The sequence below is a fragment of the Gellertiella hungarica genome (assembly GCF_014197145.1).
GTDB lineage: Bacteria > Pseudomonadota > Alphaproteobacteria > Rhizobiales > Rhizobiaceae > Gellertiella > Gellertiella hungarica.
In genome coordinates, this window is sequence record NZ_JACIEZ010000002.1 from 732,355 (window position 1) to 788,568 (window position 56,214).

General features: G+C 64.6%; 50 protein-coding genes (2 of these 50 cut by a window edge). 25 read left to right on the forward strand and 25 right to left on the reverse strand.

The features are described from left to right. Positions 1-112, reverse strand: partial view of a 1-deoxy-D-xylulose-5-phosphate synthase gene (dxs, locus tag GGR23_RS07990; protein WP_183365788.1) — the 5' end (the start) only. It extends 1,811 nt beyond the left edge of the window; only the first 112 of its 1,923 coding nucleotides appear in the window; its start codon is at positions 110-112; its stop codon lies beyond the left edge, outside the window. Between the two features lie 227 nt (positions 113-339). Between dxs and GGR23_RS07995 the strand changes: the two genes are divergently transcribed. Beyond that, on the forward strand, positions 340-1,086 hold the full coding sequence (locus GGR23_RS07995) for a class I SAM-dependent methyltransferase (RefSeq protein WP_183365639.1): 747 nt from the start codon (positions 340-342) through the stop codon (positions 1,084-1,086). Between the two features lie 53 nt (positions 1,087-1,139). Then, positions 1,140-1,466 (forward strand): helix-turn-helix domain-containing protein, encoded by a 327-nt coding sequence (locus GGR23_RS08000; protein ID WP_183365640.1) that lies wholly within the window; start codon positions 1,140-1,142, stop codon positions 1,464-1,466. A 23-nt stretch (positions 1,467-1,489) separates the two neighbouring features. On the opposite strand, the gene GGR23_RS23520 is transcribed toward GGR23_RS08000, so the two are convergent. From GGR23_RS23520 to GGR23_RS08015, 4 genes are all read right to left on the reverse strand, one after another. Next, positions 1,490-1,801: a type II toxin-antitoxin system RelE/ParE family toxin gene (locus GGR23_RS23520; protein WP_343066617.1), complete on the reverse strand. Its 312-nt coding sequence runs from the start codon at positions 1,799-1,801 to the stop codon at positions 1,490-1,492. 44 nt (positions 1,802-1,845) lie between these two features. Beyond that, entirely contained in the window at positions 1,846-2,769 is a 924-nt protein-coding gene (locus GGR23_RS08005; RefSeq protein WP_183365641.1) for a pirin family protein, read from the reverse strand. Between the two features lie 422 nt (positions 2,770-3,191). Continuing rightward, the gene (locus GGR23_RS08010; RefSeq protein WP_183365642.1) at positions 3,192-3,443 is read right to left on the reverse strand and encodes an exodeoxyribonuclease VII small subunit; all 252 of its coding nucleotides are present in this window, start codon (positions 3,441-3,443) and stop codon (positions 3,192-3,194) included. 10 nt (positions 3,444-3,453) lie between these two features. Further along, the gene (locus GGR23_RS08015) at positions 3,454-4,383 is read right to left on the reverse strand and encodes a histone deacetylase family protein (protein ID WP_183365643.1); all 930 of its coding nucleotides are present in this window, start codon (positions 4,381-4,383) and stop codon (positions 3,454-3,456) included. Between the two features lie 145 nt (positions 4,384-4,528). Between GGR23_RS08015 and GGR23_RS08020 the strand changes: the two genes are divergently transcribed. Then, on the forward strand, positions 4,529-5,713 hold the full coding sequence (locus GGR23_RS08020) for a winged helix-turn-helix domain-containing protein (protein ID WP_183365644.1): 1,185 nt from the start codon (positions 4,529-4,531) through the stop codon (positions 5,711-5,713). Positions 5,714-5,740: 27 nt separating this feature from the next. Here the strand turns inward: GGR23_RS08020 and ribB are convergent, their stop codons facing one another. The 7 genes from ribB to GGR23_RS08055 form a co-directional block, all read right to left on the reverse strand. After that, the gene (gene ribB, locus GGR23_RS08025) at positions 5,741-6,841 is read right to left on the reverse strand and encodes a 3,4-dihydroxy-2-butanone-4-phosphate synthase (RefSeq protein WP_183365645.1); all 1,101 of its coding nucleotides are present in this window, start codon (positions 6,839-6,841) and stop codon (positions 5,741-5,743) included. Positions 6,842-6,858: 17 nt separating this feature from the next. After that, entirely contained in the window at positions 6,859-7,953 is a 1,095-nt protein-coding gene (gene aroC, locus GGR23_RS08030) for a chorismate synthase (protein WP_183365646.1), read from the reverse strand. 91 nt (positions 7,954-8,044) lie between these two features. Next, entirely contained in the window at positions 8,045-11,227 is a 3,183-nt protein-coding gene (locus tag GGR23_RS08035) for a bifunctional diguanylate cyclase/phosphodiesterase (protein WP_183365647.1), read from the reverse strand. Between the two features lie 191 nt (positions 11,228-11,418). Further along, on the reverse strand, positions 11,419-12,039 hold the full coding sequence (locus tag GGR23_RS08040; RefSeq protein ID WP_210296914.1) for a histidine phosphatase family protein: 621 nt from the start codon (positions 12,037-12,039) through the stop codon (positions 11,419-11,421). Positions 12,040-12,069: 30 nt separating this feature from the next. Then, positions 12,070-12,888 (reverse strand): enoyl-ACP reductase FabI, encoded by an 819-nt coding sequence (gene fabI / locus GGR23_RS08045; RefSeq protein WP_183365649.1) that lies wholly within the window; start codon positions 12,886-12,888, stop codon positions 12,070-12,072. A 230-nt stretch (positions 12,889-13,118) separates the two neighbouring features. Beyond that, positions 13,119-14,336: a DnaJ C-terminal domain-containing protein gene (locus GGR23_RS08050; RefSeq protein ID WP_183365650.1), complete on the reverse strand. Its 1,218-nt coding sequence runs from the start codon at positions 14,334-14,336 to the stop codon at positions 13,119-13,121. 361 nt (positions 14,337-14,697) lie between these two features. Then, complete coding sequence (locus tag GGR23_RS08055) at positions 14,698-15,099, reverse strand: RT0821/Lpp0805 family surface protein (RefSeq protein WP_183365651.1); 402 nt, start codon at positions 15,097-15,099, stop codon at positions 14,698-14,700. Between the two features lie 145 nt (positions 15,100-15,244). Between GGR23_RS08055 and pdxH the strand changes: the two genes are divergently transcribed. Further along, positions 15,245-15,865 carry a pyridoxamine 5'-phosphate oxidase gene (pdxH, locus tag GGR23_RS08060; RefSeq protein ID WP_183365652.1) on the forward strand — a complete coding sequence of 207 codons (621 nt, stop codon included), beginning with the start codon at positions 15,245-15,247 and terminating at the stop codon, positions 15,863-15,865. An 18-nt stretch (positions 15,866-15,883) separates the two neighbouring features. Here the strand turns inward: pdxH and GGR23_RS08065 are convergent, their stop codons facing one another. Further along, the gene (locus GGR23_RS08065) at positions 15,884-16,657 is read right to left on the reverse strand and encodes a sulfite exporter TauE/SafE family protein (RefSeq protein WP_343066618.1); all 774 of its coding nucleotides are present in this window, start codon (positions 16,655-16,657) and stop codon (positions 15,884-15,886) included. Between the two features lie 112 nt (positions 16,658-16,769). On the opposite strand from GGR23_RS08065, the gene GGR23_RS08070 reads away from it, so the two are divergent. After that, positions 16,770-17,321 (forward strand): hypothetical protein, encoded by a 552-nt coding sequence (locus GGR23_RS08070; protein WP_183365653.1) that lies wholly within the window; start codon positions 16,770-16,772, stop codon positions 17,319-17,321. 78 nt (positions 17,322-17,399) lie between these two features. Then, the gene (locus GGR23_RS08075; protein ID WP_281375688.1) at positions 17,400-17,651 is read left to right on the forward strand and encodes a helix-turn-helix domain-containing protein; all 252 of its coding nucleotides are present in this window, start codon (positions 17,400-17,402) and stop codon (positions 17,649-17,651) included. Positions 17,652-17,682: 31 nt separating this feature from the next. Here the strand turns inward: GGR23_RS08075 and tldD are convergent, their stop codons facing one another. After that, complete coding sequence (gene tldD, locus GGR23_RS08080; protein WP_183365655.1) at positions 17,683-19,107, reverse strand: metalloprotease TldD; 1,425 nt, start codon at positions 19,105-19,107, stop codon at positions 17,683-17,685. Between the two features lie 101 nt (positions 19,108-19,208). Then, complete coding sequence (locus GGR23_RS08085) at positions 19,209-19,775, reverse strand: invasion associated locus B family protein (protein ID WP_183365656.1); 567 nt, start codon at positions 19,773-19,775, stop codon at positions 19,209-19,211. 409 nt (positions 19,776-20,184) lie between these two features. Here GGR23_RS08085 and coxB point away from each other — a divergent pair, with 409 nt between their 5' ends. From coxB to GGR23_RS08145, 12 genes are all read left to right on the forward strand, one after another. Further along, complete coding sequence (gene coxB, locus GGR23_RS08090) at positions 20,185-21,069, forward strand: cytochrome c oxidase subunit II (RefSeq protein ID WP_343066619.1); 885 nt, start codon at positions 20,185-20,187, stop codon at positions 21,067-21,069. 19 nt (positions 21,070-21,088) lie between these two features. Further along, entirely contained in the window at positions 21,089-22,771 is a 1,683-nt protein-coding gene (ctaD, locus tag GGR23_RS08095; protein WP_183365657.1) for a cytochrome c oxidase subunit I, read from the forward strand. An 83-nt stretch (positions 22,772-22,854) separates the two neighbouring features. Next, positions 22,855-23,808, forward strand: a complete 954-nt coding sequence (locus tag GGR23_RS08100; protein WP_183365658.1) for a heme o synthase — start codon at positions 22,855-22,857, stop codon at positions 23,806-23,808. Further along, positions 23,808-23,945, forward strand: coding sequence for a hypothetical protein (locus GGR23_RS08105; RefSeq protein WP_183365659.1), 138 nt, complete (start codon positions 23,808-23,810; stop codon positions 23,943-23,945). Before GGR23_RS08100 ends, GGR23_RS08105 begins: the two co-directional genes overlap by 1 nt. Then, positions 23,938-24,543 carry a cytochrome c oxidase assembly protein gene (locus GGR23_RS08110; protein WP_183365660.1) on the forward strand — a complete coding sequence of 202 codons (606 nt, stop codon included), beginning with the start codon at positions 23,938-23,940 and terminating at the stop codon, positions 24,541-24,543. The genes GGR23_RS08105 and GGR23_RS08110 overlap by 8 nt, the downstream gene beginning before the upstream one ends. Before the next feature lie 61 nt (positions 24,544-24,604). Beyond that, complete coding sequence (locus GGR23_RS08115) at positions 24,605-25,483, forward strand: cytochrome c oxidase subunit 3 (protein ID WP_183365661.1); 879 nt, start codon at positions 24,605-24,607, stop codon at positions 25,481-25,483. A 176-nt stretch (positions 25,484-25,659) separates the two neighbouring features. Continuing rightward, on the forward strand, positions 25,660-26,043 hold the full coding sequence (locus tag GGR23_RS08120; RefSeq protein ID WP_183365662.1) for a DUF983 domain-containing protein: 384 nt from the start codon (positions 25,660-25,662) through the stop codon (positions 26,041-26,043). Beyond that, positions 26,012-26,776, forward strand: coding sequence for an SURF1 family protein (locus GGR23_RS08125; protein WP_183365663.1), 765 nt, complete (start codon positions 26,012-26,014; stop codon positions 26,774-26,776). Before GGR23_RS08120 ends, GGR23_RS08125 begins: the two co-directional genes overlap by 32 nt. Positions 26,777-27,561: 785 nt before the next feature. After that, on the forward strand, positions 27,562-28,581 hold the full coding sequence (gene ispH, locus GGR23_RS08130; RefSeq protein ID WP_183365664.1) for a 4-hydroxy-3-methylbut-2-enyl diphosphate reductase: 1,020 nt from the start codon (positions 27,562-27,564) through the stop codon (positions 28,579-28,581). Between the two features lie 118 nt (positions 28,582-28,699). After that, positions 28,700-29,662: a homoserine kinase gene (locus GGR23_RS08135; protein ID WP_183365665.1), complete on the forward strand. Its 963-nt coding sequence runs from the start codon at positions 28,700-28,702 to the stop codon at positions 29,660-29,662. A gap of 5 nt (positions 29,663-29,667) precedes the next feature. Beyond that, positions 29,668-30,108 carry a ribonuclease HI gene (rnhA, locus tag GGR23_RS08140; protein WP_183365666.1) on the forward strand — a complete coding sequence of 147 codons (441 nt, stop codon included), beginning with the start codon at positions 29,668-29,670 and terminating at the stop codon, positions 30,106-30,108. 77 nt (positions 30,109-30,185) lie between these two features. Next, a complete protein-coding gene (locus GGR23_RS08145) occupies positions 30,186-30,509 on the forward strand; it encodes a helix-turn-helix domain-containing protein (protein WP_183365667.1) in 324 nt (107 codons plus the stop codon). Here the strand turns inward: GGR23_RS08145 and GGR23_RS08150 are convergent. Beyond that, the gene (locus GGR23_RS08150; protein WP_183365668.1) at positions 30,481-30,819 is read right to left on the reverse strand and encodes a type II toxin-antitoxin system RelE/ParE family toxin; all 339 of its coding nucleotides are present in this window, start codon (positions 30,817-30,819) and stop codon (positions 30,481-30,483) included. The genes GGR23_RS08145 and GGR23_RS08150 overlap by 29 nt on opposite strands. A 53-nt stretch (positions 30,820-30,872) precedes the next feature. On the opposite strand from GGR23_RS08150, the gene GGR23_RS08155 reads away from it, so the two are divergent. Continuing rightward, positions 30,873-31,034 carry a type II toxin-antitoxin system RelE/ParE family toxin gene (locus GGR23_RS08155; RefSeq protein WP_183365669.1) on the forward strand — a complete coding sequence of 54 codons (162 nt, stop codon included), beginning with the start codon at positions 30,873-30,875 and terminating at the stop codon, positions 31,032-31,034. Next, on the forward strand, positions 31,031-31,363 hold the full coding sequence (locus tag GGR23_RS08160; protein WP_183365670.1) for a helix-turn-helix domain-containing protein: 333 nt from the start codon (positions 31,031-31,033) through the stop codon (positions 31,361-31,363). Before GGR23_RS08155 ends, GGR23_RS08160 begins: the two co-directional genes overlap by 4 nt. Before the next feature lie 42 nt (positions 31,364-31,405). Here the strand turns inward: GGR23_RS08160 and GGR23_RS08165 are convergent, their stop codons facing one another. Together GGR23_RS08165 and GGR23_RS08170 are read right to left on the reverse strand one after the other, a co-directional pair. Continuing rightward, positions 31,406-31,891: a peroxiredoxin gene (locus GGR23_RS08165; protein ID WP_183365671.1), complete on the reverse strand. Its 486-nt coding sequence runs from the start codon at positions 31,889-31,891 to the stop codon at positions 31,406-31,408. A gap of 92 nt (positions 31,892-31,983) precedes the next feature. Continuing rightward, entirely contained in the window at positions 31,984-32,781 is a 798-nt protein-coding gene (locus tag GGR23_RS08170) for a protein-disulfide reductase DsbD domain-containing protein (protein ID WP_183365672.1), read from the reverse strand. Positions 32,782-32,952: 171 nt separating this feature from the next. Between GGR23_RS08170 and GGR23_RS08175 the strand changes: the two genes are divergently transcribed. Next, positions 32,953-33,555 carry a YqgE/AlgH family protein gene (locus GGR23_RS08175; RefSeq protein WP_183365791.1) on the forward strand — a complete coding sequence of 201 codons (603 nt, stop codon included), beginning with the start codon at positions 32,953-32,955 and terminating at the stop codon, positions 33,553-33,555. Between the two features lie 9 nt (positions 33,556-33,564). Here GGR23_RS08175 and GGR23_RS23525 read toward each other — a convergent pair whose 3' ends face one another. From GGR23_RS23525 to thrC, 6 genes are all read right to left on the reverse strand, one after another. Continuing rightward, positions 33,565-34,644: a calcium-binding protein gene (locus GGR23_RS23525; protein ID WP_343066629.1), complete on the reverse strand. Its 1,080-nt coding sequence runs from the start codon at positions 34,642-34,644 to the stop codon at positions 33,565-33,567. After that, on the reverse strand, positions 34,556-44,452 hold the full coding sequence (locus GGR23_RS08185; protein ID WP_183365674.1) for a DUF5801 repeats-in-toxin domain-containing protein: 9,897 nt from the start codon (positions 44,450-44,452) through the stop codon (positions 34,556-34,558). Before GGR23_RS08185 ends, GGR23_RS23525 begins: the two co-directional genes overlap by 89 nt. Positions 44,453-44,760: 308 nt before the next feature. Next, a complete protein-coding gene (locus GGR23_RS08190; protein ID WP_246365138.1) occupies positions 44,761-47,613 on the reverse strand; it encodes a sensor domain-containing phosphodiesterase in 2,853 nt (950 codons plus the stop codon). Between the two features lie 62 nt (positions 47,614-47,675). Then, a complete protein-coding gene (locus GGR23_RS08195; RefSeq protein ID WP_183365676.1) occupies positions 47,676-48,281 on the reverse strand; it encodes a GNAT family N-acetyltransferase in 606 nt (201 codons plus the stop codon). Positions 48,282-48,363: 82 nt separating this feature from the next. After that, positions 48,364-49,662, reverse strand: coding sequence for a M16 family metallopeptidase (locus GGR23_RS08200; protein ID WP_183365677.1), 1,299 nt, complete (start codon positions 49,660-49,662; stop codon positions 48,364-48,366). A gap of 26 nt (positions 49,663-49,688) precedes the next feature. Further along, the gene (thrC, locus tag GGR23_RS08205) at positions 49,689-51,089 is read right to left on the reverse strand and encodes a threonine synthase (RefSeq protein WP_183365678.1); all 1,401 of its coding nucleotides are present in this window, start codon (positions 51,087-51,089) and stop codon (positions 49,689-49,691) included. A gap of 317 nt (positions 51,090-51,406) precedes the next feature. Between thrC and GGR23_RS08210 the strand changes: the two genes are divergently transcribed. After that, on the forward strand, positions 51,407-52,000 hold the full coding sequence (locus GGR23_RS08210) for a hypothetical protein (protein WP_183365679.1): 594 nt from the start codon (positions 51,407-51,409) through the stop codon (positions 51,998-52,000). A gap of 42 nt (positions 52,001-52,042) precedes the next feature. Continuing rightward, positions 52,043-52,975: a diacylglycerol/lipid kinase family protein gene (locus GGR23_RS08215; RefSeq protein WP_183365680.1), complete on the forward strand. Its 933-nt coding sequence runs from the start codon at positions 52,043-52,045 to the stop codon at positions 52,973-52,975. Positions 52,976-53,444: 469 nt separating this feature from the next. On the opposite strand, the gene GGR23_RS08220 is transcribed toward GGR23_RS08215, so the two are convergent. Further along, a complete protein-coding gene (locus tag GGR23_RS08220) occupies positions 53,445-54,134 on the reverse strand; it encodes an HAD family hydrolase (protein ID WP_183365681.1) in 690 nt (229 codons plus the stop codon). Between the two features lie 116 nt (positions 54,135-54,250). Here GGR23_RS08220 and GGR23_RS08225 point away from each other — a divergent pair, with 116 nt between their 5' ends. Both GGR23_RS08225 and GGR23_RS08230 read left to right on the forward strand, forming a co-directional pair. Beyond that, a complete protein-coding gene (locus tag GGR23_RS08225; protein ID WP_183365682.1) occupies positions 54,251-54,919 on the forward strand; it encodes a GntR family transcriptional regulator in 669 nt (222 codons plus the stop codon). A gap of 429 nt (positions 54,920-55,348) precedes the next feature. Next, positions 55,349-56,214: the 5' portion of a site-specific DNA-methyltransferase gene (locus GGR23_RS08230; RefSeq protein WP_183365683.1), read on the forward strand. 268 nt of this gene lie beyond the right edge of the window; the window shows 866 of its 1,134 coding nt (coding positions 1-866); it begins with the start codon at positions 55,349-55,351; its stop codon lies off the right edge, out of view.

Here is a 56,214-nt window from a genome sequence, read left to right on the forward strand (position 1 = left end):
TCTCGTCGCGCAGTTCGCGCGCGAGCTGGGGCAGATCCTTGTCGTCGATCCCCTTGAGGTCGGACGGGAAATGCACCTTGTCGAGCAGCGGCGTGTCGGGGCGTGTGGTCACGGGCTTTGGCCTCTTCTTCATCATGCGGACATTCGGGCCCGGCTTTACTGCAATTTCAGTTGCGGCAAAAGCCGGCGAATTCAAGAAGGTCTGTCCTCTATAGCGCAAAAAGCCGCAGCACTCTCGCAAATCCCGCCAATTCATGCCTCTGCGAAGGTTTTTTTCTCTGCGGGGTAGGAAGCGGTGCGGCTCTGCGCTACCTCTCGCCTCCAGCCAAGGATGAAACCATGCACGAAGACCTGCTTTACAACGATCCCACGCTCGCCAGCTTCTATGACGTCGAGAACGAGTGGATGGACGATTCGGAAACCTGTTTCGACATGGCCGCGCAGGCGAAATCCGTCCTCGATCTCGGCTGCGGAACCGGCCTTCTCGCGGTGGCCATGGCCGAAGGCGGCAAGCGCCGCGTGGTGGGGGTCGACCCCGCATCGGCGATGCTGGCGATCGCGAGAGCCCGGGAGGGCGGACAGGACGTCACCTTCCTCGAGGCGGATGCCCGTAGCCTCAGGCTGGACGAGCGGTTCGACCTCATCACCATGACCGGCCACGCCTTCCAGTGCATGCTGACGCGCGAGGACCGGCTGGCGCTTCTCCGCACCATTGCCGCCCACCTCTCGGACAAGGGCCGCTTCATCTTCGACAGCCGCAACCCGGCCGCGGAGGAGTGGCTGGAATGGAACCGCGACGAAAGCGAGCGGGTGATCGAGCATCCCGAACTCGGCACCTTCCTCGCCTGGAACGAGGCCAGCCTCGATGCCGCAACCGGCATCGTCACCTACGAGACCCATTCCCGGAACCTCATCGGCACAAGGCATTACGAGGCAAAATCCCGCATCGCCTTCCCCGACAAGGCGGAACTGGAAGCGATTCTCAAGGAGGCCGGCCTCAAGGCCGAAAGATGGCTCGGCGACTGGTCCGGCGAGGCCTGGGGCCCTGACATGCCGGAAATCATCCCGATAGGGAAGCGGGGTTGAATATTAGCGAGGCTTGTGTCAACTTACGGAAAAATGTAAATCCGAAGGTCTCCATGTCCGGCCCGATCCATTACGACAATGTCTTCGAGGTGGTCACGACGGACCCCATGGAACTCTTCGACCTGACGCTGCGAGCCGATTTGCTTCGGACCATATTGGCATTGATCCGGGAACGCGATCTCACGGCGAGGCAGGTCGGCGAGATTTTGAGGATACCGGCACCGCGCGTCAGCGAATTGATGCGGGGGAGAATTGCACTTCTGTCTGCTGCGAAGCTGGTCGGCTATCTGGGTCTTTTCGGATACCAGCTGAGGCCCGACATGGTCGCTGGCACGGGTGTCACCTGCGACGTTGTCAAAGTGACCGGCGCGGCGGCCTGATCACGCTTTCCGCACGATTTCCATCATGGCCTTGTACCGGCTTTCGAGCGTTTGCATGGCCTTCCGGTCCACCGCGTTCGTCGTCTTCGTAAAGGCATGCAGGACGTAGACGGTTCCCGGTATTTTGCGCAGTAGACCGCACGATATGCCGGAGATCCATTCTCGATCAGCTCGATGACACCGGACCAGTTGCCCTTGAGCACCTTGAACTCGGAAGCGGGTGCCATTCCGGATTGAACAAGCGAAAGGTCGAAGAGAAACTGCTTCTGGATCTCTATCGGCAGATCACGGAAAGCACGCTCCGCAGCTGCATTCACAAAAGCAAAGCTCTTCATCTCAGCGCCATCCGATAATTAGATGGGCTGAATATTAGAAAATATTATCCGGATGGCAACGGGATGAACTCTTCCTCGTCGCCGGGCACGATGTCGAAGCGGCCGGTCTTCCATTCCTGCTTGGCCTGTTCGATGCGCTCCTGGCTGGAGGACACGAAGTTCCACCAGATGTAGCGCTTGCCCTCCATGGCATCGCCGCCGAACAGCATCAGGTGGCAGCCCTCCGGCCCGGCGGCAAGGGTGATCGGATCGCCCGGACGGAAGACGAGGAGCTGGTTTTCCGTGAAGGTATCGCCGGCGATGGTCACCCTGCCCGTCAGGATATAGGCCGCGCGCTCTTCCTCGCCGGCGGGGAAGGGGAAGCGGGCATTGGCGTCGAGCCGCAGGTCCACGTAAAGCGTGCCGGAAAAGGTCGGCACGGGTGCCTTGAGCCCCAGGAAGGAGCCGATCACCACGCGTCCCGACGCGCCCGCCTCGTCGAAGGTCGGCAGCGCCGGGGCGCCGGTGTGGTGGAAGGCGGGGTCGATTTCCTCCCGGTCCGAGGGAAGGGCGAGCCAGGTCTGCAAGCCGGAGAGGGAGAGCGGCCCGCCGCGCAGGTTTTCCGGCGTGCGCTCCGAATGCACGATCCCGCGCCCGGCTGTCATCAGGTTCACGTCGCCCGGGCGGATCACCAGCTCGGTGCCCAGGCTGTCGCGATGCTTGATGTCGCCGTCGAAGAGATAGGTGACGGTGGAGAGGCCGATATGGGGATGCGGGCGCACGTCGAGCGCGGCGCCCGCCTCAAGCCGGGCAGGGCCCATGCGATCGAAGAAGATGAAGGGACCCACCAGCCGCCGCTTTGCGGTCGGCAAGGCCCGCCGCACCTCGAACCCGCCGATATCGCTGGTCCGCGGGATGATCAGCTGCTCGATCAGATCCGCCGCCGCCGCATCGCCCGCATCGGGATCGTTTCCGGGAAAGAAGCTCATGGGCGGGGTCCTTCGCGTGGCTGAAGCGTGATGCCAGTATGGCGGATGGCGGCACGCTTGTCTTCAGGAGAGTCGCGTGGTTCCGGCACGGCGTCGAGTTTGCGGATGCGCATCCACCTCTGGCCTGCAAACCGTCGGGTTTGCGGCACCGCACCCCCCTCTGCCTTGCGCGCCGTTGCGTTTGACGTACCGCACCCCCCTCTGCCCTGCCGGGCATCTCCCCCTCAAGGGGGGAGATCGGGATGGGGTTTATGAAGGCAGTACCTCGCCAACGTTTCTGCAAATGAAACGCTGATTGTTTTGGGAAATCTTAAAAGCCACGGTCGATCTCCCCCCTTGAGGGGGAGATGTCCCGGCAGGGACAGAGGGGGGTGCGGTGCGGCAAATGCCCCGTCGCGCAGGGGCCGCGGGCGCTTGCACACTCAGCCGTCGAGCGGTTCCGTGCCCTGGGGTTTGCCGGCGCGGTCGAGGCGGATTTTCTCGATGCGGCCTTCGGCGGCGGAAAGCAGGGTTTCGCAGTGCTTCTTCAGCGCCTCGCCGCGCTCGTAGATGGCGATGGATTCCTCGAGCGCCACATCGCCGCGTTCGAGCCGCTGGACGATGGTCTCGAGCTCGGCAACGGCCTTTTCGAAGGAATAGGCGGAAACATCGGCGACGGCGGCGTCGGTGCTCATGATATCGTTCTCAACCCTTCATCAGACGCAGGATATGCAGGCCCGCCGACTCGGCGAGGCCCTCGAGATCATAGCCGCCTTCAAGCAGGCTGACGACCCGGCCCCTGGCGCATTTTCCCGCGAGATCGAGAAGCTTGCCGGTTGCCCAGTCGAAGTCGTCGCCGACGAGGTTGATCTGGCCGAGCGGATCCCGGTAATGGGCGTCGAAGCCGGCGGAAATCAGGATGAGGTCGGGCGCGAAGGCCTCCACCGCCGGCAGGACGCGCTCCCGGAAGGCCGCGCGGAAATGGTCGCTGCCGTCATGGGGGTTGAGCGGCGCGTTGACGATGGTGCCCGCCGTGCCCGTTTCCGTTTTCGCGCCCGTGCCGGGATAGAGCGGCATCTGGTGGGTGGAGGCAAAGAGCACGGAGGGATCGTCCCAGAAGATGTCCTGCGTGCCGTTGCCGTGATGCACGTCCCAGTCGACGATGGCCACGCGCTCTGCCCCGTGCGCCTGCTGCGCATGGCGGGCGGCAATCGCCACCGTATTGAAGAAGCAGAAGCCCATGGCCTTCTCGCGCTCGGCATGATGGCCGGGAGGACGGCCGGCGACGAAGGCATTGTCGGCCCGGCCGGCAAAGACGTCATCGACGGCGGCAAGCGCCCCGCCGATGGCAGAAAGGGCCGCCTTCAGGCTTTCCGGGCCCGCATAGGTATCGGGATCGAGCTGGCTCATGCCCTCTTCCGGCATGGCGCGCATCACCGAAAAGAGGTGGCTTTCCGGATGGGCGAGCAGCACGGCATCCTCGCTGGCAACGGGCGCCTCGCGCCGGATCAGCGGGGCGAAGTTCGGATGTTCGAGCGCGATGTTCAGCGAGCGCAGCCGATCCGCCCTTTCGGGGTGTCCGGCGGGCGTGAGGTGGTTCAGGAAGACGGGGTTCTCGTAATAATGGGTGGCCATGGGTGCTCCTGACTGCTGCCCAAGAGATAGGGGCCGGGTCCGGCAAGGTCCAGCAAAAGCGGCTGCCCCGTGGATTTTCCGGGTGGACAGCCGGTGCGAAAAGCCGTGTTATGGCGTTTGTTCACCAAACGTTCAGGCCGATTCCATGATCGAGATTTCCAATGCGCTTGCCCGCCGCCTGTTCCTGCAAAGCCAGGGACTGGCCGATCCGCCCGGCCGCTCGCTCGGGCGAAAGGGCCTGCTCGATCTCGTCCACGGCCTCGGTTTCGTGCAGGTGGACAGCGTGCAGACGGTGGAGCGCGCCCATCACCAGATCCTGTTTTCGCGCAACCAGACCTACCGCCGGGAGGATCTGTCCCACCTCCTGGAAACGGAGCGCAGCCTCTTCGAGCACTGGACGCACGATGCCTCGGTGATCCCCTCGGCCTTCTTTCCCTACTGGAAGCACCGCTTCCGCCGCCGCGAACCGGTCATGATCGAGCGCTGGACGAAATGGCAGGGGGAGGGGTTCCTGAGCGCCACCGAGGAGGTGCTGGCCCGCATCCGCGAAAACGGGCCGCTGCTGTCGCGGGAGATGAAGGAGACCCCGCAGAAATCCACCGGCTGGTGGGACTGGCACCCTTCCAAGACCGCGCTCGAATTTCTCTGGCACACGGGCAAGCTCGCCATCGCGGGGCGGGAGGGCTTCCAGAAGGTCTACGACCTCAGCGAGCGCGTCATCCCCGCCGAGCATCACGAGGCCGAGGTGAGCGAGGCCGACTTCATCGACTGGGCCTGCGAGAGCGCGCTATCGCGCCTCGGCTTTGCCACCCACGGCGAGATCGCCGCCTTCTACGATCTCGTATCGCCGGAAGAGGCAAAGGCCTGGGTGGAGAAGAACCGCGGCCGTCTCGAGGAGGTGGCAATCGGCACGGTGGATGGAAAGATGCGCCCGTCGCTGGCGCCCGCCGGCTTTTCGGCGCGCCTTGCCGATTGTCCGGAGCCGCCGGCCCGCGTGCGGGTTCTCTCGCCCTTCGACCCGATGATCCGCGACCGGAACCGCTGCGAAAGGCTTTTCGGCTTCCGCTACCGCATCGAGATTTTCGTGCCAGAGGCGAAGCGGGAATATGGCTATTATGTCTTCCCGCTCCTGGAAGGCGACCGGCTGATCGGCCGCATCGACATGAAGGCGGAGCGCAAGGGCGGCACCCTCGACGTGAAGCGCCTCTGGCTCGAACCCGGCGTGAAGCCCTCCGCCGGCCGGCTGGAAAGGCTCGACTCCGAACTTCACCGCCTTGCGCGCTTCACTGGCGTGGAAAGCGTCCGCTATCTGGAGGGATGGCGGGGCTAGCCCCGTTTCCCCCGGACAGGGCAATCCTCAGAGGATCACCGTGCCGGAGATTTCGATGCCGAAGCCTTCGAGGCCCACATAGTGGCGCTCGCGGGAGGCGAGGAGGCGGATGGAGGTGATGCCGAGGTCCTTGAGGATCTGGGCGCCGAGGCCGATTTCCAGCCACTCGCTTTCGCGCGCCTGCGCTTCCGAATGGCCTTCGCGGTCGTGCTTGCCCTTGCGGGCGGTCTCGGACTGGCCGACGCCGACCGAACCTTCGCGCAGGTAGACGATCACGCCGCGGCCTTCGGCGGCAATGCGCTCCATGATCCGGTCGATCTGCCGGTTGGCGCCGAACACATCCGCGCCGACATTCTCGAGATGCAGCCGGACCGGAATGTCCTGGCCGTCGCGGATGTCGCCGAAGACGATCGCCACGTGGTGCATGGGGTCCCAGGGCAGGGAATAGGTGTGGGCCATGGCGCGGCCATGGGGCGTCTCGACGGGGAAGGAGGCGCCGGTCTCGATCAGCTTTTCCTTGCGCTGGCGATAGGCGATGAGGTCGGCGACCGAAACCTGCTTCAGCCCGTGCCGGACGGCGAAATCGGCCACCTGCGGGCCGCGCATCACGGTGCCGTCGTCGTTGACCAGCTCGCAGATGACGCCGACCGGCGGCAGGTTCGCCAGCTTGCAGAGGTCGACGGCCGCTTCCGTATGGCCGGAGCGCATCAGCACGCCGCCTTCACGGGCGACCAGCGGGAAGATGTGGCCGGGGCGGACGAAATCCGCAGGGCCGGCATTGGGATTGGCCAGGTTGCGCACGGTCGCGGTGCGGTCGTCGGCCGAAATGCCGGTTGTCGTGCCGAACTTGTAGTCGACCGAAACGGTGAAGGCGGTGGTGTGGGCGCTGTCGTTTTCGGCCACCATCGCGGAAAGGTTCATGCGCTTGGCGATCTCGCGGGGCATGGGCGTGCAGACGATGCCGGAGGTGTGGCGCACGATGAAGGCCATCTTTTCCGGCGTGCAATGCACGGCGGCGACGATCAGGTCGCCTTCGTTCTCGCGGCCGTCGTCGTCGGTGACGACGACGATCTCGCCCGCCTCGAAGGCGCGGATGGCTTCGACGACACGCTTCTGGTCATAGGCCATGATGGCTCTCCCTGTGCTTATTTCAGGCGGCCGGTCTGGCCGCGGTCCCGGAGGTAGTGATCGGCGATGGCGCAGGCGAGCATGGCTTCGCCCACCGGCACCGCCCGGATGCCGACGCAGGGGTCGTGCCTGCCCTTGGTGCGCACATTCACCTCCTCGCCATCCGCGTTGATGGAGCGGCGCTCGGTGAGGATGGAGGAGGTGGGCTTGATGGCGAAGCGCGCGACGATGGGCATGCCGGTCGAGATGCCGCCGAGAATGCCGCCCGCATGGTTCGACAGGAACCGCGGCTGGCCGTCGGGGCCGATGCGCATCTCGTCGGCATTCTCCTCGCCGGTGATCTCGGCGGCCTCGAAACCGTTGCCGATCTCCACGCCCTTGACCGCGTTGATCGACATCAGGAGCCCGGCAATGTCCTGGTCGAGCTTGCCGTAGAGCGGTGCGCCGAGACCGGCGGGGACACCTTCCGCCACCACCTCGATGACGGCGCCGACGGAAGAGCCGGCCTTGCGGATGCCGTCGAGATACTCTTCCCAGACGGGCACGATCTCCCGGTCGGGGCTGAAGAAAGGGTTGTTGCCCACTTCCGCCCAGTCCCAGTTCTGCCGGTTGATGCGGTGCTTGCCGATCTGGATCAGCGCGCCGCGGATCGTCACGCCCGGGATCACGAGCCGGGCCAGCGCGCCGGCGGCAACCCGGGCCGCCGTCTCGCGGGCGGAGGAGCGCCCGCCGCCGCGATAGTCGCGGACCCCGTATTTCACGTCATAGGTATAGTCCGCATGGCCAGGCCGGTACTGGCGGGCGATCTCGCCGTAATCCTTCGAGCGCTGGTCGGTGTTCTCGATCAGGAGCGAGATCGGCGTGCCAGTGGTGACGAAGGCGCCGTCCTCCTGCGGCATCACACCGGAAAGCACCTTCACGAGGTCGTCCTCGCGGCGCTGCGTGACGAAGCGGTTCTGGCCGGGCTTGCGCTTGTCCAGATAGTCCTGCAGGTCGGCGAGCGTGAAGCGCAGGCCAGGCGGGCAGCCATCCACGACGGCGCCAAGGGCGGGCCCGTGGCTTTCGCCCCAGGTGGTGACGCGGAAGAGATGGCCGAAGGAATTGTGCGACATGAGCTGAAACCGTTGCGCGCGGCCTTTCCGGGCCGCCATTGAAGTCGGCTGACTATTAGAGGATCAGGGGCAGGCGCGACAAGCGCCTTCTTCAGCGCACTGCGCCTTGTACGCTGCGGCTTGCGGGCCGCTCGCCGATCCAGTGGTTGCGCAGGGCCGCCTCGGCGAAATCGTCGAAGGAAAGCGGCCGCGCGAAGGCGTAGCCCTGCAGGATGTCGCAGCCGAGCGCCAGCAGCATGTCCGCATGTTCCATCGTCTCCACCCCTTCCGCCACGGTTTCAACCCCGAGCGAGCGGGCGATCTCGATGATCGAGCGCACCAGCGCCCGCTCCTTCGGTGAGTTCATGATCGGCTTCACCAGCTGGCGGTCGATCTTGAGACGCTTCGGCTTCAGCCGGAGAAGGCTGACGATGGAGGTATGGCCGGTGCCGAAATCGTCGATCTCGATCTCGATGCCGAGGTCCTTGATGCGCTCGAGATTGCCCTGCATCACGTCGTCGCGATCGTCGAGGAAGATCGCCTCCACCAGCTCGAATGCGATCTCGCCGGGGCGGAAAGGCAGGTCCTTGAGCGTCTCGTAGAGCGAGGCGTCGTTGAGCCGGCGGGCCGAGACATTCACCGAGAGGCGGGAGAGGTCGATCCCCCGTGCCGCGAGCCGGTACTTGTCGCGCAGTGCCGTCTCCAGCACGATCCGGTCGAGCGCCTGCACCACGTTGAGCTCCTCGGCGATCCCGAGGAATTTTTCCGGACCCAGCAGGCCCTGGCTCGGGTGGTTCCACCTGACCAGCGCCTCCGCGCCGATGAGGGTGAAGGTGCGCGCGTCGAATTGCGGCTGGTACCAGGCGGTGAATTCGCCCCGCTCGAGCCCGGCAAGGATCTCGTCGGCGGTGCGCTTGTTGGTGATGATCTCCGCATGCAGGTCCTGGGTGAAGAACTGGAAGCAGTTCCGCCCCTCGTTCTTGGCGCGGTAGAGCGCGACGTCGGCATTGATCAGCAGCTTGCGCGCATCGATGCGCTGGCCCGCCGCCGTGGCAATCCCGATCGAAACGCCGCAACGGCAGGGGAAGCCCTCGAAATCCACCGGATGGCGCATTTCGTCGATGATCCGCTGGGCGAGCGAGGAAAGCTCCGCCTCGCCGATGCGGTCCTCCACGAGGATGACGAATTCGTCGCCGCCGATGCGGGCGACCAGATCGTCCGGATGCACGTTGCGACGGAGGATTTCCGAGGCATTGACCAGCATGGCATCGCCCGCCGCATGGCCGAGCGTGTCGTTGATCTGCTTGAAGCGGTCGAGGTCGAGATGCAGCACCGCAAAGCGCAGGCGCTCCTGATGGCTGCGGCGCGACAGCGCGTCGAGCGCGAGGTCGAAGCGGCGGCGGTTGGCAATGCCGGTCAGCGGGTCGTGCAGCGCGTTGTGCTCGATGCGCTCCTTGGCGGCGCGCAGCTCCGCGTTCATGGCATCGGCCTCTTCCTTCGCCGCCTTCAGCGCCGCCGTCATCAGCGCGTCCTGGGTCATGTCGAAGGCCATGCCGACGATGGTGTAGGAGCCGTCCTTGTCGTGGTGCACCTGGCCGACGAGGCGCACGTAGCGGCATTCGCCGTTCTCCAGCGGCACGCGGCAGATGATGGAGTCCTTGCCGTTGAAGGCGGAGAGCGAGGAGAAGGCATTGCGGAAGGCGGTCCGGTCTTCGGGGATGAGGCAGGCCTCCCACTGGCCGACGCTGATCGGACCGTCACGGCGGCTGTGGTTGAAGAGCTGGTCCATCCGCTCGTCCCAGAAGGCCGTGCCATCCGGCAGCGAGGCTTCCCAGATGCCGCAGTTGTAGGAATCGAGCGCAAGGTCCAGCTTGCGCGACAGCTCCTCGAGCTCCCGCTCGCGGCTCGAAAGCTCGTCCAGCGCCAGCTCCAGCTCCGCATTCTTGATGTCGGTGTTTTCCTTGGCCTGCTGCAGGGTCTCGTTGCGCTCCACGTCGTCGGTCACGTCCCAGACGATGCCCGCGGTGCGCGAACCTGCCGTTTCCTCGATGTGGGAGCTTGCCGAGCGCAGGTGGCGGATGGTGCCGTCGGCCCTGACGATGCGGAACTGCACCGAGCGCCCTGGCTGCCCGCTGGCGGCCTTCTCGAAGTGCTCGAGCCAGACGGCCCGGTCTTCCGGATGCACGGCCTGCTGCCACTTGCCCATCGGCCGCACCGCCTCCGCATCCGCAAAGCCGTGCAGGCTCGCGGCGCAGCCGTCGAAATAGAGTGCGCTGCGGTCTGCCGACAGCTCCCAGACGCCGATGTGGGAGGATTCGAGTGCCAGGTCGAGCCGCTGCGACAGCGTGCGCAGCTGGGTTTCCCGGCTCTGCAGCTCGTTGATGATGCCGTTGCGCTCGGACAGAAGCAGCAGCGACGCGGTGATCGGCAGCAGGATGACCGCGCCGGACAGCAGCAGAAGGATGCGCAGCAGCACCTGGTTGTGCGGATGCTGGTTCCAGCCCTCGGCCGGCGCGGCGCTGATTTCCCAGGTGCCGCCGGGGAAGGCGAGGACCTTGCGCACCGGCTGGAGTTCGCCGAGCTCCGCATCGCCGAAGAAGGTGGGTGCGTCGACGATGGTCTGCGAGATGTCGCGGAGCGCGAGCCGCACCCGGTCGACGGTGCGGGGTCCGCCCGTCAGCAGGTCGGTCTCGCGGTAGAAGCTGTTTTCGTCGATCACCGCCTCGATGGCGCCCCAGACGCGGGCGCCCATGCGGGTGTTGACGATGACGGGGTAGACGACGACGAAGGCGCCGCGCATGTCGTCGGTCAGGACCGGACCCATGAAGTGCGGCTTGCGCGCGCCCTCGTTGCGGGTCGTCCAGTCGCGTCCGAAGACCTGGTGCAGGTCCGAGCCGACGGCGACATCGCGGCTCTCGGGCGGCACGACCATCTTCACCCGGAAGTCGGGCGCAATCGCGATGGACACGATGGAGGGGTTGCGCGCGATCAGCCGGCGCATCTGCGCTTCCAGTGCCGAGACCGACTGCTGCGGCTGCACGGCCATCTGGTTGGCGAAATTCTCGATGGTGGAGATGTGAACCTTGATCTTCGATTCCACCTGCGCGCGGATCAGCTCCGCCTGGTTGTCGACGCGCGCGCGCAGCTCGCGGTCATAGAAGGTGGAGTTCTGGTAATCGACCAGGAATCCGAGGATGGCGACGACTCCGGCCACAACGGTTGCCGCGAGCACCGTTGAGCGCGTGTTCACGGCCAGCGCACTGCCGAGCCGCACAAGTTTGCCGTAGAGAGTCAAGAACCGTCACCATATATTCGCAAGTACGGGCGATCCTACCGCGAGGCTCTTAATGCTCTATTGAACCGGAATGAGTAGTTTCCACAATATCCGATACATAAAATTTTCAGGAATACGCATAGGCGTTGCGGCTGAAGCACTTGCAGCGGCCGGGACACAGTGCCGCAGGGCTGGGCATAACGCCTTAAGGTTTAATTTGCATCTTCAACGGGTAAAATGTCTGCGGCTGGCAATTCGCACCAGATCGCGCTTCCCCGTTCGGTATCGACCGCAAGAATCCGGTCCTGAAGGATGTTGGCTTCCGCCGCCTCGTCCCCGCCATAGCCGCCGACCAGCCGCAGGATGCTGCGCATGACGCCGCCATGGCTGACGCAGACCGTGGGCCGCGTGACCGACCGCAGCCAGGAGCCGACCCGCCAGGACAGGATCTCGTAGCTTTCCGCATCCGGTCCGGGAGGGATGAAGTCCCATTTGCCGCGGTGGCGCGCGTCCAGCCGGTCGGGCCAGATCTCCTCGATCTCGCCGAGCGTATGGCCTTCCCAGTCGCCGAAGTTCAGCTCGACGAGCCGCTCGTCGGTGCGGTAGGCGAGGGGATCGAGGCCCATGGCGCGGCGGACCCGCTCCATGGTTTCCCGCGTGCGGGAGAGGGGGCCTGCGACGAAATCATACGTGCCGGCGGCATCTCCGATGAGGGCCTTCAGCGCCCGCCCGTTGCCGGAGGCCTGTTCGCGGCCCAGCGCGTTCAGCGGAATGTCCCGCTGGCCCTGCATTCTCAGCTCCGCGTTCCAGTCGGTCTGCCCGTGTCGGATCATGTAGATGTGCACGGGCAGGTCCTCGGGTCTTCAGTCCTTGGCGACCGCGATATCGGGCGCGTCCACGGCCTTCATGCCGACCGTGTGGTAGCCGCTGTCGACATGGTGCACCTCGCCGGTCACGGCGGTGGAGAGGTCGGACAGCAGGTAGAGGGCGGACTTGCCCACTTCCTCGATGGTGACGGTGCGCTTCAGCGGCGCGTTGTATTCGTTCCACTTGAGAATGTAGCGGAAGTCGCCGATGCCGGAGGCGGCAAGCGTCTTGATGGGGCCGGCAGAAACGGCGTTGACGCGGATGCCGCGCGAACCGAGGTCCACGGCGAGATAGCGCACGGATGCCTCGAGCGCGGCCTTGGCGACGCCCATGACGTTGTAATGCGGCATGACCTTCTCCGCACCGTAATAGGTGAGGGTGATCATCGAGCCGCCGTCGTTCATGATCCGCTCGGCGGCCTTGGCGACAGCCGTGAAGGAATAGACGGAGATGTCCATGGTGCGGGCGAAGTTGTCGCGCGTCGTGTCGAGATACTTGCCGGTCAGCTCGTCCTTGTCGGAGAAGGCGATGGCGTGGACGACGAAGTCGATCTTGCCCCACTTCTCCTCGAGATTGGCGAAGACCGCATCGATGGTCGCGGGGTCGGTCACGTCGCAATGGCCGGCCATGTGGGCGTTCAGCTCGGCGGCGAGCGGCTCGACCCGCTTCTTCAGCGCGTCGCCCTGCCAGGTGAGCGCGATCTCGGCACCGGCATCCGCACAGGCCTTGGCGATTCCCCATGCGATCGAACGGTTGTTGGCCACGCCCATGATGATGCCGCGCTTGCCTGCCATGAGGCCAGATGCCTGAGCCATGTTTTGCTCCCTGATATAATAGTGTCAGTGCCTATGGCATAGCACTTGCGCCTGTTCAAGGCGGCGCGGGATCAACTGGTGTTTTGAATTGTTACAATCCCATGAAATTTGGGAGAGTTTCAGCGCCTCGGCCTGTCCGGAAGGCCGCACCGGCCGGCCAGTTCAATCGTTATAAAAAAATGGCCCGCCCCCTCTTGCGAGGGCGAGCCCGGGTGGCCGTCGGGACGGCCTCAGAGATAGAGACCCTCGCGCATCGAGCGCATCAGGTCGGTCACCTTTGCGTCGGGCTTTTCCCAGAGCATGATCCGGAGTTCGACCACCAGATCGCCGCGCGCGCCCTGTCCCTTGAAGAGGCCGAGGCCGGGAAGCCGGATGGTCTGGTCCGAACCGGACCAGGCGGGAACCGTCACCTCGACGGGCCCCGTCGGGGATTCCACCTGCGTGGTGCAGCCGAGAACGGCGTTTTCCAGCGGCAGCGGCAGGATCGTGTGGATGTCGTGTCCGTTGACCCGGAAGAGGGCGGAAGGTTCCACCCTCAGCGTCACCACCGCATCGCCGCGCTGCAGGCCGGGAACCTTGAAGCCCTGTCCCTTCAGGCGCACCGCCTGTCCGTCGGTCTGGCCGGCTTCCAGGCGGAAGCGCAGCTCGCGTCCCTCCGGCAGCGGCACGGTGACGAAGTTTTCCTTCATGAGGTCCTCGGTGGTCACCCGCGCCTCGGCGAACTGGTCGGGCGCCTTGTCCGGGTGACCGCCGCCGGTGAGACGGCGGATGAAGGCGCCGATGGCCTTCACCGCCGCGATCGGAAGGGGCTCGCCCCCGCTGCCGCTGGGGCTGCCGCTGCGCCCGGTGCCGTCCTGGGACGATGCATCGGCATAATTGGGCTGGGCGCCGAAAATGCGGTTGATCACCTCTTCCGCCGTCTCGGCCGAGGCCTGCTTCGCGGCATCGGCCGCCTCGGCCCGCGCCTGCTGCTGCTGTTGCTGCTGAGCCTGGGGCTTTTCCTCGCCGGGCTTTTCGCCCTGCTGCGCCTGCGGCTGGGATTGCTGGGCCTGGGATTGCTGGGCCTGGGACTGCTGGGACTGCGCCTGCTGGGCCTGCTGGGCCTTTCTGGCCTTTTCCGCCTCGGCCCGCGCCAGCTCTTCCATCACCTTGCGGGCGTTTTCCTCGGCGGCCTTGCGGCGCGCCTCTGCCTCGCGGGCAGCCTCGCGCTGCTGCTGGATGGTCGCTTCCTGCTTGCCCGATTGCGCCAGCATGTCGTAGCGGCTGCGCTTCTGCGGATCGCGCAGAAGCTCATAAGCGGCCCCCGCCTCGGCAAAGCGCTTGGCCGCCGTGGGGTCGTTCCGGTTCTGGTCCGGATGGATTTTCTTTGCGAGCGCGCGCCAGGCAGACTTGATCTCGCTGGCATCCGCATCCCGCTTCACGCCAAGGACGGCATAGGGATCACGCATTGTTCAACACCGATGACTGTTCGCCCCGTCACGAAAAAACCGCCGCGAGCCGGAGCGCTACGCAATACTTCAAACACGTCACCTGCCGGACGGCCGTGAGGCGCGTTCCGGCATATCGTTATGGAAAGATGCCAGAAATCTGCTAACCAGACGTTACGTCAATTCCATTAAGGCAATCGCAAGCTTTTGGTTCCCGACCGGCGGCATCGGAAACGGGCCATTGCCGCAAAACCCCGCAAAATCAACGGGTGCAGGGCGCCCAATCCTCCCGCCACGGCAGGAATATCGCCGGCCTGCCCGTTAAGGCCGGGTTAAGCCCGCCCTTGCCGGGCATGACATTCGTCAAGAAATCGGCGGGACGTCAGCCTTCTTCCTGGAAGCTCAGGAGCTGCCAGTTGCCGTTGCTCTCCATGCAGGTGCGGCCAAAGAACTTGGCAATGCCCATGTAGGAATGGCGCGTGGTGCGGAACTGCCGGCAGTGGGTGCCGTTTGCATTTTCCTCGAGCACGGTGGTGATGACGCCGGCGCTGCCGGTCGAGGCATTGGCCCAGGGAATGGGATTGCTGCCGATCCGCGCGACATCGGCCGAGGTCACGGCATTCTTCACGGTCACTTCGTCGGAGATCGCATCGGTCGATCTGGCGCCCGCGACCGAGGCCGTCGCGACGCTGCGGTCGGGCTTGGCCGAGCCGAAAAGATCGAGCCCATCGGTCGCGCAGCCCGTCAGGCTCAGCGCAAGGCTGGCCTTCAGGCCGACCAGCATGACAAGCCGTAATGCCTTGCCGCGCGCCGGTCCTGCGTCAACATTTCGCCTGCATGTCTCTTCCACCGTGCATCCTGTCCGGTTAAGAGTTTCGGGGATCGGTCCTCTGACCTTCGTTAACAAAATCCGAGGCATTTGACGTATCATGACAACAAACGAGTTAACAACCCGTGACTTCACCGAGGAGAACGAACCCTTCGCGCTCTTCGCCGAATGGTTGAAGGAAGCGGAGGGCTCGGAAATCAACGATCCGAATGCCGTCGCGGTTGCCACGGTCGATGAACACGGCATGCCCAATGTCCGCATGGTGCTGCTGAAGGGCTTCGATATCAACGGCTTTGTCTTCTACACCAATTTCGAGAGCCAGAAGGGCAGGGAGCTTCTCGGCCAGAAGAAGGCGGCGATGGTGTTCCATTGGAAATCGCTGCGCCGGCAGGTGCGCATTCGCGGCCCGGTTGAGGTCGTCAGCGATGCCGAGGCCGACGAATACTATGCGAGCCGGCCGCGCGGCAGCCGCATCGGCGCCTGGGCGTCGAAGCAGTCGCGGCCGCTCGAAAGCCGCTTCGCGCTGGAAAAGGCGGTGGCCGAATACACCGCCCGCTATCCCTTCGGCGAGATTCCGCGTCCGCCGCACTGGTCCGGCTTCCGCATTCGCCCCGTTTCCATCGAGTTCTGGCACGACCGCCCTTTCCGCCTGCATGACCGGGTGGAGTTCCGCCGCGAAACGCCGGAAAGCCCGTGGGACAAGGTCCGCATGTATCCTTGAGCGGGGCTGTAACGCCCCCTAGCGGAACAGGTTTTCGAAAAGCGGCAGGCCGCCGATGGCGGCGGCCGCAATCAGCCCGAAGCAGACCCGGCGAAACAGCCTCTCGCTGGCCACGCCGAACAGCCGCGAGCCCAGGAACAGACCCAGCGAAAAGACCGGCGCGATGATGATGGCCAGAAGCAGCGACTGCATCGTCAGCAGGCCATTCAGCCCGTAGCTCGCCGCCGAAATGCAGCTCGACATGGCAAAGAACAGGATGATGCTGGCCCGCACCGCCCGCCCGGGCATGTCGCGGCCGATCAGATAGGCCACCACTGGCGGCCCGCCAAGCTGCGCCGCACCGGAGAAAAAGCCCGACACCATACCCACCGCGACGCTGAGCGGCGCCTTCGATTGGCCACGGTAGCGAAAGTCGGAGGCGAGCAGCGCGAGAAGCGTGAGAACGGTCATGGAAATGGCCCAGCGCAGCTCGATTGCCGGCACATGGACCAGCGCCAGCGTGCCGAGCGGCGCGCCGAAAAGCGCGCCCAAGGCCAGCAGCAGCGGATCGCGCCGGGGGGCCGTGCGGACCGCATTGGGAATGAGCGTCAGCGCGGTGAAGCCATCCGCAATCAAGAGGGTCGCCGAAGCGAGCTGCGGCGAGATGAGGATGCTGGCCAGCGGCATGAAGATCAGTGCACCCCCAAACCCCGAAAACCCCCGCGCCAGCCCAGCCACCAGCGTGACCGCAAGGATGAAGCCGAGCCCGTGAAGGGTCAGGCCGACGGGGAGGAGGGAGGCGAAGGACGGCACGGACAAGCACCATGGATGCGGAAGGGGTGACCCCAGGCTAGCCCGTCGCTTGTGCCGGGGCAAGGAATATATATATTACTAAAATAGAATTAGCTTGGAGATATTGACTTATATGTCAATTCATGAGATGCTTGAGACGTTGGAGGAAGAAGGGCATCTGATAGTTTATCCCGCCCCTCCGGGCCGGCCAATGCGGCGAAGGCTCTATCTGGCCGCGGGACTTTATCGCGAAATGGGCGATCGCCGGTCCGGTTTGAATTTCTTCGGTCAGATGCCGGCAGTCCAGGCCGTGTTCAAGCGGTGGGTTTGCGGCGATCCCGTGTCGATGCGGCTCAACGACAACGGTCACCAGGCACTGCTTGTCCGGCTTAAACCGCCGCCGGAAGATATCTGGGAACTTCGGGTCACGGAGCCAAAGCCCCAGCTCCGCATATTCGCATGTTTCGCCGCAACCGACATCCTTGTGGGCGTGTCGGCAGTCAACAGGGATCGTCTGGGCCGGGCCTTCGCCCGATCAGGGCGGCAAAGCAAGTTATGGACGGAGGCGATGTATGGCTGTCAGGCGGAGTGGAGAAGGCTTTTCGGAGGAGCAGCAGCCTTTCGCGGACGACAGGCCCGTGATTACGTCTCGAAAGACGGTTTTGAATCCGGCAAACCCCTTTGATCTTACAGACCGGGAGCAGGCTACAGTTCCGTCATCAGCGCCCAATACGAAGCCTATTATGCCATCTATACGCTCTGGCTGCGGCGCCGGTCGGAGGGGATGACGCAGCGCGATATAGCGAAGAAGCTGGGACGTGATCCCGCCTGGGTATCGCGTGCGCTTTCCGGGCCGAGGAACTGGACCATGCGCACGCTGGGCGAGCTTGCCCATGCGCTGGAAGGCCATGTGACCATCGGCGTGAGGGCAGTGGAAGACATGGCCGAAGGCCAGGAGTCTGCTGGTAGAGGGCTGCGGCCCGTGCAAGATTCCGGCGCCGGAGAAGCGATCTAGGACGATCGGTTCCAGCCGGTGGCTGCGCCCCTCACGCCTTCGTGCCGCCGACGGTGATCTGGTCCATCCTGAGATGCGGCTGGCCGACGCCCACGGGCACCCACTGGCCGGCCTTGCCGCAATTGCCGATGCCCGTGTCGAGCTTCGAGTCATTGCCGATCATGGTGACGCGCTTCATGGCATCCGGCCCGTTGCCGATCAGCATGGCGCCCTTCACCGGCGCGCCGATCCGCCCGTTCTCGATCAGATAGGCTTCGGTGCAGCCGAAGACGAACTTGCCCGAGGTGATGTCCACCTGTCCGCCGCCGAAGGAGACGGCATAGATGCCCCGCTTCACGGAGGCGATGATCTCCTCCGGGGTCCGGTCGCCCGACAGCATGTAGGTATTGGTCATGCGCGGCATCGGCTGGTGCGCATAGCCCTGCCGGCGGCCGTTGCCGGTCGCCTTCATGCCCATCAGGCGGGCATTCTGCCGGTCCTGCATGTAGCCGACCAGACGGCCGTTCTCGATCAGGACATTGTAGCCGGAGGGCGTGCCCTCGTCGTCGATGGAGATCGAGCCGCGGCGGTTGTCGATCGTGCCGTCGTCCACGACGGTCACGCCGGGAGCGGCCACCATCTCGCCCATCAGTCCGGAAAAGGCGGAGGTCTTCTTGCGGTTGAAGTCGCCTTCAAGCCCGTGGCCCACGGCCTCGTGCAGCATCACGCCCGGCCAGCCATTGCCGAGCACCACATCCATGGTGCCGGCGGGGGCATCCACGGCCTCGAGGTTGACGAGCGCCTGTCGCAGCGCCTCGTCGGCGCCCCGCTCCCAGCCGCCATCGGCGAGGAATGTGTCGAAGGCCACGCGCCCGCCGGTGCCGAAGGAGCCGCTTTCCTGGCGGTCTCCCGATCCGGCGACGACCGAGATGTTGAGCCGCGTCATCGGACGGATGTCGCGCACCCGGTGGCCGTCGGCGCGCAGGATCTCCACCACCTGGAAGCTCGCGGCGATCGAGGCGGTCACCTGCCGCACCTTGGGGTCCTTCGCGCGCAGATAGGCGTCGATGTCCTGGAGAAGCTTCGCCTTTTCCTCGAAGCTCGGCGCGCCGATGGGGTTTTCCTCGCCATAGAGCTTGCGGTTGGTGCGGGCCGGAGGCTCGGAATAGGTGCCCGCATGGCCGCTCGCGACGGCGCCTGCCGCATCCGCCGCGCGCTTCAGCGCCGCAAGGCTCATTTCGCCGGAATGGGCATAGCCCACCACCTCGCCGGCAACCGCGCGCAGGCCGAAACCCTGATCGGTGGAGAAGTTTCCGCCCTTCAGCCGTCCGTTGTCGAAGGTCAGCGATTCCAGCTGGCTCTGTTCCAGGTAGAGCTCGCCGTCGTCGGCACCCTTGAGCGCGCCGGCCACGGTTTCGAGAACCGCGTCCTCGTTCGCGTCGAAGAGGCTGATCAGGGAAGTGGGGGCGCTGGACATGGGCATTCCTCGTGACGGCAGACGGCGAGCGGCCCTTCGGGGCCGGCCGGGCTTCGGGTGGCTGGCTTCATATAGGGAGCCGGGGCGGGGAATGGCAACCGTCAGGGCAGCGCGTCGTAACCCTGGGCAAAGCCCTTGAGGTCGACGGGAATGCCGATGCCGTCCTGTTCGAGGCTCTCATGCACGATGAAGGTGGCCATCGAGCCGCTGCGCAGCGTCTTCAGCAGGTCGTCGTCGAGCGTGACCTCGGCATAGCACCCGTCGGCAAAGCAACGGGCGAAATAGGCATGGCCCAGATCCTTGCCGTCGATGTTGAGGCCAAGCCCGCCCTTTGGCGGCAGCAGCAGCACGCCGAGCGGCGCGAGAACCCGCAGGATGCGGGCCTTCCGGTCCGCCGTCTTCAGCACCACGACGGAAAGCCCGAGTTCCGGACGGTCTTCGGACAGCACGTTCTGCATCAGCACGCATTGCTCGGCGGAAGCGCCGGCCGGCTTGTCGCAGACCACCGACCAGGCATCATGGGTGGACTTCACCCGGCCCATCTGCGCCGGCTGCTGGGAGCCCGGCGGGTTCTCGCCGGCCGCGAGCGCGGGCGTCAGCGCGCTTGCCAGAAGGCCGGCAAGGAGGCAAACTCGGGAAAAGGGCCTGGCGAAGTGGGAAAAGCCCATGAAAACCTCTGATGTCTCGAATCACTCCGGGATATTGATGGGGCCCGGCGTGAAAAATGAAAAGGCCTGATCGGCAGGCAGCCGGCCCGATCGGCGCATCCGCCGCTCGTGCGGCGAGGCGGAACGGGACGTGGCCGAGCCCGCAGCGCTCTTATTCAGTCCAAAGCGGCAGAAATTGGACGTGCCTGCCGAAACGGCCCCGAAATGGCCCTCCACAGTTCATGGATAAGGCCAGCACGCTTGCGCAAGGCTGTTGAAAGCACTGTGGAAATTGATTTTGCGCAAAAATGCCGCACGCGCAGGCCTTCACGGCGGTTGCGGCGGGCAACAAACTGTGATTTGAAGCGGGAGATAGCATGGATTCCGCGTTTCGGTTTGATTCAGATCAAGCGCATGAGGGAGATACGTTGTGATTAACAAGGCTTCTGCGGCACTGGCCTCGCTTGCCTCGCTGCTTTTTGCTTCCGGCGCCTATGCCGACCAACCCAAACCGTGGCAGATGGGCCTGCAAGAGGCCGCAAGCCCCGTCATGGCCGACATCCGCTGGTTCGAACAGTATACGCTGTGGTTCATCGTGCCCATCACGCTGTTCGTACTGCTGCTTCTTGTCGTTGTTGTGGTGAAGTTCCGCGCCGGGGCAAACCCCGTTCCCTCGAAGACGAGCCACAACACGGCCATCGAAGTGGTCTGGACCGTCGGCCCGGTCATCGTGCTGCTGTTCCTCGCCGTTCCCTCCTTCAAGCTCCTCAACAAGGAGCTGGTGCTTCCCGAAAAGCCCGACGTCACCGTCAAGGCGACGGCCACCCAGTGGCTGTGGAGCTACGAGTACCAGATGGAAAACCCGGTTTCCTTCGACAGCTACATGCTGAAGGAAGAAGACCGCGCCGCTGCCGGCAAGACCGACATGGCGCGCTACCCGCGCCTGCTCGCGGCCGACAACGAACTGGTCCTGCCGGTCGGCAAGTCCGTTCGCATGCTCGTCACCGCCGCCCCGACCGACGTGATCCACGCCTTCGCCCTGCCGGCCTTCGGCGTGAAGATCGACGCCGTGCCCGGCCGCCTGAACGAGACCTGGTTCGTCGCCGAGAAGGAAGGCCTCTACTACGGCCAGTGTTCCGAGCTCTGTGGCAAGGACCACTCCTTCATGCCGATCGCGATCCGCGTGGTTTCCGAAGACAAGTACAAGACCTGGCTGGCTGCTGCCGGTTCCGATCTTGCCAAGGCGAACAAGGACCTGATGGCTGCCACGGACGGGCCGGCCACTGTCAATGTCGCCCAGAATACCGCTCAGTAATCCCTAGGAGTGAGGAACAATGGCTGGACCATCCGCTCACGACCATCACGCCCCTGCAGCGCACGGGTCTGACGATCATCACGCCCACGTACCGGGCTTCTTCGCACGCTGGTTCTTCTCCACGAACCACAAGGACATCGGCACCCTCTACCTGATCTTCGCGATCATCGCGGGCATCATCGGCGGCGTGCTGTCGATCGCCATGCGCATGGAGCTGCAGGAGCCGGGCATCCAGATCTTCCACGGCCTGGCCTCCATGGTCTACGGCTTCCAAGGCGATGCTGCCATCGACGGCGGCAAGCACATGTACAACGTGTTCACGACCGCGCACGCCCTCATCATGATCTTCTTCATGGTGATGCCGGCGCTCATCGGCGGCTTCGCCAACTGGATGATCCCGATCATGATCGGGGCGCCTGATATGGCCTTCCCGCGCATGAACAACATCTCCTTCTGGCTGATCGTTCCGGCCTTCCTGCTGCTGCTGCTCTCGATGTTCGTCGAAGGCCCGGCAGGCGCCTACGGCACCGGCGGCGGCTGGACCATCTATCCGCCGCTCTCGACGACCGGCCAGCCCGGTCCGGCCATGGACCTTGCGATCCTCTCGCTGCACGTGGCGGGCGCATCCTCGATCCTCGGTGCGATCAACTTCATCACCACGATCCTGAACATGCGCGCACCGGGCATGACGCTGCACAAGATGCCGCTCTTCGCCTGGGCCGTGCTGATCACCGCCTTCCTGCTGCTGCTGTCGCTCCCGGTTCTGGCCGGCGGCATCACCATGCTGCTGACCGACCGCAACTTCGGCACCACCTTCTTCGCTCCCGAAGGCGGCGGTGATCCGGTCCTGTTCCAGCACCTGTTCTGGTTCTTCGGCCATCCGGAAGTGTACATCCTGATCCTGCCCGGTTTCGGCATCATCAGCCACATCGTGTCCACCTTCTCGCGCAAGCCGGTCTTCGGTTACCTCGGCATGGCCTATGCCATGGTCGCCATCGGCGCCGTCGGCTTCATCGTGTGGGCGCACCACATGTACACCGTGGGCCTGTCGCTGGAAGCGCAGCGCTACTTCGTGTTCGCCACCATGGTCATCGCCGTTCCGACTGGCGTGAAGATCTTCTCGTGGATCGCCACCATGTGGGGCGGCTCGCTGACCTTCCGTACCCCCATGGTCTGGGCTGTCGGCTTCATCTTCCTCTTCACCGTCGGCGGCGTGACGGGCGTCCAGCTCGCCAATGCCGGTCTCGACCGCTCGCTGCATGACACCTACTACGTGGTTGCCCACTTCCACTACGTTCTGTCGCTCGGCGCCGTGTTCGCGATCTTCGCAGCCTGGTACTACTGGTTCCCGAAGATGTTCGGCTACATGTATGCCGAATGGATCGGCAAGCTGCACTTCTGGGTCATGTTCATCGGCGTGAACATGGTGTTCTTCCCGCAGCACTTCCTCGGCCTCGCCGGCATGCCGCGCCGCTACATCGACTATCCCGATGCATTCGCGGGCTGGAACTACGTCTCCTCGATCGGTTCCTACATCTCCGGCGTCGGCGTCCTGATCTTCCTCTTCGGCGTCTTCGAGGCCTTTGCCCGCAAGCGCGTCGCCGCGGACAATCCGTGGGGCGAGGGTGCAACCACGCTGGAATGGCAGCTGTCTTCGCCGCCGCCGTACCACCAGTGGGAACAGCTCCCGAAGATCAAGTAAGATCGAAAGACAAGCCGGACGCCGCACCCGCGGCGTCCGGATCTTCAAGGGGATGACCCCGCGCTTGAAAGACGAGTAAGGTAATGACGGTTCTGGAAAATCACGACGAAGGCCTCAGCGACAACGGCGTACGCCTGTCGGAAGCGGGCGCGCGTGACTTTTTTGAGCTGTTGAAGCCGCGCGTGATGTCGCTCGTGGTCTTCACCGCCTTTGCCGGGCTGGTGCTGGCCCCCGGTGCGCTGAACCCGATGCTGGCGGCCATCGCCATCCTGTGCATCGCGGTCGGCGCGGGTGCCTCCGGTGCGCTCAACATGTGGTACGATGCCGATATCGATGCGGTGATGACCCGCACCGCCCGCCGGCCGATCCCGGCCGGAAAGGTGACCGGCGAGGAAGCGCTCGCCTTCGGCATCGCGCTCTCCTGCTTTTCGGTCGGCATCCTCGGCCTGGCGGTCAACTGGCTTTCGGCCGGGCTGCTCGCCTTCACGATCTTCTTCTATGCCGTCATCTACACCATGTGGCTGAAGCGCTGGACCCCGCAGAACATCGTCATCGGCGGTGCGGCAGGCGCATTCCCGCCCATGATCGGCTATGCGGCCGTGACCGGAACCGTCTCCATCGACAGCGTCATCCTGTTCATGATCATCTTCCTCTGGACGCCGGCCCATTTCTGGGCGCTTGCTTTGTTCAAGATGCGTGATTACGGCGCGGTCGGCGTGCCCATGCTGCCGAACGTGGCCGGCGAGGGGCCGACCAAGGTGCAGATCGTGGTTTATGCGGTGCTCACGGCGCTCTGTTCGGTCATTCCGTCCTTCCGCGGGACGGCAAGCCTGGGCTACGGCCTGTTTGCCGCGGTGCTCGGCATTCTTTTCGTCTGGTATGCCCTGAAGGTCTACCGCATGCCCGAGGGCGACGAGAAGATGGTGCCGGCCAAGAAGATGTTCGCCTATTCCATCCTCTATCTGTTCGCGATCTTCTCGGCCCTCATGGCCGATCACGTGATCCGCGCTTATGGCGTTACCGGAGGTGCCTTCTGATGGATACCGTCAAGATGACCGAGGCGCAGCGCAAGTCCCGCCGCAACCGCAACGTGGCGCTCGGCCTGGCGCTGGCCGGCCTCGTGGTTCTGTTCTACGTCATGACCTGGGCAAAGCTGGGGGCGTTCCATGGCTGAGATTCCGGCACCGGCGCAAGGCCCGAAGGGCCGCAACAACGGCATGACCGTGGCCGTCTGCCTCGCCTTCGTCGCGGGCATGGTCGGCATGTCCTATGCCGCGGTTCCGCTCTATCGCATGTTCTGCGAGTTCACCGGCTACAACGGCACCACCCAGAGGGTGGAGCAGGTATCCGACGTGGTGCTCGACCGCGATATCACCGTGTCCTTCGATCCCAATGTCGCAGCCGGCCTGCCGTGGGAATTCAAGGCCGTCCAGCGTGAAGTCACCATGAAGATCGGCGAAACGGTCCAGGTCGACTTCACGATCCACAACGATACCGACAAGCCCACCGTCGGCCAGGCGCGCTTCAACGTGACGCCCATGCAGGCCGCGGCCTATTTCAACAAGGTCCAGTGCTTCTGCTTCGAACGGACCGAGCTGAAACCGGGCGAGTCGCGCGAAATGCCGGTCGTCTTCTACATCGATCCCGAAATCGTCAAACATGTCGAGACGGACTCGATCGGAACGATCACCCTGTCCTACACCTTCTATCCGCAGGACGACAAACCCGTCGCCCAGAACGCGGTGAAGGCGGAAGGCCAGAAACAACTTTGAGAGAGAGGCGGCCGGGCGACCGGGCGCATCAGGGAAAGCAAGACATTCGGGGATAGCTGCAATGGCTGATGCTCATCAGAAACACCATGACTACCACATTATCGATCCCAGCCCGTGGCCATTCCTCGGCTCTGTCGGCGCCTTCGTGATGGCGCTCGGCGGCGTCGGCTACATGCGCTACCTGTCGGGTGGATCCTTCAAGCTGTTCGGTCTTGAGCTCGCCCATCCGTGGCTGTTCTTCATCGGCCTGGCGCTGGTGCTCTACACCATGTTCGGCTGGTGGTCGGATACCGTCAAGGAAGCCAACGAAGGTCACCATACCCGCGTGGTCTCCCTGCACCTGCGCTATGGCATGATCATGTTCATCGCGTCGGAAGTGATGTTCTTCGTCGCCTGGTTCTGGGCCTTCTTCGATGCCAGCATCTATGCCGGCGAGGCGATCCAGGTCTCGCGCGTCGAGTTCACCGGCGGTCACTGGCCGCCGAAGGGCATCGAGGTTCTCGATCCCTGGCACCTGCCGCTCTACAACACCGTCATCCTGCTGCTGTCCGGCACGACCGTTACCTGGGCGCACCATGCGCTGCTGCACGGCGACCGCAAGGGTCTCGTCCGCGGCCTGCTGCTGACCGTGCTGCTCGGCGTGCTCTTCTCCTTCGTTCAGGGCTACGAGTATGTCCACGCTCCGTTCGACTTCAAGAACTCGATCTACGGCGCGACCTTCTTCATGGCCACCGGTTTCCACGGCTTCCACGTTCTCGTCGGCACCATCTTCCTGCTGGTCTGCCTGCTGCGTGCGCTGAAGGGCGATTTCACCCCGAAGCAGCACTTCGGCTTCGAGGCCGCCGCCTGGTACTGGCATTTCGTCGACGTGGTTTGGCTGTTCCTCTTCTTCTCCATCTACATCTGGGGTGGCTGGGGCGCACCGCTCTCGCACGGCTGAGCGGGATCATCGATACAAAACGGAAATGGCGGTCTTCGGGCCGCCATTTTCGCATGGCGCAACCGCCGGATGCGACAATCACGCGGTTGCCACGCCTGAAGCAGGGGCCTATCTAGGGTCCCACGCAAATGGCCGCACGCCCGGACCGACCGGGCGAAGCCAGCGAGGAGATGCGCATGACCGAAGACAACGCCCACTATCCGCCCGTCGATCCCTATACCACGGGCCTGCTCGGCCGCTGCCCGCGCTGCGGCAACGGCAATCTCTTCCAGGGCATGCTGAAGGTCGCGCCCCGCTGCAATGCCTGCGGGCTCGACTATTCCTTCGTCGATGCCGGAGACGGCCCGGTGGTTTTCGTCATGCTGATCGTCGGCTTCGTCCTGATGGGGCTGGCGCTGTGGCTGGAATTCACCTTCTCGCCGCCGGTCTGGCTGCATATCGTGCTCTGGGGGCCGATCAGCGTCGGCATGGTCATCATCGTCCAGCGGATGGTGAAGGGGCTCCTGATTTCGCTGCAGTACAAGAATAATGCCGGCCAGGGAACGATCGACCGTGGCTGATCCCGCCGCCAAGCCGAAGCGGAAGCCCGGCCTGCTGACCGCCCTTGGCGTGCTGGTGGCGCTAGCCATCCTTCTGTCGCTCGGCACCTGGCAGGTGGAGCGGCTCTACTGGAAGGAAGGGCTCCTCGCCGAGCTCGACCGGCGCATTCACGCACCGCCGGAAAAGCTTGCCGACATCGAGGCGCTGGCGCGCTCCGGCGGCGACGTGGATTACCGCCCCACCGAGGCGACCGGCCGTTTCGACAACAGCAGCGAGCGGCATTTTCTCGCCACCTGGCGGGGGCAGAGCGGCTTCTACATCTATACCCCGCTGACCCTTGCCGATGGCCGCAGCCTTTTCGTCAATCGCGGTTTCGTCCCTTATGAAAACAAGGAGCCGGAAAAACGCGTGCTGGGCCAGCTGACCGATATCGTGACGGTGAGGGGCCTTGCCCGGGCGCGCCTTTCGGAAAAGCCGGGTTCACTGGTGCCTGACAATGATCTCGCGAAGAACATCTTCTACTGGAAGGACCTCGATGCCATGGCTTCGAGCACCGGTCTCGATCCGGCGAGGGTGCTGCCCTTCTTCCTCGATGCGGATGCGACGCCCAATCCCGCCGGCTTCCCCATCGGCGGCGTGACGATGGTGGAGCTGCCGAACAACCACCTGCAATATGCGGTTACCTGGTATGGCCTTGCCGCGGCGCTTGCCGCCATCTCCGGCATCGCCTGGTGGCGCAGCCGCCAAGCCTGAGAACCGCCCGGCGCTATTGAAGCATTTGCTTGGATGCGCTAGTTTGAGTGTGGAAGACGGGCTGCAACCCGCCTTCCACTAAGTCAAGGCAAGAAGTGTATCCGCACGGTCACTATCCAGCCCGTGCGGGTCTTCCTGAGCTCAACCGTGATGCGAACAGGGAATTTGATAAATCCCATCGGCGTCACTCCCTCGCTGACAGCAAAGCCCTTGCCTGGGCCGGGGTGGCTCGTCCTCCCCGGTACGCCGGCTGGAACGGCGCTGCTGCTTCTGCCATCAGCTCTCGCAGCCTCTCACAACATCAGAAAATAGAAAAGTAGAATAAAATGAAATAAAGTGCGAACCATGCCTCGCCCGCCTCAGGCGCCTATTGAAGCATCTGCTTGAATGCGCTAGGTTCAGGGTGGAAGGCGGGCTGCTACCCGCCTTCCACTTCGTTTAAGTTAGAACTTCAACCCGCACGGTCACTATCCAGCCCGTGCGGGTTTTCTCTAACTTGAACGTGATGCGAACCGGGATTTTGAAACCCATCTGCGTCGTTCCCTTACTGACAGCAAAGCCCTTGCCTGGGCCGGGGTGGCTCGTCCTCCCCGGTACGCCGGCTGGAACGGCGCTGCTGCTTCTGCCATCAGCTCTCGCAGCCTCTCACAACCCTTATCTTAAGAAAAGTAGAAAATACGAATGGAACGGTGTCGTCCGACTCGCTTGCAGAGGCGGCGTCGAAATCCCATTTTCCTTTTCGCCGGATGTGATAGATCCTGCGCATCATTCGAAGGACCGCACGCATGAATGCCATGACCAAGCCTCCGCTCACCATTCGCCTTTGTGGCCCGCGCGGCTTTTGCGCCGGCGTGGACCGGGCCATCCAGATCGTGGTGCTGGCGTTGAAGGCCTATGGCGCGCCCGTCTATGTCCGGCACGAGATCGTGCACAACCGGTATGTGGTCGAGGGGCTCGAGGCGAAGGGGGCTGTCTTCGTCGAGGAGCTCGACGAAATACCTGCCGAGCATCGCGGCCAGCCGGTGGTCTTCTCCGCCCATGGCGTGCCGAAATCCGTGCCGGAAGATGCGGTTGCCCGCAATCTCTTCTATCTCGACGCCACATGCCCGCTGGTCTCCAAGGTGCACAAGCAGGCCATGCGCCACCAACGCCTCGGACGCCATGTGGTGCTGATCGGCCATGCCGGCCACCCCGAGGTGATCGGCACGATGGGCCAGCTGCCGGAAGGCTCCGTGTCCCTCATCGAAACCGTGGAGGATGTGGACCGCTACGAGCCCGTGGACCCCGATAATCTCGGCTATGTCACCCAGACCACGCTTTCGGTCGACGATACCGCGGGCGTGATCGCCCGGCTGCAGGAGCGTTTTCCGAACCTGACGGCGCCTTCCGCCGACAGCATCTGCTACGCCACCACCAACCGCCAGGAGGCGGTGAAACAGGCCGCGCCCGGTTGCGATCTCTTCCTCATTGTCGGCGCCCCCAACTCGTCCAACTCCAAGCGGCTGGTCGAGGTGGCCCTGCGGGCAGGGGCAAGGCAATCGCTGCTCGTCCAGCGCGCCGCCGAGATCGACTGGGACAATCTGGGCCCGATCGCAACGGTCGGTCTTTCGGCAGGGGCTTCCGCACCGGAGGTGATCGTCAACGAGATCATCGAGGCCTTCCGCGAGCGCTTCGACGCCCGGGTGGAGCTCGCCGATACGGTGGAGGAAAACGAGCATTTCCTCGTCAACCGGGAGCTGCGCGGCATCGAGCTCACTGCGGCCGACATGGCCTTCGTCAATGGCGAGGGCGCGTCGCGGGTCTGATCGCGACTGGCCCGATTGCGCCAGAATAGCTGTGGCTTTGGCGCGGCGCGGGTAGTTTTCAAAGCGGGCTTTGCGCTAAGGATTGTCCCAGAACCGAACGACCAGATGGGAAGCCGACGTGGCCGTCTATACCGATATCAGCGAGGATGATCTCAAGCACTTCATTGCGGCCTATGATGCCGGGGAGCTGCTGTCCTACAAGGGCATCGCCGAGGGCGTCGAGAACTCCAACTTCCTGCTCCATACCACGAAGTTCCCGCTGATCCTGACGCTTTACGAAAAGCGGGTAGACCGCAACGACCTGCCGTTCTTCCTCGGCCTGATGCAGCATCTGGCGGCCCGCGGCCTGTCCTGCCCGCTTCCGCTGCCGCGCAGGGACGGCGCGCTTCTCGGCGAACTGTCCGGGCGTCCGGCGGCGCTCATTTCCTTCCTGGAGGGCATGTGGCTGCGCAAGCCCGAGGCGAAGCATTGCCGGGAGGTGGGCAAGGCGCTCGCCGCCATGCATCTCGCGGGCGAGGGCTTCGAGATCCGCCGCCCGAACGCGCTCTCGCTGGCCGGCTGGCGCGAGCTCTGGGACAAGTCCGAGGCCCGCGCCGACGAGGTGGAGAAGGGCCTTTCCGCCGAAATCCGCGGCGAGATGGCGGACCTCGAGGCGCACTGGTCGAAGGATCTTCCGGCCGGCGTCATCCATGCGGATCTTTTCCCGGACAATGTCTTCTTCATCGGCGACCAGCTTTCCGGCCTCATCGATTTCTACTTCGCCTGCAACGACCTCCTGGCCTACGACGTCTCCATCTGCCTCAATGCCTGGTGCTTCGAGAAGGATGGGTCCTACAACATCACCAAGGGCAAGGCTCTCATCGAGGGCTACCAGTCGGTGCGGCCGCTCTCCGCAAGGGAGATGGAGGCGCTTCCGGTGCTGGCGCGCGGATCGGCGCTGCGCTTCTTCCTGACGCGGCTTTACGACTGGCTGACGACGCCGGCGGGCGCGCTGGTGGTCAAGAAGGACCCGCTCGAATACCTGCGAAAGCTCCGCTTCCACCGGCAGATCCGCTCGACCTCGGAATACGGGGCGCTCTGACGGCCATGAAGCATGTCGAACTCTACACGGACGGCGCCTGCTCGGGAAATCCCGGCCCCGGAGGCTGGGGGGCGGTGCTGCGCTACGGCGATGTGGAGAAGGAACTCTGCGGCGGCGAGGCGGATACCACCAACAACCGCATGGAGCTGATGGCGGCGATCTCGGCGCTCAATGCGCTGAAGACGCCCTGCGAGGTCGATCTCTACACCGACAGCGCCTATGTGAAGGACGGGATATCCAAGTGGATCCACGGCTGGAAGAAGAACGGCTGGAAAACCGCCGACAAGAAGCCCGTGAAGAATGCAGAGCTGTGGCAGCAGCTCGAAGAGGCGCGCAACCGCCACAAGGTCACCCTCCACTGGGTCAAGGGCCATGCCGGCCACCCCGAAAACGAGCGCGCCGACGCACTCGCCCGCAAGGGCATGGAGCCGTTCAAGAAGCGGTGAGGGGGCTGGCTGTTTTTCGCTTGAGAAAACGCACCCGGTCGCGTACTTTATACGGAATTACGTATATCGAGTGAAGCATGACCCAGCTTGGCTACGACAACATCTTTGATGCCATCGCCGACGACGATCATGAGGCTGCGGATCTTCAGTTTCGCGCCGACCTGATGCTGACGCTAAGGCTGATGTTTCAGGAGCGAGGCTGGAAACAGGCGCGAATCTCCGAAGCGCTTGGAATTCCGCAGCCCCGCGTGAGCGAGTTGATGCGTGGAAAGATCGATCTTTTTTCGGCTGACAAGCTGATCGGTTTGCTGGCGCGAATGCAGGTGCGCATTCGGCCACGTTACGATGACGTACAGGGATTTACCTGTGACGTCATTCAGACGCCAGCCGCTTCTGCATGAGACCATAGCGTTCCCGTGCAAGCGCCATGGCCTTGCGGTCGACACCATTGGTGGTTTTTGTGAAACTGTGCAGGATGAAGACGGTTTCACCAAATTTCGCGCAATAGACCGTCCTGTAGGCTTTCGCCCCATTCTCGATCAATTCGATTGCGCCGGTCCCCACCGTTTCAGTCAGATGTTTCCATCGTGAAAAGGGAGCGAGACCCATCTGCACCGCCTGCAGATCAGCGCCGAACTGCCTCTGGACCGGTTTCGGAAGATCCAGAAACTCTCGCTTGGCGGCCGCGTTGACGAACTCGAACTTTCTCATGTTCGAAGAGTGAATGAGAGTAGAAAAATAAGAAAGAACTAAAAAAGATACACATGAAGGTCTGGCGTTTTGCCTTTGCCTTTGATCCTGCCCGGCAAGCGGTCCTGCTGTGTGGCGGGGCAAAGCAGGGAATGAGCCAACCACTGTTTTACAGGCGGCTGGTCGAAACGGCGGACCGGCGATATGCAGACTGGCTGGAAGGGAGCGAGACATGAGCGTCGACTGGAAAACGCTGAGGGCAGATTTGCCCGCCGAGGTGCAGGAACGTCTTGATCATCTTCGCCTTGCGCGGCGCCTCGGGCGGGCCCTTTCGGATTTGAGAAAAGAAGCACGGCTCTCCCAGCAGCAGATCGCTGAGAGCGCGAAGATGACACAGAATACGGTCTCCCGGATCGAGAAGGCGGACGATATTCTGCTTTCATCCCTGGCGCGATACATGCAGGCACTGGGGGGAACAGCAGAAATCGTGCTGAAAGACGGCGCAGGTCGAACTCGCCTCGTCACCGTGGATGTCGCGCCGCCCGCCGGTGAGGGCGCACAATAGGAACCCGCGGCCCCTGCTGAAGCAAGGGCCGCGGCTTTCGAATTACAGGCTTTCCAGCATGTGTGCGGCGGAGGAAACGGTGGCCTGGCCCGGGTTTTCCTCGATGTTGAGGCTCTTCACCACGCCGTCTTCGACCAGCATGGAATAGCGCTTCGAGCGCACGCCGAGGCCGCCGCCGGAGAGATCGGCATCGAGGCCGAGCGCCTTGGTGAAGGCGGCGTTCCAGTCGGCGAGGAAGTGGATCTTGCCCATGCCGCCGGAATGCTCGGCCCAGGCGCCCATCACGTGCCAGTCGTTGACCGAAACGACCGCGACCTCATCCACGCCCTTGCCCTTCAGCGCGTCTATGTTGTCGAGGTAGCCCGGCAGGTGGTTGAGCGAGCAGGTGGGCGTGAAGGCGCCCGGCACGGCAAAGAGCACGACCTTCTTGCCCGAGAACAGGTCCTTGACGGTGGTTTCCACCGGGCCGTCCTTGGTCTTTTCCTTGAAGGTCGCGTCGGGAAGGCGTTCGCCTACGGCAATGGTCATGAAAATCCTCTCTCCTGTGAATAGCGGGCTTCGCTCGCCGGGTTGGTCCCCTGAGATAGGGCTTCGCCACCCGCGGGAAAAGAGGGCAAGCATCATTCCGGCGTCAAATCCGCTTCGATGGCCTTGTCCTGCGTCATCAGCAGCACCCGCCAGGGCAGGGATTTCAGCGCCGGCCCCGGCTTCAGCCCCTTGAGGGGAACATCGAGGGAAAGGACGCCCGTCGCATCCGCCTTGCCGCGCGCGGTGAACACATAGCCGGAAGGGCCCGTCAGCACCGCCTCCGCCTCCGCGCCGGGCGGGGAGAGCGCGAGGGAGAGCGTCATCCGGTCTCCTTCCGGCGAAAGGCGCCCGGCGCGGATGGCGAGACCCTCCGTTCCCGCGGGCGGAACCGCAGCTTCCGCCGCGGCCACGGCGCGCTCCTCCTCGGGGCGATGGCCATGGGCGGGATCGAGGGTGAAACTCGCCTGGAAGGGAATGCAGATATCCTTGCAAAGCCCGATGAAGAGGTCCGCCGTGATCTTGCCTGCCGCATTGCCGATGCGGATGGGCAGCGCCACGGGTGCATCGTAGCCGATATCGGTCAGGGAGCCGAGTTTCAGCACCTTCGGCGCCGGGAAATCCATGCTGAGCAGCGACGCGGGCGCGGAGAGCGAGAGCTGCGGGGGAATGCCGCTGTCGCCCGGCTCGCGCCAGTAGGTGATCCAGCCGGGGGAGGGCTCGATCTCGATCATGCCGCGCCGCGTGCCATCCGGTCCCGCCGGCAATGCGACGAGGCGGGCGCGGCCGCCCTCGTTGCCGATCCAGTCGGTGGTTTCTGCCCGCGCGAAGCCGGCGAGGCCAAGCGTGGCGAGGAGAAGAACAAGCGGACGAGAAAACGGCGATCGAGCCATGGGTATCGAAGTCTCCCGGATAAGGTTCCATCCGGTCTAGCCGATATGTCGCGCCAATGCGCTTCATTTTTGGTTGATTGATTGAGGCAACTGCCCCATCTTAATTTGGTAAATGACAATTCTGCGGGCTGGAGGAACTCGATGGCATTCTCGAAGCTCACCGATCCCACGATGGCGGGAAGCGAACGGGGGGACCGTGAACGCGGCTTTCTGGACGGACAGTTCCTGATCGCCATGCCCGGCATGTTCGACCAGAACTTTGCCCGCACGGTCATTTACGTCTGCGCCCATTCGCCCGCCGGCGCCATGGGTTTCATCCTCAACCGCCGGCAGTCCATCACCTTCCCGGATATCCTCCTGCATCTGGACATGATCGACCAGCATGATGCCATCATGCTGCCGCAGAAGACGCGGGAATTCCCGATCCAGACCGGCGGGCCGGTGGAAACGGGCCGGGGCTTCGTCCTGCACTCGGACGATTATCTTTCCGAATCCAGCATTCCCGTCAGCGAGGATATCTGCCTCACGGCCACACTCGATATCGTGCGTGCCATATCGGCGGGCGGAGGCCCGCGCCGCGCGACCATGCTTCTCGGCTATGCCGGCTGGGCCGGCGGGCAGCTCGAGGCGGAGATCGCCAACAATGGCTGGCTGCATTGCCCCGCCTCGGAAGACCTCATCTTCGATCCCAAGCTCGACGACAAGTATGAGCGCGCGCTCGCGCTCATGGGCATTTCCCCCGGCATGCTCAGCAACGAAGCCGGGCATGCCTGAGGCGCCGCCTCAGACGAGATCCGTGTGGAAGACGCCGAACTTGTCCTTGTAGCGGATGACGATTTCTTCGTTGGCCGCCACCAGCCCGTTGAGTGCCGCAACCGTATACCAGCTGCCCGTGCCGTCGAGACGCACGCGGATATAGGTGTCGCCACCGGTGGAATAGGAATCGACGAAACCCCTTGCTTCCAGGCTGATGTCGCCGGATATGGCGCTGGCGGTGAAGATCTGCGACAGGTCGATCTGGTCTCCCTGAGCGAAGCTGTAGTCCATGATGGCGTCATTGGTGCTGCCAAGCTGGGCCGAATCGATCACGAAGATGTCCTTGCCGGCGCCGCCCCAGTATCTGTTGGAGCCGGACCCGCCCCATAGCACGTCGTCGCCGGACCCGCCGTAGAGGTTGTCGGCCGCCGTCTCCCCGTAGATGATGTCATTATCGGCGTCTCCGTAAAGCGTATCCACGTCGGCGCCGCCATAGATCCGGTCGTTGCCCACGCCGCCATAGATGGTGTCGGCGTCGGCTCCGCCATAGATCAGGTCGTCGCCGTCTTCGCCCCAGATCTGGTCCATCCCGCCTTCGCCATAGATGGTGTCGTCGTCGTCGCCGCCGTAAAGATAGTCGGAATTCTCCTGGCCGTTGATATAGTCGTCGCCGGTTCCGCCGTGGATGATGTCGTTTTCTATTCCGCCATAAAGCCGGTCGTTGCCGTCCTCGCCATAGATGATGTCGTCGCCTCCCTCGCCATAGATCGTGTCGTTGTCGATGCCGCCATAGATGTAATCGCGGTCATCGCCGCCATAGATCAGATCGTCCCCGGAACCGCCATACAGGCGGTCGAAGCCGCTGCCACCATAGATGGTGTCGTTATTCTCGTTGCCGTAGAGGTAGTCGGTGTTGGTGCCGCCCGTGAGCGTGTCCGAGCCGGCTCCGCCCTTGATGACGTCGCGGCCGGCATCGCCGCTCAAGGTGTCGTCGCCGGTACCGCCCTGGATGAGATCGTCACCATCGCCGCCGGCAACCGTGTCGTTGCCGCCGCCTGCATTGTAGTTGTCGTTGGAAACCCCCCAGGTTCTTGTTGTCGGCGAGATTTGTGCCGACGGTCTGGGTTGACGCCGGGATGGTGAAGACGAGATCGAAATCGTCCGTCGTGTCCTTGCCGCCCTTCAGCGTTCCCCCGTCGTCGGTGGCCGTGAGCGTCACCACGAAGTTGCTGCCAAGGGTCGAATCCGCCGGCGGACGGAAGACGAGCTTGCCGGTTCGGATGTCGTCGAGCGTGATCCGGTCGCCGGTGGAGAGGTCTCTCCCGTTGAGCCGCAGGGAGCCGCCGTCGATCGTTTCGGTGACCGTCAGCCACTTCAGACTGTTGCCATCCGCATCGGCGAACCCGATGTCGTCGATGGTGACGACATAATCGTTTCGGTTGCCGAGGATCACCGGGTCCGGCTCCATGCTCGGCGCCTTGTTGACGAAGAAGATGGTCGGCTGCCAGGTCTTCGTCAGGAAGCTGCCGTCGCTGTCGCAGACCTTCAGCGTCAGGTCCAGGCGCGTGTCGCGGGTGATGTCCGAGGTTATGATGTAGGTCCTGTCGGCCTTCATCGTCAGCGTCACGCCATTGACCGTTATGGTGATGCTGTTGGTGCTCCGCGTCAGGTCGAGCGTCCGCATGACGCCGCCGAAGGTCACGTCCACCTTGGTCAGGGCATCGCTGCCGGCATCGGCGCCCCAGGTGCCGGTGTAGGTTTTTCCGTCCCGCAGCTCCTCGTCCAGGATGCTCATGGTAATGTTCGAGGGCGCATTGTCCCGCAGGGAGAAATTCAGCGTGCCGTTGAGCGCGTCGCCATCCCGGTCGGTTGCCGTGTAGTTCAGGGTGATGTTGGCGTTGGGTCCGAGCGCCGTGTGGTTGATCGGCTGGTTCTTCACCACGCTGATCTCGCCCGTCGCGTTGTCGTAGGAGAAGGTCAGCACGGTCACCGTGCCCTGCTTCACCGTCAGCGTCAGCCCGTCGAGGCTCACCGCATAGGAGAAGTTGGCATCCGCCGAGCGGGTGGACCAGAGGAACCGGCCGATGCCGTCCGGGGCGCTGATCTGCTGCAGGTCCAGCGTCTGGGATACGGCTGTCTCCACAAGCGTCGTGTCCAGCACCGACGAGACGGGCGCGGAATCCTGCGCCACCAGCCGCACGACCTGATCGAACGTATCGCCGTCCCCGTCCGTCACGCGGAAGGTGAAGTCGAAGTTCTGGCTGTCCGATCCCGCCGCATGGGTGACGGGTGCCACCTGCCTTGCGGTGATCTTGCCCGAGGCAAGATCGAAGCTGATCAGGAAAACCGTGGACCAGGCGGCAGTCGCGCTTGCCCGGTACTGGATCGCAAGGTCGTTGCCGATCTGGATGTGCTGGTAGTTGGTGCCCTTCGCGCCGAGGCCCTGCCAGCTCACGCCAGTGACGCCGTCCGCGGCCGAGAAGGTCGCGACATCGACAGACCGGTTGAGCGCGGTCTCCAGGAAGGTGCCGCCCGTGGCCGCGGTGGTCGGCAGGGTGTCGTTGATCTTGACGGTCACGGTCTGGCCGGTCTGCGAGCCATCGCGGTCGGTGACGGTGAAGCGGATCGAGACATCCTGCGCCGTCGTGTTGCTTGCATGCAGTAGCGCTGCCCGCTGGCTGGCGAAGATGCTGCCGTTGAGATCGTAGGAGAAGGTCATCACCACGACATCGCGGCCGCCCTGCACCTGAACGAGGTCGAGGGTGCCGTCGTTCTTGGTCACGAAGCGGCAGTTCGGGGCGCCGATGTTGCCGGAGCCGGCAAGCGTCACGCCCGCCACGCCATCGAGCGCCGAGAAGGTGCCGATGGTCTTCTGCCCGGTTTCCGTTTCAAGGCAGGTCACGTTGAGAACCGGCACGGTGACCGGCGCGGTATCGGTGACCGAAATCCGCAGGGTCTGCATCACCGCATCCCCGTCGTTGTCGGTCACGGTGAAGCGCACCTCGAAAGGCTGCGGGTTGGTGTTGAGGGCATGCAGCAAGGGGTTCTTCTGCATCGCGGTGATCCGGCCCGTCGCGCTGTCATAGGTCAGCACCATCACGGTGACCGGGGTGCCACCCTGATCCTGCCGTATGGTCAGCACATTGCCCTGCCGCTCGTAGCTGAACCCGCCCGAGGAGGGCTGGTCCGCCCATTCGAAGCCGGAGATTCCGTCTGCCGCGGAAAGCCGCGCCACCGTGTCCGTGCGGTTGTTGCCGGCTTCCGCAAGGGTGGTTGTCTGCAGGGTGACGACAGGCACGCTGTCCGTCACCTTGATCCGGACCGTGCCCGTGCTTTCGTCACCGTCGTTGTCCCTGACGGTGAAGCGGACATCGAAGGCCTGCTCCGCGTCGCCCCGGTCGTTCAGGATCGCCCGCACCTCGTCCGCCAGGATCTCGCGGGTCGCGGTGTTGTAGGTCAGTTTCAGGACCGTCACCCAGCTGCCGTTCTGAAGCTGCTTCACGCAGAGGATGTTGGCGTTGTTGGCATCGCGCTCGTAGGTGAACTGGTTGGAGGGCGCGCCATCCAGCGACCAGGCGAAGGCCGCGATGCCGTCGACCGCCGAGATCGTGCCGATCCGCTCCGTCTGGGCGGTCGGCTCGGTGATGGTCTTGTCCAACAGCGAAATCACCGGCGCGGTGTCGTTGACCGTCACCTTGAAGGAGCCCTGCACCCCGTCTCCGTCCTTGTCGCTGGCGGTGAACCGCACCGTCAGCTCGGTGCTGTCGCTGCCCGCATCATGCTGGAAGGGTGCGTTTTCCGTCACCCGCACTTCCCGGGTCGCGGCATTGTAGGTGAGTGTCAGCACGGTCACCCAGGTGCTGCCCTGCATCTGCCTGACGTAGAGAATCGCACCATTGGTCGCATCCAGCTGGTACTGGAAACCGGCGGGCTGGGCGCCCGGAACGGTCCAGATGAATTCCTGCATGCCGTCCACGGCCGTCACCGTGCCGGCGATTTTCGTCTGCGCCGCCACCTGCTCGGTAAAGGACACGTCCTGGACCGTGATGACAGGCGTCGTATCCATCAGCTGGGTGGTGATCGTCCTGCTGATCCAGTCCAGGTCCTTGTCGGCGATCCGGAAGGTAACGTTGAAGCTGTGGAGGTCGCCGGTCGGGCCGTTTCGCACCGGGTTCTTGACCGTCGCGGAAATCTGGCCGGTCGCGGGATCGTAGACATAGACGATGATGTCGACGAGGCTGCCCGACTGGCTCTGGCGGATGGTCAGCGTATTGCCGGAATTGACCACGGTGAAACCGGTGATGGCATTCGTTTCCCAGCTGAAGGTGCCGAGACCGTCGGTCGCGCGGAGCTGCGCGACCACGAAGGGTTGCCCCGTCGCGCCTTCGTCGCGTACCGAGTTGGTGATGTCGGCCTGCGGCCCCGTGTCGGTGACCGTGACCGAAAGCGACTGGCTGATCGCGTCTCCGTCCTTGTCGGTTCCGCGAAAGGCGAAGTTGAAGGTGAGCGCGTTCGTCCCCGACGGATGGAGGATCGGTGCCTTCTCCGTTGCGGTGATGCGGCCCGTTGCGGGATCGTAGCGAAGCTCCATCACCAGAACGGATACGTTGTTCTGGGTCTGCCGCACCTCCAGCGTGGTGCCGATGGACGCGTAGGTGAATGTATTGTTCGGCGCACCGCTGGTGGTCCAGGTGAAGGACCCGACGCCGTCGGTCATGGCGAGCGTACCCAGCGTGCCGGTCTGGTCGCCCGGCATTTCGACGAAGGTCAGGCTCGGCGAGGCGACGAACACGGGCACGGTGTCGGTAACGGTCATCGAAACCGTCTGGGTAACCGCATCGCCGTCCCGGTCGGTGACGGTGAAGCTGAAGGTGAAGGACGGATCCGAATTGCCGTGAAGGATGGGGTTGCGCAGGCTCGCCAGCACCTTGCCGGTGACCGCGTCATAGGTCAGGACCATGACCGTCACCGAAGCATTGTTCTGCATCTGGCTGATGACGAGCGATTCCCCGCTGCGGCTCGCGGCAAAGCCGCTCGGCAGCACGGGCGTGCCCCAGCTGAAGCTGCCAAATCCGTCCAGCGCGGAGAAGCTGCCGAGGAGGGCCGGGTCGGTCGCGCTTTCGGACACGGTCACGGAATTGCCCGTCACCACGGGCACCGTATCTTCGACCGTGACGTTCAGCACCTTCTGCAGGTTGTCCCCGTCGGCGTCCCGGACCGTGTAGGTCACGCTGAAGGACTGGGCGTTGGTGCCGCCCCCGTCTGCGTGGAGGATCGGGTTGTTCGCCATCGCGGTGATTTCGCGCCGGGCAAGGTCGTAATCGAAGGTCATCACCGTCACCCAGGCGCCCGCCTGGAGCTGCTGGACCTTCAGCTGGTTGCCGTCTCCCGCCACGTAGCGGAAGCCGCTCGGCGCACCGGTGGTCGACCAGAGCAATGCGGAGACGCCCTCCAGCGCGTCGAAGGTTGCCACCACCCGCGCCGTATCGGGTGCGTTTTCCGAGAAGGAGAGGTTGCCCGTGTCGATCGTCGAGTTCGGGCCCGTATCCGTCACGTGCACGGTCAGCGCCTTCGAGAGATTGGCACCGTTGGCATCGGTGAGGGTGAAGCACACCGCGATGTTCTGCGTCTCGGAATCCGCGGCATGGCGGATCGGGGCGTCCTGCTGGCCCAGCACCTTGTCGGCCGCCGCATCGTAGGTGAAGGTCATCACCCGCACCCAGTTGCCGTCGCCCTGCTCCTGCAGCACATAGAGTTTCGTGCTGTCGTTGGCGTCCACCTCGTAGCGGAAGCCGGCGGTCGGATCGGAGGTCTTCCAGGTAAAGTTGCGGATGTCGATGAGCGGGCTGATGGAGGCCAGCTCCCGCGCGGAGCCGCCGGTCGCATCGTCGGCAAAGGCCACGTTCTGCTGTGTGGTGATCGGGCTCGGCGCATTGGTGGCGCTGATGGTCACATTCACCGTGCTCGCCACCCGGTCGCCATCGCGGTCGGAGGCCGTGTAGGTCACCGAAAGGTCGAGGCTGGTGGAGTTGAGGCCGTAGAGCACCGGGTTGTTTTCCGTTGCGGCGATGCCCCCGGTGGAGCTGTCATAGGTGAAGGTCATCACCTTCACCCACCGGCCCTGACCCTGTTCCTGCTCGACGATCAGGTTGTTGGCGGCGTCGGTGGAGTAGCGGAAGCCCTGAGGCGCGTTGTCCGTGGCCCAGGAGATCCCCTGCATGCCGTCCCGCGCGGTGACGGAGCCCACGAGATGGGTCTCCGAGCCGGCCAGATCGTTGAAGGTCACGTTGTCGACGGTCGTGACTTCGGGGCGGCTGTCCCCGATGTCGACGGTCACGGTCCGCGTTTCCGTGTCGCCATCCCGGTCGGTCACGGAAAAGCCGACGCTGATGTTCTGGTGGTCGCTGCCGGCAGGGTGGAGCAGCGGGGCATTCTGCGTCGCCTTGATTTCGCCGGTCGCGATATCGTAGCGGAAGGTCATGACGGTGACCCAGCTGCCGTTCTGGTTCTGCTTCACGAGCAGGTCGTTGCCGCTCGTTTCGTAGCGGAAACCGGTGCCGAGCGCATGGTCGGTGGACCAGGTGACGCTGTCCACGCCATCCGTGGCGCCGAAGGTTGCAACCGTCTTCGTGGTGCCCGGCGACCCGTCGTCGAAGCTGCCGGTCCCGATCCGCACCTGCGGCCCGGTATCGTGGACAGACACGTTGACGCTGCGCGTGGTGCCGTCGCCATCCTTGTCGAAGACGGTGAAGGATACGGTGAATTGCTGGCTGTCGCTGCCCGGCCGGTGGAGCAGCGGCTGGCCTTCGGTCGCGGTTATGCTCCCGGTCGCCATGTCGTGACGGAAGGTCAGGACCGTCACCCAGATGCCGTTCTGCTTCTGCTGGATGAGCAGGGTTGCCCCATCCCTCACATACTGGAAATCGCCCGCGGGCGCGCCATCCACCGACCATTCGATGCTGTCGAGGCCGTCGACGGCGGAAAAGCGCGCGACCTCCGCGGAGGTGCCGGGAGCGTCCTCATCGGTCGTCGCGTCGTTGACGGTGACGCTGGGCGCCGTGTCGGTGACCTTCACGGTCACGCGGCTTTCGGTGCTGTCGCCGTCCCGGTCGATCACGGTGAAGCCGACGGCGATGTCCTGGCTGTCGCTGCCCGAGGCATGGAGGAGGGGCCGGTTCTCGGTGGCCGAGATCTTGCCCGTCGCGATGTCGTAGCGGAAGGTCATCACGGTGACCCAGTCGCCGCTCTGCTTCTGCTGGACAAGCAGATCGTTGCCGTTCGTCTGGTAGCGGAAATCGGGGCCGAGCTGGTGCTGCGTCGACCATTCCACCCGCTCGACGCCATCCACGGCGGCGAAGGAGGCCACGGCCTTTTCCACGCCAAGGCTCGCGTCGGAGAACTGGTTGCCGGCAGAGGCAGCATCGTTCACGGTGACGCTGGGCGCCGTGTCGGTGACCTTCACGGTCACGCGGCTTTCGGTGCTGTCGCCGTCCCTGTCGGTGACGGTGAAGCCGACGACGATGTCCTGGCTGTCGCTGCCGGAGGCATGGAGGAGGGGCCGGTTCTCGGTGGCCGAGATCTTGCCCGTCGCGATGTCGTAGCGGAAGGTCATGACGGTGACCCAGTCGCCGTTCTGCTTCTGCTGAACGAGCAGGTCGTTGCCGCTCGTCTGGTAGCGGAAATCGGGGTCGAGCTGGTGCTGCGTCGACCATTCCACCCGCTCGACGCCATCCACGGCGGCGAAGGAGGCCACGGCCCTTTCCACGCCGAGGCTTGCATCGGAGAACTGGTTGCCGGCAGAGGCGGCGTCGTTGACGGTGACGGTAGGTGCCGTGTCGGTGACCTTCACGGTCACGCGGCTTTCGGTGCTATCGCCGTCCCTGTCGATCACGGTGAAGCCGACGGCGATGTCCTGGCTGTCGCTGCCGGAGGCATGAAGGAGGGGCCGGTTCTCGGGGACCGAGATCCTGCCCGTCGCGATGTCGTAGCGGAAGGTCATCACGGTGACCCAGTCGCCGTTCTGCTTCTGCTGCACGAGCAGGTCGTTGCCGCTCGTCTGGTAGCGGAAGTCGGGGCCGAGCTGGTGCTGCGTCGACCATTCCACCCGCTCGACGCCATCCACGGCGGCGAAGGAGGCCACGGCCTTTTCCACGCCGAGGCCCGCATCGGAGAACTGGTTGCCGGCAGAGGCAGCGTCGTTGACGGTGACGGTAGGTGCCGTGTCGGTGACCTTCACGGTCACGCGGCTTTCGGTGCGGTCGCCGTCCCTGTCGATCACGGTGAAGCCGACGGCGATGTCCTGGCTGTCGCTGCCGGAAGCATGGAGGAGGGGCCGGTTCTCGGTAGCCGAGATCCTGCCCGTCGCGATGTCGTAGCGGAAGGTCATCACGGTGACCCAGTCGCCGTTCTGCTTCTGCTGAACGAGCAGGTCGTTGCCGCTCGTCTGGTAGCGGAAGTCGGGGCCGAGCTGGTGCTGCGTCGACCACTCCACCCGCTCGACGCCATCCACGGCGGCGAAGGAGGCCACGGCCTTTTCCACGCCAAGGCCCGCATCGGAGAACTGGTTGCCGGCAGAGGCGGCGTCGTTGACGGTGACGGTAGGTGCCGTATCGGTGACCTTCACGGTCACGCGGCTTTCGGTGCTGTCGCCGTCCCTGTCGATCACGGTGAAGCCGACGGCGATGTCCTGGCTGTCGCTGCCGGAGGCATGGAGGAGGGGCCGGTTCTCGGTGACCGAGATCCTGCCCGTCGCGATGTCGTAGCGGAAGGTCATCACGGTGACCCAGTCGCCGTTCTGCTTCTGCTGGACAAGCAGGTCGTTGCCGCTCGTCTGGTAGCGGAAATCGGGGCCGAGCTGGTGCTGCGTCGACCAGGTCACGCCGCGGATACCGTCCGGAGCCTCGAAGGTCGCCACGGTCTCCGTCCTGCCCGCCACTTCCTCGGAGAATTGGTTGCTGCCCGCCGTCACCGGGCTGACGGCGATCACGGGCAGGCTGTCCCGGATGGCGAAGGTGAGATAGGAGGTCACCGCGTCGCCATCGGAATCGATGACCCGGAAGGCGAGATCGAGCGTCAGCCGGTTTTCGCCGTCGCCTTCTGCATGGCGCAGCGGATTGTCCTTCTGCACCGAAACCGTGCCGTCCGGCCGGATGGTGAGGCGATAGACGGAAACGAGCGCCCCGTCCTGCATCTGCAGGATGGAGAGCGTGTCGCCGGAAATGCGGAAGGTCAGGTCCTGCCTGTCCTGCGGCAGCACCCATTCGGCATGGTTGCGCCCGTTATCCGTGTCGAAGAGCAGGCTGGTGAACGGCAGGGCGCTGTCTTCCGCGATCTCCACGCCGGAATCGGCCCGCGGCGGAAAGGTGTTCGACAGCTTGCTGACGAAACTGCCGATCATCGTGTCGCCATCGCCGTCGGTCACCCTGTAGCTGATGGTCAGGCTGATGTCCTTGTTGCTGGCGCCGGGGTCGAAGTTCACCGGCGCGAGGTCCGTCTCCACCGGCCGGCCGTCGACAAGCGCGATCTTGCGCACGAGCACCTCGATCCCGCCCTGCAGCTGGTAGACGAGCAGCGCGCCTTCGGTGTCGAGCTTGTAGACGAAGCCATCCGGCGCGCCGCCTGCGATGAGGACGCGGCTGCCGCCATCGGTGCCCGGCACCAGGGGCAGGTCGCCATGCGGGGAATCGTCCTTGATGCGGATGAGGCCCGACCCGTCGAAGTCGCTCTTGTGCAGCCCGCCCTTGGAATCGATCGCGGTGACCTTGATCGACAGGATATCCTTGCCGAGCGTTAGAAACGTATCCGTGCCGGATCCTTTCGGCCCGTGCTTCAGCGGTTCGAAGAGCGAGACCGTCAGGCGCCCGCCATTGGACATCTCGATGGACAGCACCGTCTTGCCGTCCTTCGTGCGGCCGACGATCCTGCCGCCCGCGGTGAACAGGAAGATCCCGTCGCCGCCGAGCGTGCGCCAGCCGGAGAAGATCCCCTCGAGGGCGAGCGTCAGCCGCACCTCCTTCAGCACGCCGTCGGTGCAGGTGAGCACGACGAGGCTCGTGGTTCCCAGCGGCCGGCCATTGCCCCAGTCTGCCGCGGGGCTCGCCTCGTCGAGAAGCGCGGTGCCGGTGATCGATACCACCGGCGTCGGGACCTTCGGCTCGGCAGGCGGCGGCGCATCCGGCGCCAGCAGATGGGGCAGCCGCCCCCGCTCCGGGAAGAGAAGGATGGGCGAGACGATGTCGTCGAGGCTCGGGAAGTAGGGCCGGATGTCGGACTGGATCAGCTCCGGCGTGCTGACGTCCTCCGCCATCGTCGAGAAAGGCGAGACCGAACCCGATCCGGTGCGGGTGGCGGCATCGTCGCCCTTTTCGATATGGCTGCGCGGAACGCTGTGGGTGGTCCCCGTCGTCAGCCCATCGCCGCCGGAAGCGTCGCCGGCGGGCTTCTTCTGCGGCGCGATGCTCTTTCCGCCCTGCTTTTCCTCCTCCTGGCCGTCGCCGGCGGTCTTCGCCTTTTCGGGCTCCGGCTGCTTTTCCTGCTTGCCGCCGGTCACCGACTTGTGGCCGGGCGTCCCGGTACCGGGATCCTTGCCCTCCTTCTGGACGGCAGCCGGGCTCGCGTTTCGGGGCAGGGCGGTCTCCGCCTGCTTGCGCGAGGCGAAGGCCTGCTTCAGCTGGAGAATGGCCTGCGGCAGGATGTTCATCAGCTCGTCGAGCCCCGCCATCTGGCCGATGAAAAGGCCGTTGAGGCCGAGCAGGGTGCTCCGGTAGGACATCTTCGAACGGCGCGCCGTCTTGCGCAGGCGTGCCACGGGCTTGCCCTCCGACGCAGAAGCGGTCGCGGCGGAAACCACGCGAGCCTCCACCGTGTCACGCGCGGAATCCATGTTCAGGCTGGCGTTTTTCTTGTCGCTGTCCATGGCGCAGTCCTAAATGATTTCATCCGAATAGGCGGAACAACTAAAACAACCACCCACTGTATGTCAATCGGAAAACCACCCTGCGGGCCGGCTTTCGCGGTTAACCAAGGATAACTAAAATTTGAACGATTTGAGTGTGTTGGACGGCGGCGTCCGTTTCTCCGAGGGAGAAAGGGGCGGGCAAGGATCAACGCGCAGGGGTTGCGCTTATCCACAAGGATGCCCCCGTATCCGGAAGCGGCCGGCGTGAGCGCCATCCGTCGGACGGCCTCTTGCCCCGCCGGCGCCGGGCGGGGGAAGGCGCGGTCTCAGGCGCGCTTGGTGAGGGGGAAGCGCTCCTTGAGCAGGCGCAGGACGCTGTCCGAAAGCATGGGGGCGCCAAAGAGATAGCTCTGCCCGTAGCGGCAGCCGAGGCGGGCGAGCTCCATGGCGTCCTCGTCGCTCTCGATGCCTTCGGCAACCACGTCCATGCCGAGATCCTTGGCCATGGCGATCATCGAGCGCAGGAGGATGGCGCGCCGTTCGCCCTCGCCGCCGACCAGCGCCTTGTCGAGCTTGATCGTGTCGAAGGGGAAGCGGGCGAGATAGGAGAGGGAGGAGTAGCCCGTCCCGAAATCGGTCAGCGCCAGCCCGATGCCGCTCTGCTTGAGCTTTTCGAGCACGAGGCGGGATTGCTCCGGATTTTCCATCACCAGCGTCTCGCCGAATTCCAGCTTCAGCTGTTCGGGCTGGCACTGGGTACGGGTCAGAACTGCCTTCACGTCGTTGCACAGCTCGTTGTTGAGCAGCTGGCCGGAGGGAATGCTGACCGTCAGGAACACCGGAATCGTGCCCGTCTGGTCCTGCCAGGCGTTGAGGTCCTGTGCCGCCTTTTCGAGCGCGAAGGCATTGAGGGCGGAGCAGAGGCCGGCGGCTTCGGCCGCATCGTTGATCTCGTTGAGCGGCACCGGCCCGCGCTTGGGATGATCCCAGCGGATCACCGCCTCGAAGCCTGCAATCTCCGCATCGTTCAGCCGGATGATCGGCTGGTAGGCCAGCGAAAGCTCGCGGCGTTCCATGGCGCGGCGCAGGTCCGCCTCGGTCTGCATCCGGTCGAAGCCCATGCCGCGGAAGGAGGGCTGGAAGGGCTCCACCCGGTTTCCGCCCGCCTTCTTGGCGCGGTACATGGCAAGCTCCGCGTCGTTGACGAGGCCGCTGGCGCTGTCCTGCTGCGTCACCCAGGTGGCCAGGCCGATGGAGGCCGTCAGCACCACCTCGCGGTTGGCGAAGGAGAGCGGCACGGAGATGGCGCGGCTCACCGCATCGGCAAAATCCGCCACCTTTGCGGGGTTCGCCTCGGAGACCAGAAGCAGGCCGAACTGGTCGCCGGAAAGGCGCGCCAGCGTGTCCTGCGGCTTCAGCAGGCGGCGAAGCCTGCGCGTCAGGGCGATCAGGATATTGTCGCCGGCCGCGATGCCGAGCGCGTCGTTGACCAGCTTGTAGCGGTCGATGTCGATGATCATCACGGTCGGGCGCACGCGCTCGTCGGTCGGCGCCAGCGTCATCACGCCCTCGAGCCGGTCGAGGAAGATCTGCCGGTTCGGCAGGCCGGTCAGGTTGTCGCGCAGGGCGTCGTTGAGCAGCCGGTCGACGGAGTTGCGCTGCTCGGTCACGTCGATGATGGTGCCGACGCAACGGATGATCTCGCCGTTCGAGCCCAGCACCGGACGCGCGCGGATGGCCAGCCAGTGGAAATGCCCGTCCTCGGCGCGGATGCGGAATTCGTGGGAAAGGCGCCCGCGGCGATGTTCGAGCAGCACGTCGAGCGTCGCCTTGAAGCGGTCGCGGTCGTCGGGGTGCAGGCGCGGCAGCCAGTTGCGCACCGCCCCGTGCATGGCGCCGGCGGGCAGGCCGAGCTTGGCGGAAAGATCGGGAATGGTGACCACCCGGTCGCGGGCGACGTCCCAGTCCCAGACCGTGTCGCCGGAGCCGGTCAGCGCCAGCGACTGGCGTTCGAGATCGGAGAACAGGCCCTGGTGCAGCGCCCCGCCGGCAAAGGCGTGCTGCATGACGGTGAAGCCGATCAGCAGCACGATGAGCACGAGGCCGCCGCCGAGCGCCGGCTGCACCACGTCGTTGTCGATCTGGCCCGTCACCGTCAGCCAGGCGCCGAACAGCCAGACGAGGATCAGCACCCAGGCGGGCACCAGCAGGATCGCCCGGTCGTAGCGGTTGAAGCCGAGATAGATGATGAGGACGATGCCCGCGGCCGCCGTCATGGCATAGGACAGCCGCGCCACGCCCGAGGCGATGGAGGGATCGTAGATCGCCACGCCGAACAGCAGGCCGAGCCCCAGCACCCAGGCAAAGGTGGCATAGCCGAGGTTCACATGCCATCGGTTGAGGTTGAGATAGGTGAAGAGGAAGATCACCAGCCCCGCCGCCAGCGCCACCTCGGTCGAGGCGCGCCATATGCGCTGGTCGCTGGAGGTGATGGTGATGAGCTTCTCGAGGAAGCCGAAATCGACGCAGATATAGCCGAGCACCGCCCAGGCGAGCGCCGCCGTCGCGGGCAGCATGGAGGTGCCCTTCACCACGAAGAGGATCGTCAGGAACACCGCGAGCAGGCCGGCGATGCCGAGCACGATGCCGCGATAGAGCGTGAAGGCGTTCACCGTATCCTTGTAGGCGTCCGGTTCCCAGAGATAGAGCTGCGGCAGGTCCGGCGAGGCAAGCTCCGCGGCAAAGGTCACCACCGCGCCGGGGTTCAGCGTGATGCGGAAGACGTCGTCTTCCGGGGAGGGCTGCCGGTCGAGCGCGAAGCCCTCGGACGGGGTGATCGCCACGATGCGCTGCGAGCCGAGATCGGGCCAGAAGACCTTCGAATTCACGAGGCGGTAATGGGGCGCGACGATCAGGCGCTCTATCTGCTCGTCGGTGACATTGGCAAGCGCGAAGACGGCCCAGTCGCCCTGGTGCGTGGGCGAGCTCGCCTCCACCGCGAAGCGCCGGCGGATGCCGTCGGGCCCGTCGGCCGCCGTCACGGTCAGCTTGTCGCCCTGGTTGTTGTAGATCTCCGTCGTCGCGGTGAGGTTCAGCGCGGTGTCCTCGCGCGAGATCTTCACCGGCTCGACCGCCATGGCCGGCGCGGAAAGGAGCGCGCACAGCGACAGGAGCACCATCAGGAACGCCAGGAGCGCACGGCCAGGGACGGACTGCAGGGACAGGTTCACTCCTGATGTCATCACGCTTTCCGGTTCCTGTTCCTGTCGCTTTCCAGCAGGGCATACATCACGTGATCGCGCCATTCGCCGTTGATCTTGAGGTATCCCCTCAGGAAGCCTTCCTGTTGAAATCCGGCCTTTTCAAGGAGGCGGATGCTGCGGGTGTTGTCCGCAATACAGGCTGCTTCGATGCGGTGCAACTCGAGCGGGCCGAAGATGTGGGGGATGACGAGATCGAGCGTGCGCGACATGTGGCCCCGGCCCGCGTGCCGCTCGCCCATCCAGTAGCCGATCATGCAGCTCTGCGCCACGCCCCGGCGGATGAGGCCGATGGTGATGCCGCCGAGCAGCTCGTCGCTCTCGCGTTCGAAGATGAAGAGGGCGATCGACTGCCCCGCCTCGTATTCCTGTTCGTAGCGGTTGATGCGGGCGCGATAGGCGCTGCCGGAAAGCTCGTCGGGGCGCCATTTCGGCTCCCACGGCTGGAGGAAGGCGCGGCTTTCGCCACGCACCTTCTGCCAGGCACGGTAATCGGAAATCTTCGGCATGCGCAGGTACAGGCGGTCGCCTGCCAGCTCCACCGGGCTCGATTGCCGGGAGAAAAACCGGAATACAGACCGTGTCATCCGCTCATCCCCTCAAGATCGACCTCCGCTCCAAAGACGGCAGCCGGCCGCATCCCGAGGGTCATCCGGTCAAGTTTCCCCGTCAGCCGTTGGCCGTCAAGGCTTTGGGCTTGCCGGTGGAAAGGGAAGCAACAATTTTTTCCAGCGGATCGAGCTGTTCCAGCGGTCCGATGGCCGAGAGGGTGGGCACGGTGTCGAAGAACAGGCGTCCGGCCAGGTCCGTCAGCCGCTCGGTGGTGATGCCGGCAAGCCGTTCCATCATCTCGTTGTTGGGGATGATGCGGCCGTAGAGCATCATCTGCCGGGCGATCTGGCCGGCGCGTGCGGCGGGGCTTTCCTGGCCCATCAGCAGCTGCGCGCGGATCTGGGCGCGGGCGCGCTCGATCTCCTGCTGGTCGATCCGCTCCGAGCTCTTCTTCAGCTCGTCGATGATGACGGGCACCAGCTCCGGCAGGTTCTCGCCGCCGGTCGCGGCATGGATGCCGAAGATGCCCGTATCGGAAAAGCCCCAGTGGAAGGCATAGACCGAATAGCACAGGCCGCGGATTTCGCGCACTTCCTGGAACAGGCGCGACGACATGCCGCCGCCGAGGATGTTGGCGAGGATCTGCGAACAGTAGAAGTCGCGCATGTGGTAGGCGCGGCCCTCGAAGCCGAGAAGCATCTGCGTGTCCATCAGGTCGCGCGTCTCGCGGGTGTCGCCGCCGATGTAGCGGGCGGCATCCATGATCGGCTGCGAGGAGGGCTTCTGCGGCAGGCTGGCGAAACGCGTTTCCACCTGGCGCACGAATTCCTGGTGGTCGACGGCACCGGCCGCGATCACGAACATGCGGTCGGTGGTGTAGTTGCGCGAGAGATAGGCGCGGATCTGGTCCGGCTGGAAGGACATCACCGTCTCGGGCGTGCCGAGGATGGTGCGGCCGATGGTCTGGCCCGCATAGGCGGCCTCGGAGAAGCGGTCGAACACCACGTCGTCGGGCGTGTCGTCGGCGGCGCCGATTTCCTGCAGGATGACGTTCTTCTCGCGGGCGAGTTCCTCCTCGTCGAAGACGCTCTCCGTCAGGATGTCGGCAAGGATGTCCACCGCCAGAGGCACATGGTCCTTCAGCACGCGGGCATAGTAGGAGGTGGTCTCCGTCGAGGTGGCGGCGTTGACCTCGCCGCCCACGTTCTCGATCTCCTCGGCGATCTGCCGCGCGGAGCGGCGATGCGTGCCCTTGAAGGCCATGTGCTCGAGGAGATGGGCAATCCCGTGCTCCTCTCGCGTTTCGTTACGGGATCCCGACTTGATCCAGACCCCGAGAGCGACGCTCTCCAGATGGGGCATGTTTTCCGTTACAACAGTCAAACCGGAAGCAAGCCGGGTGCACTCAACCTTCATCGTCCGTCTTTCCGCAACCCGTCGCCTCAGCCCCTGATGGCCCTGGCGTGGGTGCCAATGTGTTTTTCGACCGCGGCGAGATCCGCCTCGATCACGTCGAAACGCTCGGGGCGGTCCATCAGATCCCCGAGCCAGGCGGGAAGCGAGGGCGTCACGCCGCAGGCCTTCCTGACCGCATCCGGGAACTTCGCCGGATGGGCCGTGGCCAGCGTTACCATGGGACTATTGGATTTTTCGTTGGCCTTGGCAACAAAAACTCCAACCGCCGTATGCGGATCCAGGAGATAGCCGGTTTTTTCGAGCGTCTCCCTGATCGTTTGCGCCACCTGCTTCTCGCTGGCGCGACCTGCCTTGAATTCGCGGCGGATGGCGCGCAGCGCCCCTTCCGACAGCGTGAAGGCGCTGGCCTGCTTGAGATTGTCCATCAGCCCGCGCACCGCGCCGGCCTCGCGGCCATAGGCCTCGAAGAGCAGCCGTTCGAAGTTCGAGGAAATCTGGATGTCCATCGAGGGCGTGGTCGTCGCCTTGACCGACTTCATCTCGTAGCGACCGGTCTTCAGCGTGCGGGCGAGGATGTCGTTCTCGTTGGTGGCGATCACCAGCCGGTCGATCGGCAGGCCCATGCGCTTGGCCACGAAACCGGCGAAGATGTCGCCGAAATTGCCGGTCGGCACGGTGAAGGAGATCTTCCGGTCCGGCGCGCCGAGCGAGACGGCCGTCGTGAAATAATAGACCACCTGCGCCATGATGCGCGCCCAGTTGATGGAGTTCACGCCCGAGAGCTTCACGCGGTTGCGGAAGGCCTGGTCGTTGAACATCGCCTTCACGAGGTTCTGGCAGTCGTCGAAATTGCCCTTCACCGCCAGCGCATGCACGTTCTTGGCGGTATGCGTGGTCATCTGCCGCTGCTGCACGGGCGAGACCTTGCCTTCCGGGAAGAGGATGAAGATGTCGGTGCGGTCGCGCCCGGCAAAGGCGTCGATGGCGGCACCCCCGGTATCGCCGGAGGTCGCCCCGACGATGGTCGCCCGCTCGCCGCGCTTTTCCAGCACGTAGTCCATCAGCCGGCCGATGAGCTGCATCGCCACGTCCTTGAAGGCGAGCGTGGTGCCGTGGAAGAGTTCCATGATGAAGGAATTCGGGCCGATCTGGACGAGCGGCGCCACCGCCGGATGACGGAAGGTGCCGTAGGCCTCGTCGATCATCGCGCGGAAATCCTCGGCCGGGATCTCGCCGCCGGTGAAGCGGTAGAGGATCTCGAAGGCGGCCTGCTGGTAGGTCAGGCCACGCAGCGCGCGGATTTCCTTTTTCGTCATCTGCGGCCAGCTCTTCGGCACGTAAAGGCCGCCATCGCTCGCAAGACCTGCGAGAAGCGCATCGGAAAAGCCGAGGGAAGGGGCCTCGCCCCGCGTCGAGATGTAGTCCACTGCCAGTTTCCTTGAGTTCCGGTGTCGGATGGGAGTGTTCAGAGTCTATGCGCGGCTTCCGCCGCCGGTTTGTCTTTTTGCGCCAAAATAGCCCGGCGGCTTTCGTTCTTCGGCAAGTTCGGCTTCCCCGCTCCCGGCGGACCTGCGCCGGGCCTTCCCGCCACGCCGGAGCCCCCGCCCGAAAACCTGCCCAAAACCCGAAACCCCCAATCGATTTTTCTCCGCGCCGCTGGTATAGAGCATCCGCAAGGGGCATGAAAAGGCCCGATTTATCGATTGTGCCGGCCCTTCCGGCCGGGCGTACAGGGAGTGCCAGCATGACAGGCAAGGTTCAGGCTAAGATGCGCATGGGTGCGGCGATGACCGCCGTTCTCCTTGCGGTGGCAGGGTGCAACACGCCCACCACGACGCCCTTCGACCACGGCAACAAGGCGCCGGGCATGGACAAGCCCTCCACCGCCAAGGGCGCGCCCGCGCCCGTCGTGACCGGAACCTGCCCGCAGATCTCGCTGCGCGAAGGCACCGCCTTCCTGCGCAAGGGCGGCAAGGGCAAGAACGGTGCCCCGGACGACCAAGCCAAGCTGCAGTATCAGGTTTCGCTCGCCGATACCACGCGCCAGTGCACCATGGACGAGAGCGGCACCACCAAGGTCATGGCCATGGCGCAGGGCCGCATCGTGCTCGGCCCCATGGGCAAGGCCGGCACCTTCACGCTGCCGATCCGGGTTGCCGTGGTCGATGGCGACAAGACGGTCTATTCCGAGCTGGTGAAATTCAACACGGAGCTTGCCGCCGGCCAGCCGTCCGGCCAGTTCCTGTTCCAGAAGGAAGGCATCGTGCTGCCGCCGGGCACCAGCGGCACCGCGCGCATCTTCCTGGGCTTCGACGAAGGCCCCTATAATACCAAGTAAGTCCATTCGCCGGCCGGGGAGGGCCGGCGCTTCGGGGGGAGCATGCGGATTGGCCTGATCGTGAATCCCGTTTCCGGAGGGGGACGGGCCTCACGCCATGCGGAGGCTGTTTCGGCAGCGCTGGAGCGGCGCGTGCCGCAGGTGGACATGCGCTTCACGCTTGGCCGCGGCCATGCGGCGCGCCTTGCGGAGGACTTCGCCGGCGAGGGCGCCGATCTCGTCATCGCCTTCGGTGGCGACGGCACGCTCGGCGAGGTTGCCGACGGCCTGCTGCGGGGCCGCAGCCCCGGGGGCCGCCTGCCGCAACTCGGCTTCATCGCCGCCGGCACGGGCTCGGATTTCCGGCGCAACTTTTCCTTCTCTTCCGATCCCGCCACCGCGGCGCTCGAGCTCCTCGACCGTCCGGCCCGGCCGATCGATGCCGGGCGCGTCAGCTTCTCCCTGCCGGGCGGCGGCGAGGGCCACCGGCATTTCCTCAACATCGCCAGCCTCGGCATCACCGGCGATATCGTCGAGACCGTGAACCGGGCAAAGATGGAAGGGACGAAAAGCGGCCCGCTCGTCTATCTTTTGCACACGCTCGGCGCGCTCCTGCGCTACCGCTTTCCCTCCATCCGCATCGCGCTCGATGACGCGGCGCCCCTCGACGCCCAGGTGGCCGCCGTCGCGGTCGCCAACGGCGCCTGGTTCGGCGGCGGCATGAAGATCGCCCCCGACGCCCGCGTCGACGACGGCCTGTTCGACGTGGTCGTGGTGCGCGCCCGCAACCGCTCCACCCTCATCGCCAACCTCGCCCGCGTCTATGGCGGCCGCCACCGCAGCCACCCCGACGTCACCATCGCCCGCGCCTCCACCGTCACCGTCCACCCGGCAGCCCCTGGTGCCATCATCCCCCTGGAATTCGACGGCGAGGACCTCGGCTGCCTGCCCGCCCGCTACGACATCCTGCCGGGAGCACTGATGGTGCGGGGGTAGGCGACGGGGCGTGGTGTGGAACTGGCCGGTGTGCGACCCCCTTTGCCTTGCAAACCGTCGAGTTTGAGGCGCCGCACCGCCCTCTGGCCTGCACGGCGTCTAGCTTGAGGCACCGTACCCCCCTCTGCCCTGCCGGGCATCTCCCCCTCAAGGGGGGAGATCGGGATGGGGTTTATGATGGCAGTCCCCAGCCACCGTTTCTGCAAATGAGACGTTCATTGTTTGAGGAAATCAAAAACCGCAATGTCGATCTCCCCCCTTGAGGGGGAGATGCCCCGGCAGGGGCAGAGGGGGGTGCGGTGCGTCAAACTCGACGGTCTGCAGGGGCAGAGGGGGGGGCAGTGCGTCAAACTCGACGGTCTGCAGGGACAGAGGGGGGTGCAGCACGGCAAACTCGACGGTCTGCAGGGCAGAGGGGGGGTGCAGCACGGCAAACGCCACGCCGTGCGAGGCCCCCTTCCGTGCGTCCTTACGCGACCCCGGACCACTCCGACAGGGCGGCGATGGTGGCGGGGAGGTCGCTCATGCGGGAGATGACGGTTTCGGCGCCGGCATCGGTGAGGCGGTCGGCGTGGGAGGGGTAGGTGTGGGAGGCGCCGGTAAAGCCGATGACGCGCATGCCGGCGGCGACCGCGCCGCGGATGCCATGGACGGAATCCTCCACCACCACCGCATGCGAGGGCTTGATGCCCATCTGCCTGGCCGCGTGCAGGAAGATGTCGGGCCTGGGCTTGACCTTGTCCTCGCCGAGATCGCGCGCCGAATAGATGTGCGGATCGAAATAGGCCTTGAGCCCCACATGGGTGAGCATCTTGTCCAGCCGGCGGGTGGTGGAGTTCGAGCAGATGCAGCGCGGCTGGGTGAGGCGGGCGAGCGCCTCCTTGACGCCGGGAATGATCTGAACGTCGCGGCCGAGCCGCTCGTCGAGGATCTTTTCCGACTTGTCGAGCAGCGAGGCCGACAGCGGAATGGAGGCTTCCCGTTCCACCGCCAGCAGGATGTTGTGCCAGGTCATGCCGGCGAAGCGTTCGCCCATTTCCTCGGTGGAGATGGGGTAGCCCGCTTCCGTCAGCAGGACGGCTTCCACTTCCGCCGCGATGATTTCCGAATCGACGAGAACGCCGTCATTGTCAAAGATGATCAGGTCGATCTGGCTCATGCATGATCCGCCTTGGCTGCCTTGGGGGAGGGGTGAGCCGCCCTGCTACACGATGCGGCGCTCCGGAACAATCATTGATCTTGCATGGCACCCATGGCGATGCTCTAAGAGCCAGCATGAGGAAGGAACAGGACGACACCATTGCCGCGCGGATCAGCCGCACGCTTGCCGAACGGATCATCCGCGGCGAGCTGATGCCGGGCACGCGGCTGCGGCAGGACCATGTGGCCGAGGAATTCGGCGCAAGCCACGTGCCGGTGCGCGAGGCCTTCCGCCGGCTGGAGGCGCAGGGGCTGGCCATCAGCGAGCCGCGCCGGGGCGTGCGCGTCGCCTCCTTCGATCTTTCCGAGGTGAAGGAAGTGGCCGAGATGCGCGCCGCGCTGGAAGTGCTGGCGCTGAAGCACGCCGCCCCGCACCTCACCGCCGCGATCCTCGACGAGGCCGAGGAAGCGACCCGCGAGGGCGATGCCGCGGGCGACGTGCGCGCCTGGGAGGCCGCAAACCGCCGCTTCCACCGTCTCATCCTCTCCACCTGCGGCATGCCGCGCCTCATCGCCTCCATCGACGACCTGCATTCGGTTTCGGCGCGCTTCCTGTTCTCTGCCTGGCATTCCGGCTGGGAAGCCCGCACCGACCACGATCACCGCGCGATCCTCACCGCGCTCCGCCAGGGCGCGACCTCGGATGCGGTGGCGATCCTCGAACGCCATGTGAAATGGATCGGCCAGCGCCCCGTCCGCACCACCGCCGGAACCACCCGCGACGCCTTTGCCATCGTCGGATGATGCTTTGATTTCAAGCTCTTCAGCAGTTCTCGGGAAATCCGAAGGCTTTTGCCGGAAGGGCGAGACGCGGAAATGGCCCGCCCGGTCGGCGAAACGCATCGAGCCCCGGTATCAGTCAAGACGGCGCTTCGCCCCGGAAAACACCGCAAGGCGCTGCGCCGCTTTGATCGTCTCGCGGATATGATCCTGAATTTATCAACAGATACAGACGCTTCAGCAAAACTCCCAAAAACAGGCCCCTGGTGCTGAAAAGCTGATCACGACGGGGAGGAGGGGCCAAGCGCCCCGCTCCGCAGCAGGAAGCAGACCTCTCTTCGCGCCGCGCATTGCCTCGCTTTTTCTCCATCCCGTTCAGCCTTTGGTAACCAAGTTCGGTAACCATAAGCATCAAGGATTTGTTCAGCGTAAGCGTAAAAAGTGAGTATCGATATGGCGTCTGTTCTTCCGCTTTCCGGCCTGCGTCAAAGCCCGGAGCCGCTTTCCTGGCTCAACTCCATCATCAAGGGCGATTGCGTCGCGGCGCTGGAAGCGCTTCCGGATCAGTCGGTGGACGTGATCTTCGCCGATCCGCCCTACAATCTCCAGCTCGGTGGCATGCTCACCCGTCCGGACCAGTCGCTGGTCGATGCGGTGGATGACGAATGGGACCAGTTTGCCTCCTTCGAGGCCTATGACGCCTTCACCCGGGCCTGGCTGCTCGCCTGCCGCCGCGTGCTGAAGCCCTCGGGCTCCATCTGGGTGATCGGCAGCTATCACAACATCTTCCGCGTCGGCGCGATGATGCAGGACCTCAACTTCTGGATCCTGAACGACATCGTCTGGCGCAAGACCAACCCGATGCCGAACTTCAAGGGCCGCCGCTTCCAGAACGCGCACGAGACGATGATCTGGGCAAGCCGCGATCCGAAGGCGAAGGGCTATACCTTCAACTACGATGCGATGAAGGCCGCCAATGACGACGTGCAGATGCGCTCGGACTGGCTCTTCCCGATCTGCTCCGGCGGCGAACGCCTGAAGGGCGAGGACGGCAAGAAGGTGCATCCGACACAGAAGCCGGAAGCGCTGCTCGCCCGCGTCATCATGGCGTCCAGCAAGCCGGGCGACATCATCCTCGATCCCTTCTTCGGCACCGGCACCACGGGCGCTGTCGCCAAGCGCCTCGGCCGAAACTTCGTCGGCATCGAGCGCGAGCAGGATTACATCGATGCGGCAGCAGCCCGCATCGCGGCGGTCGAACCGCTCGGCAAGACGGAACTCACCGTGATGACAGGCAAGAAGGCCGAGCCGCGCGTCGC

Excerpts from the sequence above, each read along its gene's own strand:
- GGR23_RS07995 (WP_183365639.1), top strand. The coding sequence starts at position 340 with ATGCACGAAGACCTGCTTTACAACGATCCCACGCTCGCCAGCTTCTAT.
- GGR23_RS08000 (WP_183365640.1), top strand. The coding sequence starts at position 1,140 with ATGTCCGGCCCGATCCATTACGACAATGTCTTCGAGGTGGTCACGACG.
- GGR23_RS23520 (WP_343066617.1), bottom strand. The coding sequence starts at position 1,801 with ATGAAGAGCTTTGCTTTTGTGAATGCAGCTGCGGAGCGTGCTTTCCGT.
- GGR23_RS08005 (WP_183365641.1), bottom strand. The coding sequence starts at position 2,769 with ATGAGCTTCTTTCCCGGAAACGATCCCGATGCGGGCGATGCGGCGGCG.
- GGR23_RS08010 (WP_183365642.1), bottom strand. The coding sequence starts at position 3,443 with ATGAGCACCGACGCCGCCGTCGCCGATGTTTCCGCCTATTCCTTCGAA.
- GGR23_RS08015 (WP_183365643.1), bottom strand. The coding sequence starts at position 4,383 with ATGGCCACCCATTATTACGAGAACCCCGTCTTCCTGAACCACCTCACG.
- GGR23_RS08020 (WP_183365644.1), top strand. The coding sequence starts at position 4,529 with ATGATCGAGATTTCCAATGCGCTTGCCCGCCGCCTGTTCCTGCAAAGC.
- ribB (WP_183365645.1), bottom strand. The coding sequence starts at position 6,841 with ATGGCCTATGACCAGAAGCGTGTCGTCGAAGCCATCCGCGCCTTCGAG.
- aroC (WP_183365646.1), bottom strand. The coding sequence starts at position 7,953 with ATGTCGCACAATTCCTTCGGCCATCTCTTCCGCGTCACCACCTGGGGC.
- GGR23_RS08040 (WP_210296914.1), bottom strand. The coding sequence starts at position 12,039 with ATGATCCGACACGGGCAGACCGACTGGAACGCGGAGCTGAGAATGCAG.
- fabI (WP_183365649.1), bottom strand. The coding sequence starts at position 12,888 with ATGGCTCAGGCATCTGGCCTCATGGCAGGCAAGCGCGGCATCATCATG.
- GGR23_RS08050 (WP_183365650.1), bottom strand. The coding sequence starts at position 14,336 with ATGCGTGATCCCTATGCCGTCCTTGGCGTGAAGCGGGATGCGGATGCC.
- GGR23_RS08055 (WP_183365651.1), bottom strand. The coding sequence starts at position 15,099 with ATGCTGGTCGGCCTGAAGGCCAGCCTTGCGCTGAGCCTGACGGGCTGC.
- pdxH (WP_183365652.1), top strand. The coding sequence starts at position 15,245 with ATGACAACAAACGAGTTAACAACCCGTGACTTCACCGAGGAGAACGAA.
- GGR23_RS08070 (WP_183365653.1), top strand. The coding sequence starts at position 16,770 with ATGTCAATTCATGAGATGCTTGAGACGTTGGAGGAAGAAGGGCATCTG.
- tldD (WP_183365655.1), bottom strand. The coding sequence starts at position 19,107 with ATGTCCAGCGCCCCCACTTCCCTGATCAGCCTCTTCGACGCGAACGAG.
- GGR23_RS08085 (WP_183365656.1), bottom strand. The coding sequence starts at position 19,775 with ATGGGCTTTTCCCACTTCGCCAGGCCCTTTTCCCGAGTTTGCCTCCTT.
- ctaD (WP_183365657.1), top strand. The coding sequence starts at position 21,089 with ATGGCTGGACCATCCGCTCACGACCATCACGCCCCTGCAGCGCACGGG.
- GGR23_RS08100 (WP_183365658.1), top strand. The coding sequence starts at position 22,855 with ATGACGGTTCTGGAAAATCACGACGAAGGCCTCAGCGACAACGGCGTA.
- GGR23_RS08105 (WP_183365659.1), top strand. The coding sequence starts at position 23,808 with ATGGATACCGTCAAGATGACCGAGGCGCAGCGCAAGTCCCGCCGCAAC.
- GGR23_RS08110 (WP_183365660.1), top strand. The coding sequence starts at position 23,938 with ATGGCTGAGATTCCGGCACCGGCGCAAGGCCCGAAGGGCCGCAACAAC.
- GGR23_RS08115 (WP_183365661.1), top strand. The coding sequence starts at position 24,605 with ATGGCTGATGCTCATCAGAAACACCATGACTACCACATTATCGATCCC.
- GGR23_RS08120 (WP_183365662.1), top strand. The coding sequence starts at position 25,660 with ATGACCGAAGACAACGCCCACTATCCGCCCGTCGATCCCTATACCACG.
- GGR23_RS08125 (WP_183365663.1), top strand. The coding sequence starts at position 26,012 with ATGCCGGCCAGGGAACGATCGACCGTGGCTGATCCCGCCGCCAAGCCG.
- ispH (WP_183365664.1), top strand. The coding sequence starts at position 27,562 with ATGAATGCCATGACCAAGCCTCCGCTCACCATTCGCCTTTGTGGCCCG.
- rnhA (WP_183365666.1), top strand. The coding sequence starts at position 29,668 with ATGAAGCATGTCGAACTCTACACGGACGGCGCCTGCTCGGGAAATCCC.
- GGR23_RS08145 (WP_183365667.1), top strand. The coding sequence starts at position 30,186 with ATGACCCAGCTTGGCTACGACAACATCTTTGATGCCATCGCCGACGAC.
- GGR23_RS08150 (WP_183365668.1), bottom strand. The coding sequence starts at position 30,819 with ATGAGAAAGTTCGAGTTCGTCAACGCGGCCGCCAAGCGAGAGTTTCTG.
- GGR23_RS08155 (WP_183365669.1), top strand. The coding sequence starts at position 30,873 with ATGAAGGTCTGGCGTTTTGCCTTTGCCTTTGATCCTGCCCGGCAAGCG.
- GGR23_RS08160 (WP_183365670.1), top strand. The coding sequence starts at position 31,031 with ATGAGCGTCGACTGGAAAACGCTGAGGGCAGATTTGCCCGCCGAGGTG.
- GGR23_RS08165 (WP_183365671.1), bottom strand. The coding sequence starts at position 31,891 with ATGACCATTGCCGTAGGCGAACGCCTTCCCGACGCGACCTTCAAGGAA.
- GGR23_RS08170 (WP_183365672.1), bottom strand. The coding sequence starts at position 32,781 with ATGGCTCGATCGCCGTTTTCTCGTCCGCTTGTTCTTCTCCTCGCCACG.
- GGR23_RS08175 (WP_183365791.1), top strand. The coding sequence starts at position 32,953 with ATGGCGGGAAGCGAACGGGGGGACCGTGAACGCGGCTTTCTGGACGGA.
- GGR23_RS08185 (WP_183365674.1), bottom strand. The coding sequence starts at position 44,452 with ATGGACAGCGACAAGAAAAACGCCAGCCTGAACATGGATTCCGCGCGT.
- GGR23_RS08190 (WP_246365138.1), bottom strand. The coding sequence starts at position 47,613 with ATGGTGCTCCTGTCGCTGTGCGCGCTCCTTTCCGCGCCGGCCATGGCG.
- GGR23_RS08195 (WP_183365676.1), bottom strand. The coding sequence starts at position 48,281 with ATGACACGGTCTGTATTCCGGTTTTTCTCCCGGCAATCGAGCCCGGTG.
- GGR23_RS08200 (WP_183365677.1), bottom strand. The coding sequence starts at position 49,662 with ATGAAGGTTGAGTGCACCCGGCTTGCTTCCGGTTTGACTGTTGTAACG.
- GGR23_RS08210 (WP_183365679.1), top strand. The coding sequence starts at position 51,407 with ATGACAGGCAAGGTTCAGGCTAAGATGCGCATGGGTGCGGCGATGACC.
- GGR23_RS08215 (WP_183365680.1), top strand. The coding sequence starts at position 52,043 with ATGCGGATTGGCCTGATCGTGAATCCCGTTTCCGGAGGGGGACGGGCC.
- GGR23_RS08220 (WP_183365681.1), bottom strand. The coding sequence starts at position 54,134 with ATGAGCCAGATCGACCTGATCATCTTTGACAATGACGGCGTTCTCGTC.
- GGR23_RS08225 (WP_183365682.1), top strand. The coding sequence starts at position 54,251 with ATGAGGAAGGAACAGGACGACACCATTGCCGCGCGGATCAGCCGCACG.